Here is a 57,671-nt window from a genome sequence, read left to right as displayed (position 1 = left end):
TCCAGGCGAAGGTGCTCGAAATGCGCCAGCGCCACGCAAAGTTTCAGGACACGCCCTACGCGCTCGAGCCGAACATCAAGGAAAGCCCGGGCGGACTCCGCGATCTGCAACTGATCCTGTGGATCACCCAGGCGGCCGGCTTCGGCAGCAGCTGGCGCGAACTCGAAGCACGCGCGCTCATCACCGAGCGCGAGGCGCGCGAGCTGCGCCATAACGAAGGCTTCCTGAAATCGCTGCGCGCGCGGCTGCACCTGATTGCCGGGCGCCGCCAGGACATCCTCGTGTTCGACCTGCAGACGCCGGTCGCGGAAAGCTTCGGCTACAAGCCGACCGCCACCAAGCGCGCGAGCGAACAGCTGATGCGCCGCTACTACTGGGCCGCGAAAGCGGTCACCCAGCTCGCGACGATCCTGATCCAGAACATCGAGGCGCAGCTGTTTCCGAACACGAGCGGCATCACGCGCGTGCTGTCGGAACGTTTCGTCGAAAAGCAGGGCATGCTCGAAATCGCGTCCGACGACGTGTTCCAGCGCGAACCGAGCGCGATCCTCGAAGCGTTCCTGCTCTACGAGCGTACGCCCGGCGTCAAAGGCCTGTCGGCGCGCACGCTGCGCGCGATCTACAACGCGCGTGACGTGATGGACCAGCACTGGCGGCGCGATCCGGAAAACCGTCGACTCTTCATGGAAATCCTGAAGCAGCCGGCCGGCATCACGCATGCGTTCCGCCTGATGAACCAGACCAGCGTGCTCGGCCGTTATCTGCTGAATTTCCGGCGCATCGTCGGGCAGATGCAGCACGACCTGTATCACGTGTACACGGTCGATCAGCACATCCTGATGGTGCTGCGCAATCTGCGCCGCTTCGCGATCGCCGAGCACGCGCACGAATACCCGTTCTGCAGTCAGCTGATCGCGAACTTCGACCGGCCGTGGGTGCTGTACGTGGCCGCGCTGTTCCATGACATCGCCAAGGGCCGCGGCGGCGATCATTCCACGCTCGGCATGGCCGACGCGCGGCGTTTCTGCCGGCAGCACGGCATCGAGGGCGAGGACGGCGATCTGGTCGTGTGGCTCGTCCAGCAGCACCTGACGATGAGCCAGGTCGCGCAGAAGCAGGATACGAGCGACCCCGAAGTGATCAAGCGATTCGCCGAGCTGGTCGGCACCGAGCGCCGTCTGACTGCGCTCTATCTGCTGACCGTCGCCGACATCCGCGGGACCAGCCCGAAGGTCTGGAACACGTGGAAAGGCAAGCTGCTCGAAGACCTGTACCGCACCACCCTCGCCGTGCTGGGCGGTGCGCGGCCGGATGAGCATTCGGAACTGAAGTCGCGCCAGGAAGAGGCGCTTGCGCTGCTGCGCCTCGAAACCGTGCCGGAAGGCGCGCAACGGGCGCTGTGGGACCAGCTCGACGTCGGCTATTTCCTGCGCCACGACGCGGCGGACATCGCGTGGCAAACGCGCGTGCTGTACCGCCATGTCGAAACGCCGACGCCGCTCGTGCGCGCGCGGCCGTCGCCGATCGGCGAGGCTTTGCAGGTGCTCGTCTACGTGAAGGACCAGCCCGATCTGTTCGCGGGCATCTGCGCGTATTTCGACCGCAATGGCCTGTCGGTCCTCGATGCGCGCGTCAGCACCACGCGCCACGGCTACGCGCTCGACAACTTCCTCGTCGCGCACACCGAAGAGGACGTACACTATCGCGACATCGCGAATCTGGTCGAGCAGGAGCTGACCGCGCGCCTCGCGGGCCATGGCACGTTGCTGCCGGGACCGTCGAAGGGGCGCCTGTCGCGGCTCTCACGCACCTTCCCCATCACGCCGCGCGTTGACCTGCGGGCCGACGAGCGCGGCCAATACTACATCCTGTCCGTGTCGGCGAACGACCGGCCAGGCCTTCTTTATTCGATCGCGCGCGTGCTGGCCGAGCACCGGGTCGGCGTCGCCTCGGCGCGGATCAATACGCTCGGCGAACGCGTCGAGGACGTGTTCCTGCTCGAAGGACACAGCCTGTCGGACAACCGCCTGCAAATTCAGGTCGAAACCGAACTGCTGCGCGCGATCGCAGTGTGAGATTTCATGCGAATCAAATTAACAGCGAAGCATCCGCGGCCGACGTCGTCCGAACGCGCCCCTGTCCGCTCCGGCAGCGCGTCGGCACGTAAGCCCACCCGTCCGGCACGACCCAAGCCATTTGGGGCCGACGCCGGCGCGACGCGCGAGGGCGCGGCATCGAAGGGTGGCGGCACGAAGCGGCCGGTCGGCGCCAAGCCGGCGGGCGCGGGTGCACGTGCGCCGCGCACCGAAGGGTCGTTCACGCGCGAACGAAGCGCGGCCCCCGCGGGCGCGCCGCGCCGGTCCGAAGGTGGGGCTGAGCGCGCGCCGCGTCGTTCCGAAGGCAACCCGCAGCGTGGCGAGCGTGCGCCGCGACGCGAATTCGGCGACCGTGCCGAACGCGCACCCCGCCGTTTCGAAGGCAACGCTGAGCGCGGCGAGCGTGCGCCGCGACGCGAATCCGGCGACCGTGCCGAACGCGCACCGCGCCGTTTCGAAGGCAACGCTGAGCGTGGCGAGCGTGCGCCGCGACGTGAATCCGGTGACCGTGCCGAACGCGCACCGCGTCGTTTCGAAGGCAGCGCTGAGCGTGGCGAGCGTGCGCCGCGACGCGAATCCGGTGACCGTACCGAACGCGCACCGCGTCGTTTCGAAGGCAACGCTGAGCGTGGCGAGCGTGCGCCGCGACGCGAATTCGGTGACCGTACCGAACGCGCACCGCGCCGTTTCGAAGGCAGCGCTGAGCGTGGCGAGCGTGCGCCGCGACGCGAATTCGGTGACCGCACCGAACGCGCACCGCGTCGTTTCGAAGGCAGCGCTGAGCGCGGTGAACGCGCACCTCGGCGCGAATTCGGCGACCGTACCGACCGCGCACCGCGTCGTTTCGAAGGCAGCGCCGAGCGCGGTGAACGCGCACCTCGGCGTGAATTCGGTGACCGTACCGAACGCGCACCGCGTCGTTCTGAAGGCAATGCTGAGCGTGGCGAGCGCGCACCGCGTCGCGAATTCGGCGAGCGCACTGAACGCGCGCCCCGTCGTTTTGAGGGTGCTGGAGAGCGCGAACGCGCACCCCGCCGTTTCGAAGGCAGCCCCGAGCGTGGCGAACGCGCACCTCGACGCGAATTCGGCGAACGGACTGAGCGCGCGCCGCGTCGTTTCGAAGGTGCGGCAGAGCGCGAACGCGCGCCACGCCGTTTCGAAGGCGAACGCGGCGAGCGCAACTTCGCCAAACCGGTAAAGGGCGGCGATGTCGAACGTGGCGAGCGCCGCGAGCGCCCGGCCCGTGGCGGCGACGCCCCGTTGCCAGCCGCAGGCCGCCGCTTCGGCGACGACCGACCAGCTCGCGCTGCCAAGCCGCGAACCTCGACCGCCCAGCCAGCCCAGCCCCGCGACACAACCGTCGACATCCCGCCCTCACCCCGCCGCGATCGCGAGGACGCGCCGGGCATGCTGCGTCTGTCGAAGCTGATGTCCAAGCTCGGCCTGTGCTCGCGCCGCGAGGCCGACGAATGGATCGAGAAAGGCTGGGTGATGGTCGACGGCGAGCGCGTCGATACGCTCGGCACGAAGGTGTTTCCGGATCAGCGCATCGACATCGACCCGGCTGCCGAAGCGTTTCAGTCGAGCCAGGTGACCGTGATCGTTCACAAGCCGGTCGGCCTCGTGTCGGGCCAGGCGGAGGACGGCTATCAACCGGCCATCACGCTCGTGACGCCGGAGAATCGCTGGGAAGGCGACCACTCGGGCATCCGCTTCTCGGCGTCGCATCTGCGCCAGCTCGCGCCGGCCGGGCGTCTCGACATCGATTCGACGGGCCTGCTCGTGCTGACCCAAGACGGCCGGATCGCGAAGCAGCTGATCGGCGGTCACTCGGAAGTGGACAAGGAGTACCTGGTGCGCGTCGCGTACGGCGAACACACTGTCGACGTCGAAAGCCACTTCCCGGCCGAAAAACTGGCGCTGCTGTGCCATGGTCTGTCGCTCGACGACGTCGAACTGAAGCCCGCGCAGGTCAACTGGCAGAACGGCGAGCAACTGCGCTTCGTGCTGAACGAAGGCAAAAAGCGCCAGATTCGCCGGATGTGCGAGTTGGTCGGCCTCGAAGTGGTGGGGCTCAAGCGCGTGCGCATGGGCCAGGTGATGCTCGGCGCGTTGCCGCCGGGTCAGTGGCGCTATCTGTCGGAAGACGAGTCGTTCTGAGTCCCGTCCCACCGCGCCGCCTTGCTGAAGGCAGGAAGGCTGGCGCATCGGAACAACAAAAAAACCCACGCACACAGGCGTGGGTTTTTTGTTTGCGGCAGCCGCGTCAGTCGTCGCTATTCGGGTCGAGATCAGGAAACAGGATCTCGGTAAAGCCGAACTTCGAGAAATCGGTGATCCGCATCGGATACAGCTTGCCGATCAGGTGATCGCACTCGTGCTGCACGACCCGCGCGTGGAAACCCTCGGCGACCCGGTCGATCGGATTGCCGAACTGATCGAAGCCGTGATAGCGGATCATCGAAAAGCGGCTCACCACGCCGCGCAGCCCCGGCACCGACAGGCAGCCCTCCCAGCTCTCTTCCATGTCCTGCGATACCGGCGTGACGGTCGGGTTGATCAGTACCGTTTCCGGTACCGGCGGCGCGTCGGGATAGCGCTCGTTCGAACCAAAGCCGAAGATCACCACCTGCAGATTGACGCCGATTTGCGGCGCGGCGAGACCCGCGCCGTTCGCGGCGTGCATGGTCTCGAACATGTCCTCCACGAGCCGGTGCAGCTCGGGGGTGTCGAAGTGATCGACCGTCTCGGCAATTCGCAAGAGGCGCGGATCGCCCATCTTCAGAATGTCGTGAATCATGAATGCCCCTCCAGGAGCTTGCGCATACCATCTTCGTCGAGTACGGGGATGCCGAGTTCCTCGGCCTTCGCGAGCTTGCTGCCCGCGTCGGCGCCCGCCACCACGTAACTGGTTTTCTTCGATACCGACCCCGCCACCTTCGCGCCGGCCGCTTCGAGCATTTCCTTCGCGTCTTCGCGCGACAGGTTCGGCAACGTGCCGGTCAGCACGACTGTCTGCCCGACCAGCACGCCCTGCGGTGCCTTCGGCGCGGGCGGCCCTTCGGGCCACGTGACCTTGCCCGGCGCGCGCAGCTGCTCGATCACCGTGCGGTTGTGGTCCTCGGCAAAAAACTGATGGATCGATTCGGCAACGACCGGCCCCACGTCGTTGACTTCGAGCAACGCTTCCAGCGACGCATCCATGATCGGATCGAGCGAGCCGAAGTGCTTCGCGAGATCCTTCGCGGTCGACTCGCCGACATGGCGAATCCCCAGCGCGTAGATAAAGCGCGCGAGCGTCGTGTGCTTGGCTTTTTCGAGCGAGTCGAGCAGGTTCTGCGCGGACTTTTCGGCGAAGCGGTCGAGTTCCGCGAGCGTCGCGAAACCGAGATTGAACAGATCGGCCGGCGTGCGCACGAGGTTCTGCTCGACCAGTTGATCGATGATCTTCTCGCCGAGGCCGTCGATATCGAGCGCGCGCCGCTGCGCGAAGTGCCACAGCGCCTGCTTGCGCTGCGCCGGACAGAAGAGCCCGCCCGTGCAACGCGCGATCGCCTCGTCGGGCAGCCGCTCGATCGCCGAGCCGCACACCGGGCACTGTGTCGGCATCACGAACTCGCGCGCGTCGGCCGGACGACGCTCGATGAGCGCGCTGACCACCTCCGGAATCACGTCGCCGGCACGCCGCACGATCACCGTGTCGCCGATGCGGATGTCCTTGCGGCGCACTTCGTCTTCGTTGTGCAAGGTCGCGTTGGTGACCGTCGCGCCGCCGACGAACACCGGCTCCAGACGCGCGACCGGCGTGATCGCGCCGGTGCGGCCGACCTGCACGTCGATCGCGACGAGCTTCGTCAGCGCCTCTTGCGCGGGGAATTTGTGCGCCAGCGCGAAACGCGGCGCGCGCGACACGAAACCGAGCGTGTCCTGCTCGTCGCGCCGGTTGACCTTGTAGACCACGCCGTCGATGTCGTACGGCAGTCCGTCGCGCTTCTCGCCGACCGCGTGGAAAAAGCCGAGCAGCCCTTCAGCGCCCTGCACGACCGCGCGCTCGCCATTGACCGGCAGGCCCATTTCCTTGTACCAGTCGAGCAGTTCGCTATGCGTAGCCGGCATCTCGATGCCTTCGAGCACGCCGATCCCGTACGCGAAAAACGACAACGGCCGCTGCGCCGTGATTTTCGAATCGAGCTGGCGCAGACTGCCCGCCGCGGCATTACGCGGATTGGCGAATTCCTTTTGCTCGGCGGCGCGCTGACGTTCGTTCAGGCGCTCGAAATCGCGCTTGAACATCAGCACTTCGCCGCGCACGTCGAGCACGTGCGGCACGCGCTTGCCCTTCAGCTTCAGCGGAATCGAGCGGATCGTGCGGACGTTTTCGGTGACGTTCTCGCCGGTCGTGCCGTCGCCGCGCGTGGAGGCTTGCACGAACACGCCGTCGACATAGCGCAGCGAGATCGCGAGGCCGTCGAATTTCAGCTCCGCCGCGTAGTCGACCGGCACCGGCGGTTCGCTCGCATTCTTGCCGAGCGCGTCGCCGATGCGCTTGTCGAACGCGACGATGTCTTCATCGGCGAAACCATTGTTCAGCGACAACATCGGCTGGTCGTGCACGACCGGCTCGAAACCGCTCGCCGCCTCGCCGCCGACGCGCTGCGTCGGCGAGTCCGGCACGATCAGATCCGGATGCTCGGCCTCGATGCGCTCCAGTTCCTTGAACAGCTTGTCGTATTCGGCGTCCGGCAGGTCCGGTTGATCGAGCACGTAATACGCGTAGTTCGCGCGTTCGAGTTCCGCGCGCAGCCACGCGGCCCGTTCAGCCGGAGCGCTGGTTGCAGAAGAAGAGACGGGGGATCGGGCCATGCTGTCGGAAGCTTCTCGAGGTGAAAGTCGGACATCGGATTATCGCAGGAAGCGTGCCCCTTTACATCGACTGAATGGGGGTGTGCCGCGCTGCAATGCAGGCCGGAAACGACGACGGCCGCACGATGTGCGGCCGTCGTCGAAACGCGTGAAACGCTGAGAAAAGTTACTGGCTGAACAGGCGCCGCGTCGCCGGCGAACCCGCCGGAATCCCCGCCTGTTCGAGCTTCGCGTACAGCGTCATCAACTGCTTTTCGATCGCGAGCAGCGCGCTTTCCGGCAGCGGCCGGCGACCGTCGTCGACCACCCGTCCGCCGATGCGCTCGGCCAGCGATTTCGCGTAATCGCACATCAGACGGAACGGCAGGATGTCTTCGTCGGCGACCGGCACGTCGAGCACCAGCGTGATCATTTCGCCGCCCTTGTAGGTAAGGTCGTCGCGCAGGAAGTTCGTGTCGCCGAACTGCAGCATGAACACCGGGCTTTGCCGCGAGTCGAGCTTGACGAAGCGCGTGCCGTCGCGCGAGAGCAGCAAGCCGTCCTGCGAGGCGACCGCCTGCACGTAGTTGGCCGACCACGGCGCGCCGTCCGACAGCACGTTGATCGACAGCTGCGCGTCGCACTGCGCGGCAAAGCCGTCGAGCTCGCGCGCCATCGCGACGGTTTCGAGCATGTCGGGGAATTCCGGCGCGGCATCGAGCGCGTCGGCGAACTGCTGCACGCCGGTCACGAACTCGGAGAATTCGAGCTCGTTGAGCGCGCCGCTGCGGTTGGCGAGCTGCGCGGCGGCGCGCAGTTCCTCGTAGCGCGTGCCGTTTTGCAGCAGCTCCCACGCGCCGCCGCCCTCGGGCTTGCCTTCGATATGCACCGGCTTGCTGCCCGCGCGACGCAAGCGCTGCGCAAGCGGAAGCACCTTGTCGCCGGCCACGGGCCCGTTCAGCCGGATCGGCACGATACAGTCGATGCGTCGATCGACGATCGCCGGCGGCGCCGACGAAATCGTCGTGGCGGCCGGCAGGATCGGTTCGACGCGCTCCTGCTCCGCGGAGGCCGGCTGGATGGCCGGCGATTCGGTGGCGGCCCGCTCTGCATCCGCGCCCGGCGCCGGCGCGTGCACGCCTTCGCTCACGGCGTCGGCCTCGGCCGACGGATAACCGTTCGGCGAAGTCATCTCGGCCTGAATATCGGCCGGCGTATCGAGCGGCGCGGCGCCCACGGCGGCGGCCGCACCGAACGTCGGCTCGACGCGCGCAGCGGTCGGGTCCGCCGCCGCCTCGGCGCTCACGCTCGGCTCGCGCCGCGTGGTCGGCCGGGCCGGCTCGATGAACGGACTCTGCTCCTCATGCTCGTCACGCGCAAAGCTCTCGGCGGTGTCGGCCGGCATCGGCCGCGGCATCTTGCGGCGCACCTTCGCACCCTGCCACGCGTTGTACACGACCACGCCCCCCACCACCACGGCACCCGCGCCGATCAAACCGAGTGTCAACTGGTCCATGCATGCTCCATCAGCAATTCTTCTATCTGCGCGGGCCTCTCGTCCGTTCCATGTACCGCGCGGCACTCGATCTGGCCGCTGCGCTGGATGCGGATGCCCGCGAAGGCTTTAATAACTCAAACGATATTCTGGGCGAAACCCGCCGCCGTTTCCATGTCGACGGCAACGATCCGCGAAACGCCCTGCTCCTGCATCGTCACGCCGATCAGTTGTTGCGCCATTTCCATCGCGATCTTGTTGTGCGAGATGAACAGGAACTGGGTTTTGTCCGACATCGCCCGCACCAGATTCGCGAAACGCTCGGTGTTGGCGTCGTCGAGCGGCGCGTCCACTTCGTCGAGCAGACAGAACGGCGCGGGATTCAGCTGGAACATCGCAAACACGAGCGCGGTCGCGGTCAGCGCTTTTTCGCCACCCGACAGCAGATGAATCGTCGAATTCTTCTTGCCCGGCGGCTGCGCCATCACCTGCACGCCTGCGTCGAGGATTTCGTCGCCGGTCATGATCAGTTTCGCCTGGCCGCCACCGAACAGACGCGGGAACAGCTCGCCGAAATGACGGTTCACTTCGTCGAACGTGCTTTGCAGCAGCGTGCGCGTTTCGCCGTCGATCTTGCGGATCGCGTCTTCGAGCGTGTCGATCGCGCTCGTCAGGTCGGCCGACTGCGAATCGAGGAAGCTCTTGCGCTCGGACGCGGCCTTCAGCTCGTCGAGCGCGGCCATGTTGACCGGCCCGAGCGCGATGATCGCGTTGTTGATGCGCGTGACTTCGCCTTGCAGGTACGACGGCTTCATGTCCGGCGTCAGCTTGGCTTGCAATTCGGCCTCGTCGACACCCGCTTCCGAGAGCTGCTCGACGAACTGCTCGCCGCTGATGCGCGCGGCCTGCTCCTTCAACTGCAATTCGTTGATGCGATCGCGCAGCGGCTGCAACGCGCGTTCGGCGGCAAGGCGGGTTTCGTCGGCCGAGCGCAGCTTCGCGGTCAGGTCGTCGAGTTCGACGCGCGCGGCGCGCAGCGCTTCTTCCTTCGCGGTGCGGATGTCGAGCGCGTCCTGCAGGCCGGTGTGCGCGGTCTGCTGATTGATCGTTTCGAGTTCGGCTCGCGCGTCTTCGAGCGCGCCCGCGACGCGCTCGCTCTGCTCATGCGCGACCTGAATGCTGCGCTTCAACTCGTCGATGCGGTTCGCCATGTTGCGCGCGGCGAAGCGCGCGTCGGTGGCGGCGCGATCGAGATCGCGTGCTCCGCCGCGGGCGGTCGTCAGTTCTTCGTCGAGTGCTTCGAATGCGAGCTGGTGATCTTCGAAGCGCGCCTGCAATTCCGCGAGCTCGCCGTCGTGGCGCTCGAAGTTCGCTTCCGATTCCGCGCGCAGCGCGCGCTGCTCGTCGATCTGAGCGGCGATCTCTTCGAGTTCCTCGCGAATCTGCGTGCTGCGCTGCGTGTAGCGCTCGTGCGCCTGGGTGAGCTTCAGCACATCCATCTGCAACGCGTGCACGCGCTGCGTCGCGCGTTCGGTCTGCTGGCGCATCTCGGCGAGCGCCTGCGCGGCCTGCGTGTGCGCGGCTTCGGCACGGATCGCGGCGGCCTTTGCCTCGTCGGCGAGCAAGGCCTGCGCACGCACCTGACGGCCGAGATTTTCGATTTCCTGCTGACGGGCGAGCATGCCGGCCTGCTCGGAATCGGCCGCGTACAACTGCACGCCGACACGCGTGACCACATGGCCCGCCTTCACGACGAACGCGCCGCCCTCGGGCAACTGCGCGCGCATGGATAGCGCCTGCTGCAGGTCGTCGGCGACGAACGAGAGGCCGAGCCAGTCGTTCAGCACCGCGCGGATGCCGGCGTCCTCGATGCGCACGAGCGACAGCAGCGGCCGCAGCGCGCCCGCCGCCGGGGCCGGATGACCGGCTGCCGGCGGGGCGTAGAACGCGAGCTTGGCCGGTGGCGCGTCGGTCGCGAACGCCTTGACCCAGTCGAGATTCGACACTTCGAGCGCGGCGAGGCGCTCACGCAGCACGGCTTCGAGCGCGGTTTCCCAACCGGCCTCGACGTGCAGCTTCTTCCACAGACGCGGCAGGCTGCCGAGCTCGTGCTTGTCGAGCCACGGCTGGATCTTGCCTTCGGTCTGCACGTTTTCCTGCAGTTGCTTCAGCGCGGCGAGGCGTGCGTCGAGCTGATGGATCTGTGCGCTTTCGGTCTGCACGCGCTCCTGCGCGGCGCGGCGTTCGCCATCGAGGCGCGGCAGCGTTTCCTGCGCGTCGGCGAGGCGCCCCTGCGCGTCGTGCAGGATTTCCTCGTGCTCGGCGAGCTGCATGCGCAACTCCTCGAGCTGCGCTTCGTCAGGCGCGTCGAGGCCGCCCTCTTCCGATTTCAGCCGCTCATGGCGCTGCTGCAACTGCTGCAACTGCTGATCGGCGTTACGCTGATGCGCGGCTTCGAGCTTCAGGGCCTGCTCGGTCTGAGCGATCCCGCCACGCTCGGTATTCAGTTCCGCCTGGGCGTCGCGCCAGCGCGCTTCGAGCGCGGGCAGCGCGTCGTGCTTCGCGGCCGCGTCCTCTTCGGCGAGCACGGCTTTTTCCTCGGCGACGGCCAGTTGCTCCTCGGCGTCGGCGATATCGTCCTGCGCCTTGTCGGCTTGCGCTTGCCACTGCTCGCGCTGCGCGGTGAGCGCGGCGATCTGCGCCTGCGCGCGATTACGCGATTCGACGATGAAGCGGATCTCGGCCTCGAGCCGGCTCACTTCGGCGTTCGCTTCGTACAACGCGCCCTGTGCGCCCTGCATCGCGTCGCTCGCCGAATAGTGCGCGACGCGCAGCGTTTCGAGTTCCAATTCGACTTCGCGCAGCCTCGCCGTTTGCGCTTCGAGGTCGATCTGCGCCTGTTCGATCGCGCGTTGCTGGCGCTGCTGCTCGCCGGCCGCCTCGTTCTTGCGCAACAGCCACAACAGACGCTGCTTTTCCTCGCCGTCGCCTTGCAACTCGCGATAACGCGTCGCGACGACCGCCTGGCCTTCCAGCTTCTCGAGATTCGCACCGAGCTCGCGGACGATGTCCTCGACGCGCGTCAGGTTCTCGCGCGTGTCGTGCAAACGGTTCTCGGTCTCGCGGCGGCGTTCCTTGTACTTCGACACGCCGGCGGCTTCTTCGAGGAACACGCGCAGCTCTTCGGGCTTCGCCTCGATCAGCCGCGCGATCATGCCCTGCCCGATGATCGCGTACGCGCGCGGCCCGAGCCCGGTGCCGAGGAAGATGTCCTGGATGTCGCGGCGCCGTGCCGGCAGGTTGTTGATGTAGTAGCTCGAGGTGCCGTCGCGCGTCAGCACGCGCTTCACGGCGATCTCCGCATACTGACCCCACTGGCCGGCGGCGCGGCCGTCCGCGTTGTCGAACACGAGTTCGACGCTCGCGCGGCTGCCGGGCTTGCGGGCGGTCGAGCCGTTGAAGATCACGTCCTGCATCGACTCGCCGCGCAGTTCCGATGCGCGCGATTCGCCGAGCACCCAGCGCACGGCGTCGATGATGTTGGATTTGCCGCACCCGTTCGGTCCGACCACGCCGACTAGCTGGCCGGGGACCTGGAAGTGCGTGGGATCGACGAAGGATTTGAAGCCAGCGAGTTTGATCGAGGTGAGCCGCACGGCGATTTCGCTGTTTGAAAAGAGAGAGTGGTAGGTGGCTCGCGAGGTTGCACCGGTCGTTCACCGCCACGGCGGGACGCCCCACGCAACCTCGCGAGCCTTCGCATTTTTGGCGCCGGTCACATGCGCTCATGCACATCCGAGGCACCCGCAGGTGCGCACGCGCCGGCTAATGAGGGGGAATCATACCATCGCGCGTGGACGATTCTTACCGCCCTTTTCGTGCTCGGCACTGTCGTCGCCACGGCCGGGATTGCCACCATGGCCGCCCTCGCCGCCCTCGCCCCCGTCACGCTCGTCAGGCGGATCCGTGTCGCCGATGGCGGGATCGGGCGGCACCGTCTTCGTGCGATGCACCCAGCTCGACAGCGCCGACGCGAGCACGATGCAGGCGCCGCCGGCCCATTCGCGCGGGCCCGGGATTTCGCCGGCGAACAGCCACGCCGACAACGCCGTCACGACGAGTTCGAACAGCATGATGATCGACGCCCGATTGGCCGGCACGCGCGAGAGCCCGTACTGCACGAGCATGTTGTTCGACGCAAGCAGCAGACCGAGGCCGAGCACGAGCAGCGCCGCGGTGCCCAGATGCGCGCCGGTGGGCGGCGCGGACATCGGCTCGAACAGCGACGCGAGCGCGCCAAACAGCGCCGCGCCGCCGAAGATCGTCGCGGTGCGCATTTCGGGCTTCATCTCGGGCAGCACGCGGCTCGTCTTCAGGATCAGCACGTTGCTCATCGCGAAGCCCATGCCGCCGGCGAGCCCCGCCCATTCGGCGGGATTGCCGGGTACCGGGATGCCGAGCTGCGGTGACCACAGCATCGTCATCGCGCCCACGAGCGACAGCGCGGCCAGCGCCGCGCCCGACCACGTGAGCCGCTCGTGCAGGATGAAATGCGCGAACAGCGCGGTCCACGCCGGCGTCAGGTAGAACAGCAGCAGCACGCGCATCACCTGGCCGTGGATCGCGCCCCACACGAAACCGAGATTCGTGACGCCCGCCGCGAGCGCGAGCGCGGGCAGCAGCCAGTGCCAACGCACGGTCTTCAGCGCGCGGCGCCGCACCAGCAGCACGAACAGGCAGCCGGTGCCGCTCGTGAGCGCGCTCGCGGCCGTGCCGGTCACGCCGAGCGCGGCCAGCATGCGCAATGGATACCAGACCATCCCCCAGACCGACGCCCCCAGCATGATCGCGAGCGTCGGCCAGCCGTTGCGAAGCCAGTTGCTCATGGGGCCGGGCTCCGGTGGGTGTCGCGGATGGTTCGCGCGAGGGCCCGGCCGATTTGGCCGCTTTGGCCGTGCGTCGCGGCGCCGGCTGTCGTGGCCGATCCACCGGCTGCCCGGCTTGCCGCGCGCCTCGCGACTCCGTCCGCCGGGTTCGCACCGGCGAGAGCGGATGGCTGCTGACCTGCAAAGTACATTGCTGCTCCTGCGTATTCTTTTTGCACGCCCCATACAGGGTTCGCGCCGTTCCCGCTGCGACGCTGCGGTGCGCCGCCTGGCGGATTGCTGCCGCGCCGCGCGCGCGCTCCCGCCTTGCCCGCGGGGCGCCGCGCCGCGGGCGCGCCACGCTATAATCGTCCGTTCGCCGCCGCTGGCGGCCGGCTCATCGCCGGTCAGTCCGTCGCGCGCAGGGATGCCGTTCGATGTTCGATGCACCGCCACCCGGCGGCGTGCGCGTCCGGTTGTCCCGCCCTTTCGTCCGCGTCCATCCCGATCAGGCCATCTCGTCCGTGAATCCGCTACTCGACTCTCTTCAGCCCTATCCGTTCGAAAAGCTGCGCGTGCTTTTCAAGGACGTCACGCCGCCTTCCGGTCTCGCCCACATCAGCTTCGGCATCGGCGAGCCGAAACACCCGACCCCGCCGCTGATCCGCGACGCCGTCATCGATTCGCTCGGCGGCCTCGCCACCTATCCGGCCACGCTCGGCTCGGCGCCGCTGCGCGAGTCGATCGCCAGATGGGTCGCGCAACGCTACAACCTGCCGCCGCTCGATCCGCTCACCGAAGTGCTGCCGGTGGCGGGCTCGCGCGAGGCGCTGTTCGCGCTCGCGCAGACCGTGCTCGACCCGCGCCGCGATGCCGACGGCAAAGCGCCTGGCGAGCCTGCGATCGTACTCTGTCCGAACCCGTTCTACCAAATCTACGAAGGCGCGGCGCTGCTCGGCGGCGCGCAGCCGTACTTCGTCAACAGCGACCCGGCGCGCAACTTCGCCTGCGACTATTCGGCGGTGCCGGAAGAGATCTGGGCGCGCACCCAACTGTTGTACGTCTGCTCGCCGGGCAACCCGACCGGCGCCGTGCTCACGCTCGACGACTGGCGCGAGCTGTTCGCGCTGTCGGACCGCTACGGCTTCGTGATCGCCTCGGACGAGTGCTACTCGGAAATCTATTTCGACGAAGCGAACCCGCCGCTCGGCGGCCTCGAAGCGGCCCACAAGCTCGGACGCGGCTTCGAGCGCCTCGTGATGCTGTCGAGCCTGTCGAAGCGCTCGAACGTGCCGGGCATGCGCTCGGGCTTCGTCGCCGGCGACCCCGCGATTCTCAAGGCGTTCCTGCTGTACCGCACGTACCACGGCACGGCGCTCTCCACCGTCTACCAGAGCGCGAGCGTGGTCGCATGGAGCGACGAGACGCACGTGCGCGAGAACCGCGCGAAGTACCTGCAGAAGTTCACGACCGTCACGCCGATGCTCGCCGACGTGCTCGACGTGCGCCTGCCGGACGCCGCGTTCTACCTGTGGGCCAACGTCGAGCGCACCGGCCTCACGGACACCGAGTTCGCCCAGCGCCTCTACGCCGACTATAATGTGACGGTTCTGCCGGGCTCGTTCCTCGCGCGCACCGCGCACGGCGTGAACCCCGGCCGCAATTTCGTGCGCCTCGCGCTCGTCGCCGACGTCGACGAATGCACGGAAGGCGCGCAGCGGATCGTCGAATTCTGCCGCTCGCTCAGTGGCCAGTGAGTGCAGCCGGAGCCCGCGCCGCATCCCCTTCTTCAGACTTCAACTCTTCAGAAAATCACGCATATGTCGCAACAACTTCAGAGCATCATCGATACCGCCTGGGACAACCGCGCCGAACTGTCGCCGAAAGCCGCGCCGGCCGAAGTGCGCGAAGCCGTCGCCCACGCGATCGAGCAACTCGATAAAGGCGCACTGCGCGTCGCCGAAAAGAAGGACGGCGACTGGGTCGTCAACCAGTGGCTGAAGAAGGCCGTGCTGCTGTCGTTCCGCCTCGAAGACAACGCGCCGATGCCGGCTGGCGGCTACAGCCAGTTCTACGACAAGGTGCCCTCGAAATTCGCGAACTACACCGCTGAAGACTTCGCCGCCGGCGGCTTTCGCGTGGTGCCGCCCGCGATCGCGCGCCGCGGCTCGTTCATCGCGAAGAACGTCGTGCTGATGCCGTCGTACACCAACATCGGCGCGTACGTCGACGAAGGCACGATGGTCGACACGTGGGCCACCGTCGGCTCGTGCGCGCAGATCGGCAAGAACGTGCACCTGTCGGGTGGCGTCGGCATCGGCGGCGTGCTGGAGCCGCTGCAGGCGAACCCGGTCATCATCGAAGACAACTGCTTCATCGGCGCGCGCTCGGAAGTCGTCGAAGGCGTGATCGTCGAGGAAAACTCGGTGATTTCGATGGGCGTGTACCTCGGCCAGAGCACCAAGATTTACGACCGCGAAACCGGCGAAGTCACGTATGGCCGTATTCCGGCGGGCTCGGTCGTGGTGGCGGGCAACCTGCCGTCGAAGGACGGCACGCACAGCCTGTACTGCGCGGTCATCGTCAAGAAGGTCGACGCGAAGACGCGCGCGAAGGTCGGTCTGAACGAGTTGCTGCGAGGCGACTGATGGCGCGCGGCACCAAAACCGTCGTCTACGGCATTCCGAACTGCGACACCGTGAAGAAGGCGCGTGTCTGGCTCGAAGAGCACGGCGTCGAGTTCGAGTTTCACGACTTCAAGAAGGCCGGCGTGACAGAGCCGCTCGTGCAGGACTGGCTCAAGGACGTCAAGCTCGAGGCGCTCCTGAACCGCCGCGGCACGACGTGGCGCGCGCTGTCCGACGACATGAAGGCGGCCGCGGAAACGCAGCCGGGCGCGATCGCGCTGATGATCCACAAGCCGTCGGTGATCAAGCGGCCGGTGCTGGTCGTCAACGGCCGTGTGAAGTCGCTCGGTTTTTCCGCGGACGAGTACGCGGCGCTGTTTGCCTGAGCGCAAGGAAATCGAACGCGCGGTATTGCGCCGCGTCGTTCAAAGCTGTTGCCGGCTGCGGTGGCTCACCGCGAGCCGGCATTTTTTCATTTCAAAGTGGCTTGTACTGAATCCATGTCCGGCACCCTCGCCCTTACCGAACAACTGATCGCGCGCGCGTCCGTCACGCCCGACGACCAGCATTGCCAGCGTCTGCTGATCGATCGCCTCGCGGCGCTCGGCTTCGAGCACGAGACGATCGAATCCAACGGCGTGACCAATCTGTGGGCCGTGAAACGCGGCGTCGACGGCACCGAAGGCAAGCTGCTCGCGTTCGCCGGCCACACCGACGTGGTGCCGACCGGCCCGCTCGAGCAGTGGCGCTCGGCGCCGTTCGAGCCGACCCACCGCGACGGCAAGCTGTACGGCCGCGGCGCGGCGGACATGAAGGCGTCGATCGCCGGCTTCGTCGTCGCGAGCGAGGAATTCGTCGCGGCGCACCCCGAGCACCGCGGCTCGATCGCGTTCCTGATCACCAGCGACGAAGAAGGCCCCGCCACCGACGGCACCATCAAGGTCGTCGAAGCGTTGCAGCAGCGCGGCGAGCGCATGGACTACTGCATCGTCGGCGAGCCGACCTCGAGCGAGCGATTCGGCGACATGGTCAAGAACGGCCGGCGCGGCTCGCTGACCGGCAAGCTGATCGTCAAGGGCGTGCAAGGCCATATCGCCTATCCGCATCTGGCGAAGAACCCGGTGCATCTGCTCGCCCCCGCGCTCGCGGAACTCGTCGCCGAGCGCTGGGACGACGGCAACGAATACTTCCCGCCGACCACCTGGCAGGTGTCGAACCTTCACAGCGGCACCGGCGCGACCAACGTGATCCCCGGCCACGCGGACGTGATGTTCAACTTCCGTTTCTCGACGGCGAGCACGGTGGAAGGTCTGCAGGCGCGCGTGCAGGCGATCCTCGACAAACATGGCCTCGACTACGACTTGAAGTGGATCGTCGGCGGTCTGCCGTTCCTGACGCCGCGCGGCGACCTGTCGAGCGCGCTCGCGCGGGCGATCAAGGACGAAACCGGCGTCGACACCGAGCTGTCGACCACCGGCGGCACCTCGGACGGCCGCTTCATCGCGCGCATCTGCCAGCAGGTCATCGAGTTCGGCCCGCTGAACGCGAGCATCCACAAGATCGACGAACATATCGAAGTCGCCCATATCGAGCCGCTGAAGAACGTGTATCGCCGCGTGCTCGAACAACTGATCGCGTAACCAGGATTTAGCAATGACGCTTCCCTTCTCCACCCTCCGCGACCTGCTGCGTTTCGCAGTGTCGCGCTTCAGCGAGGCCAAACTGTCGTTCGGCCACGGCTCGGCCAATGCCTACGACGAAGCCGCCTATCTGATCCTGCACACGCTGCATCTGCCGCTCGACCTGCTCGAGCCGTTTCTCGACGCGCGCCTGACCACGGCCGAAATCGAGGCGGTGCTGAAGGTGATCGAGCGGCGCGCGGTCGACCGCGTCCCGGCCGCGTACATCACGCAGGAAGCGTGGATGCACGGCTATCGCTTTCACGTCGACGAGCGCGTGATCGTGCCGCGCTCGTTCATCGGCGAGCTGCTGCAGGACGGTCTGCAGCCATACGTCGAGGATCCCGAGCAGGTCGGCGCGGTGCTCGAACTGTGCACCGGTTCCGGGTGCCTCGCGATTCTCGCCGCGCACGCATTCCAGAACGCCGACGTCGACGCGGTCGATCTGTCCGCGCCGGCGCTCGAAGTCGCGACACGCAACGTGATGGACTATCACCTCGACGACCGCATCGCGCTGTTCGAAGGCGATCTGTACGCGCCGCTCGCCGAGCGCCGCTACGACGTGATCCTCAGCAATCCGCCGTACGTGAACGCCACCTCGATGCAGGAATTGCCGGCCGAATACAAGCACGAGCCGGAGATGGCGCTCGCGGGTGGCGCGGACGGCATGGACATCGTGCGCCGCATCATCGCCGACGCGCGCAACTGGCTGACCGAAGACGGTGTGCTGGTCATCGAAATCGGCAACGAGCGCGAACACGTCGAGGCGGCGTTCGGTGGTCTCGACCTCGTGTGGCTGTCGACCAGCGCCGGCGACGACAACGTGTTCCTGATCCAGGCGTGCGACCTGCCGGTCTGAGTCCGGCATGCCGCCTGTCTGATCGCGCGGCGTGCGCGGCGCCGGCTTGCGGCCGCTTGCATCGGATCTCGCAAGCGACGCGCACGCCGCGCGCCGGACCCGCCTCCGTTTCCTGAACCGCGGTGCTTCGCCAATCGTTCGCGAGCTTATGCCATTCGACCTGCTTCACGTCGCCCCGCTGGTTCTCCTTGCCCATATTCTCGGCATCATCGCGGCCGCTCACGCGATTCTCAATACCCGCACCTCGCAAGGCGCGATTGCGTGGGCCGTGTCGCTGGTCGCGATGCCTTATCTGACGCTCGTGCCCTACCTGTTCCTCGGCCGCAGCAAGTTCGCCGGCTACGCGGACGCACGCCGCGTCGAAAACGAGCTGCTGCGCACGCGCGCGCATCCGCAGGTGTGGGACACCCAGGCGTCGTCGGCCGGGGTACCGACGCAGCAGCTTGGTTCGCGGCTCGTACAGTCGCTGACGCGCCTCGGCGGCATGCCGTTCCTGCCCGGCAATACGGTGCGCACGCTCATCAACGGCACCGCGACGTTCGAGGCGATCTTCGACGCGATCGAGAACGCGCGCCGCTACGTGATCGTGCAGTTCTTCATCGTGCGCGACGACCCGCTCGGCGCCATGCTGAAGGACGCGCTGATCGCGAAAGCGCAACAGGGCGTGCGCGTCTACTTCCTGTACGACAGCATCGGCAGCTTCGATCTGCCGCACCGCTACGTCGCGGCGCTGCGCGCGGCCGGCATCGAGATGCATCCGTTCGCGACCAACCGCCGCTTCGTCAATCGTCTGCAACTGAACTTCCGCAATCACCGCAAGATCGTGTCGGTCGACGGCGAGCGCGCGTTTGTCGGCGGACATAACGTCGGCGTCGAATATCTGGGCGCGAAGCCGCCGCTCTCGCCGTGGCGCGACACGCACATCGAAGTGCGCGGTCCGGTGGTCGCCAGCATCCAGTTCGTCTTTATCGAGGACTGGTATTGGGCCACCCAGCAGTTGCCTGAGTTCGACGTGCCCGCCGTGGAGTCGGTCGACCTACCCAGGGACGAGCGCGCCGACCCGCCCGCCGAGCACAGCGCCAACGAACGCCCCGCGAACAACATGCACTGCATCGTGCTGCCGAGCGGGCCGGCCGACAAGCAGGAAACCTGCTCGCTGTTTTTCGTCGAAGCGATCAACGCGGCGCGCGAGCGCATCTGGATCACGACGCCCTACCTCGTGCCCGACGAAGCCGTGTTCGCCGCGCTGCGGCTCGCGGCGCTGCGCGGCGTCGACGTGCGCATCCTGATTCCGAGCCGGCGCGATCACCGGGTGGTGTTCGCGGCCTCGAAGCTGTACGCGTACGACTCGCTGCGCGCGGGCATCCGCGTCTTCCGCTATCAGCCGGGCTTCCTGCATCAGAAGGTCGTGCTGATCGATAGCAGCGCGGCCGCGATCGGCAGCGCCAACCTCGACAACCGCTCGTTTCGCCTGAACTTCGAGATCATGGTGCTGACGGTCGATCGCGGCTTCGCGCTCGAAGTCGAAACGATGCTGCTCGACGACTTCGCCGAGTCGCGCGAAATCGACCGCAACGAGTACCGTCAGTCGAGCGCGCTGCGACGCATGCTGATGCACGTCGCGCGGCTCTTTTCGCCGATCCTGTAAGCGCGCGCCTCGCTTACAGCAGCGCTTCGATATCCGCGGTGATGGCCTCGGGCTTGGTCAACGGCGCATAGCGCTTGACCACGTCGCCGTCGCGGCCGATCAGAAACTTCGTGAAATTCCACTTGATCGCCTCGAGACCTAGCAGCCCCGGTGCCTCGATGGTCAGATAGCGGAACAGCGGGTGCGCGCTCGGGCCGTTCACGTCGATCTTGTCGAACATCGGAAACGTCACGCCGTAGTTCTTCTCGCAGAAGCTGCCGATCTGCGCGGCGTCGCCCGGTTCCTGCTTGCCGAACTGGTTGCACGGAAAACCGAGCACCGCGAGCCCGCGCGCCGCGTACGTGTCATACAGCTTCTGCAAGCCCGCGTACTGCGGCGTGAACCCGCATTCGCTCGCGGTATTGACGATCAGCAGAACCTTGCCTTCGTACTTCGCGAGACTTGCTTCCTCGCCGCCGAGCGTGCGTGCCGAAAACGAATAAATCGATGTCATGAGCCCTCCCGTGAAAGCCGTCAGTCTATGCCAAAAGCGCGGCCGATACAGTCGGCCGAATGGCCAAGCGCGGCTGCGCGCGAAGTGACAAGCGAGCAATCGGCGCCGCGCGCCCTGCAATGCGCCGGGCAGTCTAAAATAGCGGTTTTCCTCAGCCGGCCTCGTCGTGATCCGCTTCAATCAGTTCAGCCTCGCGCGCGGCACCAAGCCGCTATTCGACAACACCACGTTCACCCTGAACCCTGGTGAAAAAGCCGGCCTCATCGGGGCGAACGGCGCGGGCAAGTCGACGCTGTTCGCCGTGCTGCTCGGCGAGCTGCATGCCGACGGCGGCGATTTCTCGATCCCGCCCACCTGGCGCATCGCGCACGTCGCGCAGGAAACGCCCGCCGTTGACAAGACCGCGCTCGCCTACACGCTCGACGGCGACGCCGCGTTGCGCGACATCGAAGCGCGTATCGCGGCGGCCTCCGCCGCCCACGACGGCGCGGCCGAAGCCGAAGCGCACGCGGCCTTCGCGGACGCCGACGGCTACACCGCGCCGGCGCGTGCCGAAGCGCTGCTGCTCGGCCTCGGCTTCACGCTCGACCAGACGCGCGAGCCGGTCGCCAGCTTTTCGGGTGGCTGGCGCATGCGGCTGAATCTCGCGCAGGCGCTGATGTGCCGCTCGGATCTGCTGCTGCTCGACGAACCGACCAACCACCTCGACCTCGACGCGATCGTCTGGCTCGAAGACTGGCTGAACCGCTATGCGGGCACGCTGATCGTGATTTCCCACGACCGCGAGTTTCTCGATTCCGTCTGCAACGTCACGCTGCATCTGGAAAACCAGCAGATCAAGCGCTACGGCGGCAACTACTCGCAATTCGAAGTGCTGCGCGCGCAGCAGATTGCGCTGCAACAGAGCTCGTACGAAAAGCAGCAGCGCACGGTCGCGCATCTGCAGAGCTACATCAACCGCTTCAAGGCGCAGGCCACCAAGGCGCGCCAGGCGCAAAGCCGCGTGAAGGCGCTCGAGAAGATGGAGCTGATCGCGCCCGCGCACGTCGCGTCGCCGTTCACGTTCGAGTTCCGCACGCCCGATTCCGCGCCGAATCCGATGATGGTGATGGAAGACGTGCGCTGCGGCTATCACGCCGAAGACGGCAGCGAGATTCCGATCGTCGAGCGGGTGATGCTGTCGATCCAGAACGGCCAGCGCATCGGCCTGCTCGGCGCGAACGGCCAGGGCAAATCCACGCTGATCAAGACGCTCGCGGCCACGCTCGAGCCGCTCTCCGGCCACGTGCGCGAAGGCAAGGGTCTGCGCATCGGCTACTTCGCGCAGCATCAGCTGGAAACGCTGCGCCCGGACGACACGCCGTTGCAGCACCTAGCGCGCCTCGCGCCCGACACGCGCGAGCAGGAACTGCGCGACTTCCTCGGCAGCTTCAACTTTTCCGGCGACATGGCGACCTCGAAGATCGCGCCATTTTCGGGTGGCGAGAAGGCACGCCTCGCGCTCGCGCTGATCATCTGGCAGAAGCCAAACCTGCTGCTGCTCGACGAGCCGACCAACCACCTCGATCTCGAAACCCGCCACGCGCTGACGATGGCGCTCGCGCAATTCGAAGGCACGCTGATTCTGGTGTCGCACGACCGCCACCTGCTGCGCGCGACGACCGACCAGTTCATGCTGGTCGCCAAACATCGTCTGCAGGAATTCGACGGCGATCTCGACGACTATCGCGACTGGCTGCTGCAGCATGCGGCCGAGCAGCGCGCGGCGCTGAAGGCGAACGCTGCCGGTGCGGTAGACGCAGCAACCAACGGCGCGGGAGTTGGCGAGCTCAACCTCAATCGCAAGGAGCAGCGCCGCCTCGAAGCGGAGACGCGTCAGAAGCTCGCGCATCTGAAGAAGCCGCTGCAGAGCCGCATCGCGAAGATCGAAAAGGAAATGGACGCGCTCAACGCGGAGAAGGCGACGCTGGATGCATTCGTCGTCGATCCCGCGAGTTACGAGCCGGAGCAAAAGGGCAAACTGACTGAGGCGATCCGCCGTCAGGCAGACGTGAACGCGCGCCTCGACACGCTCGAAGCCGAGTGGCTCGAGACGCACGAAGAACTCGAACAGATCGGCTAGCGGCGCGCAGCAGCCGGGCCGCGCCGGCATCCACGGGAGCTTGGCTTTGTCATTTGCGAACTCATCGTCCGGGTCATCGGCGCCCGGCGGCGCAGTTGCTTCGGCAACGGACGCGCCGCCACCTTTGCAGGGGCTCCGCGTGCTCGACCTCACGCGCCTGCTGCCGGGTCCAGTGGCCGCGCTGCGTCTCGCCGAACTCGGCGCCGACGTGCTGAAGATCGAAGCGCCCGGCGCGGGCGACCCCACCCGCACGATGATGCAGTCCTCGAGCGATCGCGTCGCGGGCCGGCCCGGCGCGTTCTACCGGATGGTCAATCGCGGCAAGCGCGAGACGCGCCTCGACCTCAAATCCGAAGCGGGGCGCCACGTGCTGCGCGCGCTCGCGGCGGAGGCCGACGTGCTGATCGAGAGCTTCCGGCCCGGCGTGATGGAGCGGCTCGGCCTCGGTTACGCGACGCTCTGCGCAGCCAATCCGCGGCTCGTCTATTGCGCGATCAGCGGCTATGGCGCGAGTGGTCCGTTCGCGGATCGTGCTGGCCACGATCTGAACTACATCGGCTATGCGGGTGTGCTCGATCAACTGGCGAGCCGCGACGGTGCGCCGATCCTGCCGAACTTCCAGATCGCCGATCTGCTCGGCGGCGCATTGGGCGCGGTCACGCAGATTCTCGCCGCGCTGTGGCATGTCGCGCGTGGCGGCGCCGGCCGTTTCGTCGATGTCTCGATGACGCACACGAGCCATGCGCACAACTTCGTCGCGCAGGTCTCGCTGCAGAACGATGGGGCGGCACCCGCCGCGGGCAGCGGCCTGCTGAACGGCGGCGTGCCCTGCTACAACCTGTATCGCACGAGCGATGAACGCTGGCTCGCGGTTGGCGCGCTCGAACTGAAATTCTGGGAAACGCTGTGCATGGCGCTCGATCGGCCCGAATGGGCGACGCGTCACTGGAGCCTGGGTCAGGCGATCGGTGGTCCCGATGCCCTGGCGCTGATTCAGGAGTTCGCCGATGTGATCGCGACGCGCACGCTCGGCGAATGGATGGAGTTGCTGGAATCGCTCGATTGCTGCGTCTCGCCGGTGCTGACGCCCGCTGAAGCGGCGCAGCATCCGCTGTTCGATCCGCAGGCATATGCGGCCGTGGCCGCGAGCGTCGCGGCGGCAGACGACGACAGCGAAAACGACGGCACTTAACGAGCGCGGCGCGGCCGCGCCATCAAAACACCACCGCTCTCAACGCCGCGTCGCCGGTTGCCTCGGCAGCGTTTGACGCGGCGACTTCTCGTCGTCGTACAGCAGATGTTTGCGTCCTTCCACATGGCGGCTGATCGTGGCACGCACTTCAGCGGGCGTCACGTCTTCGGCCACTACGCGCCGCGAGATCTGCCCGGCGGTATCGATCCACTCGACGATCCGGCAAGCGCCGCCCCAAGGCTGTTGAATCGGTGCGGAGACCCGGCAGCCGCGCACCTGGATTTGACGCTCGACGGCGATTTCATGTGACTGTTTCAAAGCGCGATCCTTTTTCGGGCATCAGAAGGGATGCATGTCGTTACAGCTTAGGAAAAAGGTATGGCGGCCAGGTTACAGCCAACATGGAGATATTTACCGGGCATTACGGGACGGCCCGCGTACAAAGTACTGGCGAGCCGTCCACGATGCCCGGCTAGTCGAGCGCGCGGACGCGGTCGATCGCTTGTTCGATGCGTTCGACCGCAACGACCTGTAAGCCTTCGATCGGCTGTTTCGGCGCATTGGCCTTCGGAATCACCGCGACCGAGAAGCCCAGCTTGGCCGCTTCCTTGAGCCGCTCCTGGCCGCGCGGCGATGGCCGGATCTCGCCGGCCAGGCCGACTTCGCCGAACACGACGAGCCCCTTCGGCAGCGGCTTGTTGCGCATCGACGAGTGGATCGCGAGCAGCACCGAAAGATCGGCGGCAGGCTCGGAGATCTTCACGCCGCCCACCGCATTCAGGAACACGTCCTGATCGAAGCAGGCGATACCCGCATGCCGATGCAGCACCGCGAGCAGCATCGCGAGCCGGTTCTGCTCGAGGCCGACCGCGAGGCGTCGCGGATTCGGCGCGTTCGCCGCATCGACGAGCGCCTGCACTTCGACGAGCAGCGGCCGCGTGCCCTCCTGCGTGACGAGCACGCACGAGCCCGGCACCGACTGCTCGTGCTGCGACAGGAACAGCGCCGACGGATTCGCGACGCCGCGCAGGCCGCGCTCGGTCATCGCGAATACGCCGAGCTCGTTGACCGCGCCGAAGCGGTTCTTGATCGCGCGCACGAGCCGGTACGACGAGTGCGTATCGCCCTCGAAATACAGCACCGTATCGACGATATGTTCGAGCACGCGCGGGCCCGCGAGCGCGCCCTCTTTCGTCACGTGGCCGACCATGATGATCGTCGTGCCCGACTGCTTGGCGATGCGCGTGAGTTGCGCCGCGCACTCGCGCACCTGCGCGACCGAGCCCGGTGCGGAGGTCAACGCATCGGAATAGACGGTCTGGATCGAATCGATCACGGCGACATCAGGCCGTTGCTCGGCGATGGTCGCCTGGATTTTTTCGAGCTGGATTTCCGCGAGCAGTTGCAGCTCGCTCGCCTTCGAGCCGGGTTCGAGCAGCGCCAGCCGTTGCGCGCGCAACGCGATCTGCGCACCCGATTCTTCGCCGCTGATATAGAGCGCGCGTTTGTGCGCCGCGATTTCGGCGAGCGATTGCAGCAGCAGCGTCGATTTACCGATGCCCGGATCGCCGCCGATCAGCACCACGCCGCCCGGCACGAGGCCACCGCCGAGCACGCGGTCGAACTCGCTGACGCCGGTGGAAAAGCGCGGCACGTCGGACGCCTCGATGTCGGCGAGGCGCCGCACCGGCGTGTTCTTCGCGAGCGACTGGAAACGGTGCGTGGACGGCGCCTCGGCGACCGATTCGACGAGCGTGTTCCACGCATTGCACGACGGGCATTGACCGGACCACTTCGGCGACTGTCCGCCGCATTCGCCGCAGATGTACAACGTCTTCGGTTTCGCCACGCGTTACTCCGCGCGAACCGGAACGCGCGGCGCGACCGCGCACATCAGCTCGTAGCCGATCGTGCCGCAGGTTTGCGCGACGTCGTCGATGGGGAGCGCCGCGCCCCACAGTTCCACGCGCGAGCCGACATTGGCGGTCGGTATCGGCGTGAGATCGACGGTCAGCATATCCATCGACACCCGTCCGACGATCCGCGTGCGCACGCCGTCGACGATCACCGGCGTGCCTTCCGGCGCGACGCGCGGATAGCCATCGGCGTAACCGCAGGCAACCACGCCGATGCGCATCGGCGCGCGCGCGGTGAACGTCGAACCGTAGCCGACCGAGCTGCCTTCGCTGAGCGTTTGCACGGCGATCAGCTCCGAGGCGAGCGTCATCGCGGGTTGCAGGCCCGTGCCGTCGATTGCGGCCGTCACGCCCGACGGCGACGCGCCATACAGCATGATGCCCGGGCGCACCCAGTCGAAATGCGCTTCCGGATGCCACAGCGTCGCCGCTGAATTCGAGAGACTGCGCGCGCCGGCGATGCCCTGCGCGCCGCGCTCGAACGCTGCCATCTGATGCGCGATGCCGCGTTCGCCATCCGCATCGGAAAAATGCGTCATCAACGTGATCTGACCGACGCCCTGGGCGGCGCGCGCACGCTCCCACGCGGCGCGGAATTTTTCGACGGTGTAGCCGAGCCGGTTCATGCCGGTGTTCATCTTCAACTGGATGTTGACCGGTTTCGACAGACGCGCCATTTCGAGCATGCGCAACTGCTCGTCCGAATGCAGCGCCGTGGTCAGACTGTAGCGGTCGATCACGTCGATATCGGTCGGGCGAAAGAAGCCTTCCAGCAGAAGAATCGGGCCCGCCCAACCTAATTCACGCAACTTCACCGCTTCTTCCAGGTCCAGCAATCCAAAGCCGTCGGTCGCGCGCAAACCGGGAAACGCGCGCGCGAGGCCGTGCCCATACGCATTGGCCTTGACGACGGCCCAGATTTTGGATTTCGGCGCATAGCGCCGCGCGACAGCGAGGTTATTGGCGAGAGCGGCGGTATGAATCGTGGCGGAAAGGGGGCGCGGCATGGGATTTTTTCGTAAAGACACTTGCGAATCAGCGGCTTACAGGGCGTTTTCAGCGCTCGGCGGCCCGCTGGGCGGTGCGATCAAGGATTCTGCTAGTCCGAATCCAGCTATTTTCATGATATAAAGCCGTGCGCACAACCCATTTCGAACGGCATAAGCCCGGACGCATAGCAAACGGCCGGGGCGGACAGACCGCAGCGAGGACAGCATCGCATCAGATGAAAAAAGGTTTTTACACCATCATGGCCGCGCAGTTTTTTTCGTCGCTGGCCGACAATGCGCTTCTGATCGCTGCTATCGCACTGCTGAAAGATCTTCACGCTCCGAACTGGATGACGCCGCTGCTCAAGCTGTTTTTTGTGCTGTCGTACGTCGTTCTTGCCGCCTTCGTCGGCGCGTTCGCCGACTCGCGTCCGAAGGGACGCGTGATGTTCATCACCAACACGATCAAGGTGGTCGGCTGCGTGACGATGCTGGCCGGCGCGCATCCGCTGATTGCGTACGGTATCGTCGGCTTCGGCGCGGCGGCCTACTCGCCCGCCAAATACGGCATTCTCACCGAACTGTTGCCGCCTGACCGGCTCGTCGCCGCGAACGGCTGGATCGAAGGCACCACGGTCGGCTCGATCATTCTCGGCACGGTGCTCGGCGGTGCGCTGATCAGCCCGCATATCGCCGCGCCGATCCTCAGATGGCATGTCCCCACCGTGAACACGCCCGCGGAAGCCGCAATGCTCGTCATCATGGGCATTTACGTGATCGCCGCGCTGTTCAATCTGCGTATTCCCGACACCGGCGCGCGCTATCCACGACAGGAGCACGGGCCGATCCGCCTGATCACCGATTTCGCCGACTGCTTTCTGGTGCTGTGGCGCGACAAGCTCGGTCAGATCTCGCTCGCCGTCACGACGCTGTTCTGGGGCGCGGGCGCGACGCTGCAATTCATCGTGCTGAAGTGGGCCGAGGTGTCGCTGGGCATGTCGCTGTCCGAAGCGGCGATCCTGCAGGCGGTGGTCGCGGTCGGCGTCGCGGGCGGCGCAATTTTCGCGGCCTCGCGCGTGCCGTTGAAGAAGTCGCTGTCGGTATTGCCGGTCGGCATCATGATGGGTATCGCCGTGATGCTGATGGCGTTCTACACGCGCGATCTGTTCCCCCCGCACTGGGGCTTTCGTATGGGCCGCATGCACGTGTCGGGCTATCTGATCTTCGCGTATATCTTCCTGATGTTCGTCGGCGGCCTGTCGGGCTTTTTCGTCGTGCCGATGAACGCGCTGCTGCAGCATCGCGGACACGTGTTGCTGTCGGCGGGCCATTCGATCGCGGTGCAGAACTTCAACGAGAATCTGTCCGTGCTCGTGATGCTGTGCCTGTACGCGGTGCTCGTGTGGCTCGACGTGCCGGTCACCGCGGTGATCGTGCTGTTCGGCACCTTCGTCTGTCTGATGATGTGGCTCGTGATGCGGCGTCATCAGGCGAACCAGCGCGCGTTCGACTCGGTCGCGCTGATCGGCGAACCCAAGCACTGATCAGCTGCACCTGGCCGGCCGCAATGCCCGCGAGCGCGCCCTCCTTCTTCCTCGCCTGACCATGACTCAACCGATTCCCAATGTGCTGACGATCGCCGGTTCCGATTCCGGCGGCGGCGCCGGCATCCAGGCCGATCTGAAGGCCTTCTCCGCGCTCGGCGCCTATGGCGCGAGTGTGATCACGGCGCTGACCGCGCAGAACACGCGCGGCGTCACCGCGATTCACGCGCCGGATCCCGGCTTCATCACCGCGCAACTCGACGCGGTGTTCGACGACATCCGTATCGACGCGGTGAAGATCGGCATGCTCGCGAATGCGCCGATCGCCCGCGCGGTCGCCGATGCGCTGCGCCGTCATCAGCCGAAGCACATCGTGCTCGACACGGTGATGATTTCGAAGAGCAATCACGCGCTGTTGCTGCCCGATGCGGTCGCGGTGGTGCGCGACGAACTGCTGCCGCTCGCCGATCTGTTGACGCCGAATCTGCCGGAAGCGGCCGCATTGCTTGGCACGCAGCCCGCCACCGACGAAGCCGGCATGGTCGAACAAGGCGAAGCGCTGCGTGCGCTCGGCGCGCGCGCGGTGCTGATGAAGGGCGGCCATCTGAGCGCGTCCGATAGCCCCGATTGGCTCGTGCAGGACAGCGGCACGCTGCGTCTTGGCGGTCCACGCGTGCCGGTGAAGAACACGCATGGCACGGGCTGCACGTTGTCGTCGGCGATTGCGGCGTTGCTGCCGCAGCGCGACGATCTCGCGAGCGCCGTGGCCGAGGCGAAGGCGTATCTCACCGGTGCGTTGCAGGCGAGCGACCGGCTCGACGTCGGCCACGGCGTGGGGCCGGTGCATCACTTTCATCGATGGTGGTGAGCGGCGTTCCGGGTCGTTTCGCCGCCATGTTCAAGCGACGTTATTGCTTCGCGTAACGTTGCGCGTGTTCGGGCCAGTCGTCGGGCACGATAAAGCCGCGCGAGCGTTCAAGCAGATGGCCCGCGTCGTCGTCGACGAACGCGGCGACCATCGTCGGGCCGTGTTCAAGTGAGCTCTGCGCGGCCAGCGCATCTGCGTCGACGTAGCCCGCGCCGTCCGTGCCGGCTTGCGCTTGAGCTTGAGCTTGCGCTTGATATCGCGGCGCGAGCCATTCGAGCCGTGGCAGCGCCCGCCACTTGCGGGCATGCGCAGCCGCGAACGCCGGCCAGTCGCGACGCGTGACCCACCAGCCACGACCATGCGCGGGATCGAGCTCGGCGGGTTCGACTGGCGTCTCGCCCTGCCGGTAAAACAGCCAGCCTTTGACGAACATCTGCGGCGTCCATGCGCCCGCATAGCCCGTCGATGCAAACTCCTCGCGCGCGCTCAGCGGCAACTGATGACGAAGCAGATGCGCGAGCTTCAGATCGAAGCGGTCTTTCAGGTTGGGGCCGACGTAATCGGCGAGGCGCGCGGCCTCGGACCCCTCTGCCCCAATCGCATCGCCCGCATGCAGATAGCACTTCACCGCGAGTTCCCAATGCAGTCGCATACCCTGCCGCGTCTGCACGAGAAAGTCGCATTCGCCGAGCGTGACCCCCGCGTGCCGTAACGGCACACCGGCTGCGATCAGTTGCGTCGCCGGTCCGTGTTGCAGGAAAAAGCCGAGCAGGCGTTCGGCGTAGCGGCCAAGACGCGTGATGCGGGTGGCCGCGAGATGCTGCTGCAGCGGTTGCGCAGCGGCATCGAGCGCACGCAGCCAGGCGAGCGTGGCCTGCAATTCCTGTGGTGTGTCGAAGGGATCGGCGAGCGCGCCGGTCGGAAGTTGGGGGCGCAACAGATCGGCACTGAGCAGCAGCCACGCGAGATCGCGCACGGCGGGCTCGCGTAGCGGCTCGAACGAAGCCACGCCAGGCCCACCCAGCAACGTATCGAGCAGCGCCGCGCGGCTGTCGGATGCGGCGGCTATACGCGCCGCCGGCCCCTCGGGCATCGTCACTTTGATTCGTTCGACCGCCCGCCGCCGTTCGCGAGCCACGTCGTGCGCGCGAGGCACAGGTCCGCCCATGCCTTGGCCTTGTCGGGCAAGCTGCGCAGCAGATAGGCAGGGTGATAGGTGACGATCACCGGCACGCCCTCGTAGGTATGCACGCGGCCGCGCAGCGACGAAATGCTGTCCTCGGTCTTCAGCAGACTTTGCGCGGCGAAACGGCCGAGCGCGACGATCAGCTTCGGCTTCACGAGCGACACCTGGCGCTGCAGATACGGCTCGCAACGCGCGACTTCGTCCGGCTGCGGATTGCGGTTGCCTGGCGGCCGACACTTGATCACGTTCGCGATATACACGTTGGTGCCACGCGCGAGCGCGAGCGAACGCAGCATGTTGTCGAGAAGCTTGCCGGCCTGGCCGACGAACGGCTCGCCCTGACGGTCCTCGTTCTCGCCGGGCGCTTCGCCGATCAGCATCCAGTCGGCCTCGCGATCGCCGACGCCGAACACCGTGTTCGTACGCTTCTCGCACAGCCGGCAGGCCTCGCATCCAGCGACCCGTTCGGCGAGCGCGTCCCAGTCGAGCGTGTGAATGGCCGGGAGCGCAGGCGCTTCACGGCGCGCTTCGACGGGTGCGGGGCCGGACGCGTTGGGATCGTCGAACCACGCGAAGTCGTCCTCGGGTGGGGCGTCGAAATTGGGCGACGCTGAAGCGTCGGGTCGCGGCGAAGAGGCTTCGAGTCGCGCCGCAGGTTCGTCGACGCGCGCGGCAGATTCGCGCTGCGCTTGCGGCGGTGTCGGCGTGTCAGTGGAAGATACGCGCAGCGCTTCGCTCGCGCTCTGCGGCACAGGCTCCGCGCGACGCTCGTCGTTTGCGTCTTCCCGCAGGGATTGCAACGGCTCTTCGGCTTGCGCCGCGACGGAATCACCCTGCCCGTCCCGCGCCGTCATTCCGCGACGCACCCACAACGGCGCGAGCCCGAATTCTTCGAGCATCGATTCATTCAGCGCCATCTGCGCCCTCCGTGGCAAACGACAGACGCATCACGATCGCGTCCTCCCGGCCGCGATGGCGCGCCGGATAATAATTTTTGCGCCGGCCGATCGAGGCGAAGCCAAAGCGCTCGTACAACCGGATCGCCCGGTGATTCGACGGCCGCACTTCGAGCAACAGCCCTTCGAGCTTTTCCGCGCGCGTGATGCGCACCGCCTCGCGCAGCAGCGCGAGTCCCGCGCCACCGCCTTGCGCTGGTGGCGTGACACACAGATTCAGCAGATGCATTTCATCGACGACCGGCATCAGCACGCAATAGCCGATCAATGTTCCGGTCACGTGCCGCAGGCAGATGCCGAAATAGCCGTTACGCAGCGAGTCGCCGAAATTGCCGCGGCTCCAGGGAAACTCGTACGCCAGCTTCTCGATCGCGGCGACTTCGTCCAGGTCGCTTTCGGTCATGGGCGACATGTAGCGGTCGGTGAGCAACACGCCACTCATGGGCGCGCCTCGTCGTGAGACGGCTGGCCGGAGGTGTCGTCGGGCGTACGCTGCGCGGATTGCTCCGCGGCATGAGCCGCTTTGACTGCTTTGGCCGCCTTGTCGGCCATGCGCTCGGCGGTCGTCTGCGCGACCTTGTCGCGCACGTACTCGGGCGCGGCCTGATCGGCGGCCACCGTGCGACCGGCATGAAACGCGCGCAGCGCCGCATACGCGAGCGGCAGCGCATGCGGCAACGCTTGCCCATCGACGCTGTGCGCCGCCGCCACAGCCGGCAAGCGCTCGCCGAACGCGGCAGCCGCGTTGCCCGCGAGCGTGAACGGGACGTCGGGCAGCACGAGCCGCTCGGGCGCATCGAGCGATGCCGTCTGCACGGTGCGCCATTCGCGTTGCGCATCGTCCCACGCGTAGTCGGCCCAGTAGATTTCGTCCATGCGCGCGTCGAGCGCGGCGAGCACGCGCGTCGTCGACGGATCGCGCAGGCGGGCGCTCTCCGCGCACGCGAGCAGTGTGCCGATCGGCACGACCGGCAGGTTCAGGCCGAACGCGAGGCCCTGGGCGACGCCGGTGGCCGTGCGCAGTCCGGTAAACGAACCCGGGCCGGAGCCGAAGGCGATCGCGTGGCAGTCCGCCAGCGCGAGGCCGGCTTCGGCGAACAGTTCGCGAATCGCCGGCAACAGGCGTGTGCTGGACACGGCGCCGGTCTGTTCGTGACGGACCCAGACGCGGGGTTCCGCGGTGGGCTGACCGGCGGCATCGACGGACGCGGACACGAGCGCCACCGAGCAGAATTCGGTCGATGTATCGAGGGCAAGGAGCACTGTTTGAGTCATGGACCGTATTGTAATCGGCGCGCCGCGCGTGAATGGTGGTTTGCGGGTGGTTTGCGCGCAGGCTCCGGCCGGTTCCGCGGCCGCCTCCGTTTGGAATAAGCCCTCGGTCCCGCGACGGCGGGGCAATTGTTATGATTTTCGGCCGATCTCATCTACCCCGCCATGCGGGCCAAACGACCATGACCGACATCAACGCCCAATTCGCGCAAGCCCAGGAAGACGTCAAGCAACTGCCCGAGCGTCCGGGCAACCTGACACTGCTGCGTCTCTATGCGCTCTTCAAGCAGGCGAGCGAAGGCGACGTACACGGCGACAAGCCGGGCTTCACCGATATCGTCGGCAAATACAAGTACGACGCGTGGGCGGCACTCAAGGGCACCGCCCAGGACGCTGCGAAGCAGCAATACGTCGAACTCGTCGACTCGCTGAAGAGCGGTGCCGCAGCCTGAGCTTCCAACGCCTGATTCATCTGCGGAAACGGCCGTCGAATAAGGTCGCGACGGCCCCGCGGCGGTTTCGGATGCGATCCCCTGAACCGCCGCCTCGCATCGCCTGACTAGATTCCGGCACTTTTTTCATCGGAATCGTCCGAATGGTGGCGCAGTGCAACAAATGCCGCTATAATGCCGCCTGCGCTTCACTGCTTTGTTCGCTTTTTCCAGCGGTCCTCGCGGCGCAGCGTCCCTTAGCGTTTGCTCCAATCCAGTTTAGAACCTGTCCCCTTCTGCCTAGCCCTCCTCCGGGCTCAAGTCCCAGGCTGGCGACTCGCCATGTTGGCACGTCGCATCCGATACAGCTTCTAACGAAAAACTCGCCTTCATTGTCGCGAGTTGCCCCCGTTTTTCGATTTGCTCGCTGCTTCTTTGCTCGCTGAATCCGACGACTTGGGTATGCCGATTGGCGTTGACGTTTTCATCCGATGAACCACCCAGGATCGTTTTCAAGGATTCACATGACTTTGAGCAACACCACCAGCAGCCCGTTGAACGCCATCGCCGACGAAGCACTCGGTCTTACGCCCGCCGCTCCCGAAGCCGTCGCGCAGGCTGACGCCAAGCCGACCTTCGCGTCGCTCGGCCTGTCCGCGGACGTCGTCTCCGCGTTGACGGCCGCCGGCTACGAGCACCCGACGCCGGTGCAGCAACGTGCCGTGCCGGCTGGTATCGCCGGCCGCGATCTGCTGGTTTCGAGCCCGACCGGTTCGGGCAAGACCGCCGCGTTCATGCTGCCCGCCATCGAGCGTTTCTCCCAGCTGCAAAAGACCCAGGCTAGCCAGCCGCGCGAACCGCGTCCGGCCGACGGTGGCCGCGGCCGCCGCCCGCAGCCGGTCGCACGTCCGACCATGCTGGTGCTGACCCCGACCCGTGAACTCGCGATGCAGGTCACGACCGCCGCCGCGACGTACGGCAAGCATTTGAAGCGCCTGCGCACCGTCAGCATTCTCGGCGGCGTCGCTTATGGCCAGCAGCTGATGCTGCTCGCGAAGAACCCCGAAATCCTCGTCGCGACGCCGGGCCGTCTGATCGACCATCTCGAGCGCGGCCGCATCGATCTGTCCCAACTGCAGATTCTCGTGCTCGACGAAGCCGACCGCATGCTCGACATGGGATTCATCGACGACATCGACACGATCGTCGCCGAAACGCCGGCCACGCGTCAGACCATGCTGTTCTCGGCCACGCTCGACGGCAAGATCGGCTCGCTGACCGGCCGTCTGCTGAAGGATCCGGAGCGTATCGAGATCGTCCAGCGCCTGGAGCAGCGCACCAACATCGCGCAGACCGTTCACTACGTCGACGACCGCGATCACAAGGACCGTCTGCTCGACCATCTGCTGCGCGACGAAGGCCTCGACCAGGCCATCGTCTTCACGGCAACGAAGATGGACGCAGACCAGCTGGCGGGCCGTCTGGCCGACGCCGGTTTCGAATCGGCCGCGCTGCATGGCGACCTGCCCCAAGGCGCGCGTAACCGCACGATCCGCGCGCTGCGCGAGCGTCGCGTGCGCGTGCTGGTCGCGACCGATGTCGCCGCTCGCGGTATCGACATCCCCGGCATCACGCACGTGTTCAACTACGACCTGCCGAAGTTCGCTGAAGACTACGTGCACCGTATCGGCCGTACCGGCCGCGCGGGCCGCTCGGGTATCGCGGTGAGCCTCGTGCATCACGCCGAACAGGGCGCGCTCAAGCGCATCGAACGCTTCGTGCGCACGCCGCTGCCGGTCAACGTCGTCGAAGGCTTCGAGCCGCGCAAGGCGGCGCCTTCGGGCAATGGCCGTCCTGGCTTCGGCGGCCGCGGCCGTCCTGCCGGTAACGGTGGTGGCCGTCGCTTCGGCAGCGGCTCGGGCAAGCCGGGCGGCTACGCGGGCTCGCGCAACGGTAACGGCAATAGCAGCGGCAACAGCTGGGGCAACAAGCCGGCCGGCGGTACCCGCGAAGGCAACGGCGGCTCGCGTGACGGTTATGGTTCGCGTGACGGCTTCGGCGGCGGTTCGCGCGACGGTTACGGTTCGCGTGACGGTTACAGCGCGCGCCGCAACGACGGTCCGCGTACGGCACGCCGCGGCAGCTGATCGCTCGCGTCACAGCCTGACCGCCTCGGACGGCTTCACGCCGTCCGCAAGTCGACAGAAAAAAGAAAACCGGTGCTCAGGCACCGGTTTTTTTCGCCCGTTGCCTGCACACCCCAAATTTCACGATGCGAAAAATTTTTTTGCCTCGTAAAAAATCATGCTGCACGGCACAAGATGAGGCGTTGCAACAGGGAAAATATCGTTTCTTATTGCGAAACGTCGGACTCAACCTATTGATTTAATAGAAAAACAAATATTGGAAAAACGCTTTGCGGCGTCTATTGCGGCTCCTTCGATTTGCCTAGACTCTTATATAAGACTTCACGAAACAGAACGCCTCTACGGCCCCACGCTTCGAGAAGACAGAGTCACCCATCCTCCATAACTGGCATCGAAGGAGCACATCATGACCATGACGCGCGAACAGCAAGTGCAGCAACTGAAGCAGCAATGGGAAACGGACCCGCGTTGGAAGGGTGTCAAGCGCACCTACTCGGCCGAAGACGTGGTGCGTCTGCGCGGCTCGGTGCAGGTCGAGCACACGCTCGCGAAGCGCGGCGCGGAAAAACTGTGGGCCGCCGTGAACAACGAGCCGTTCGTCAACTCGCTCGGCGCGCTGACCGGCAACCAGGCGATGCAGCAGGTCAAGGCCGGCCTCAAGGCTATCTATCTGTCGGGCTGGCAGGTCGCGGGCGATGCGAACGTCGCCGGCGAAATGTACCCGGACCAGTCGCTGTATCCGGCCAACTCGGTGCCGCTCGTCGTCAAGCGCATCAACAACACGCTGACGCGCGCCGACCAGATCCAGTGGTCTGAAGGCAAGAACCCGGGCGACGAAGGCTACGTCGACTACTTCGCGCCGATCGTGGCCGACGCGGAAGCCGGTTTCGGCGGCGTGCTGAACGCGTTCGAACTGATGAAAGCGATGATCGAAGCGGGCGCCTCGGGCGTGCACTTCGAAGATCAGCTCGCCTCGGTCAAGAAGTGCGGCCATATGGGCGGCAAGGTGCTCGTGCCGACCCGCGAAGCCGTCGCGAAGCTGACCGCCGCGCGTCTGGCCGCCGACGTCTCGGGCGTGCCGACCGTGCTGCTCGCCCGCACCGACGCGGAAGCCGCCGACCTCGTCACCTCCGACGTCGACGACAACGACCGCCCGTTCCTGACCGGTGAGCGCACGATCGAAGGCTTCTATCGCACGAAGCCGGGTCTCGAGCAGGCGATCTCGCGCGGTCTTGCGTACGCGCCGTACGCCGACATGATCTGGTGCGAAACCGGCAAGCCGGACCTCGAGTTCGCGAAGAAATTCGCCGACGCGATCCACAAGGAGTACCCGGACCAGTTGCTGTCGTACAACTGCTCGCCGTCGTTCAACTGGAAGAAGAACCTCGACGACGCGACGATCGCGAAGTTCCAGCGCGAGCTCGGCGCAATGGGCTACAAGTTCCAGTTCATCACGCTGGCCGGCTTCCATGCGCTGAACTACTCGATGTTCAACCTCGCATACGGCTATGCGCGCAACCAGATGACCGCGTTCGTCGAAATGCAGCAGGCGGAATTCGCGGCGGCCGAAAAGGGCTTCACCGCGGTCAAGCACCAGCGCGAAGTCGGCACCGGCTACTTCGACGCCGTTACGCAGACGGTGGAGCGCGAAGCATCGACGACCGCGCTGCACGGTTCGACGGAAAACGAGCAGTTCTTCGACAAGAAGGTCGCCTGAGATCAGCCTATCGGGTTGTGCAGTCCCGTGGCCTGAGCGCAGAAACGATCGGCAGAACGTCGAGCGGCACCGCCAGAGTGCCGCCGACGCAGGGAGGACCGCGCCGTCGCGGATTGGCAGAAGCGTCAGCGCGAATGCCGGCGGCCGGAGAGTCTGAGAGAAGCCAGCACGCGGCTAGCGTGCGGCGCAACTGAACGCGCCGGCCCGCCCGCCGGCGCGTTTTTTTTGAAGCCGCCGCGCACCGTTTCAGCGATAGACGATCACGGGAATCTTCGTATGCGTGAGCACACGCTGCGTTTCACTGCCGATCAGGATGCTGCCGAGCCCGCGCCGCCCGTGCGACGCCATGAAGATCACGTCGCAACCGCCCTGCTCGGCCGCTTCGATGATGCCGAGATACGGCGCCGGATGCACGCTCGTGCGGCTCTCGACGCTGACACCGACGCGGTGCGCCGCATGCTCGACTTCGCGCAGGTGCACGCGCGCTTCGCGCTCGCTGCGTTGCAGGAATTCGCCGGGCGGTTCGACCGCGACATCGGAAAACGGCGAGTACGGATATTGCGGCAGACACGCGTACGCTGTGACACGCGCGCCGACGGCCTGCGCGAGGTCGATCGCGCCCGCTATCGCCTTGCGTGACAGATCTGAACCATCGGTCGGAACCAGGATGTGTCTGAACATCATGCCCTCCGTCGCCGGCTGTGCCCAGCTCGGCGTCAGCGTCCAACAAAGCCCAGGGTGCAGGCCGTCGAAATGATTGTAATGCGGATGAATGTGGGTATGGATCGGCTTCGTGTCTGTCTGCCGATCGGCGCATCAATCCCAGTAACGGGGTTCGCCGTACGTATGTTTGAGAAAGTCCAGAAACAACCGAACCCGCAGCGGCAGATGACGACGCTGCGGGAACACCGCGTGGATGCCGATCGGCGGCGCAGCGAATTCGTCGAGCACGCTGACGAGGCGCCCCGCGGCGATATCCGCGCCGACCTCCCACCACGAGCGCCACGCGAGCCCGTGCCCGGCGAGACACCATTCGTGCAGCACCGCGCCGTCCGAGCACTCCATCGTGCCGGACACCTTGATCGACACGACCTTGTCGTCGTGCTGGAACATCCAGCCGCGTTGCTGGTTCGCGCTCGCGCCGAGCGCGAGGCAGTTGTGGCGCGCGAGATCGGCGAGGCTGTGCGGCGCGCCGCGCCGGCTCAGATACGCGGGCGACGCGACGCACACGCGCCGGTTTTCGGCGAGCTTCAGCGATACCAGCGACGAATCGGGCAATTCGCCGAGCCGCACCGCGCAATCGAAACCTTCGTTGACGAGGTCGACGAGACGATCGGACAGATCGAGCGTGATCGACACATCCGGATGCGCGACCGTGAATGCCGGCACCAGCGGCGCCACATGCCGGCGCCCGAAGCCGGCCGGCGCGGACAGCCGCAGATGGCCGCTCGCCTTCACGCCGCCGGCCGACACGCTCGCCTCGGCGTTCTGCATGTCGTGCAGGATGCGTTGGCAGTCTTCGAGAAACGCCGAGCCTTCGAAGGTCAGCGTGATCTTGCGCGTCGTGCGCACGAGCAGCTTGACGCCGAGGCGCTCCTCCAGCGCGTCGATGCGCCGGCCGATGATCGCGGGCGCGACGCCCTCGGCGAGCGCCGCCGCGGACAGGCTTCCCTTGGCCGCGACGGTGGCGAAGGTTTCGATCTGCTTGAAACGGTCCATGGACGACACGCGCCGCGCAGACGCGCAAAAGTGAGGGTTGCGCGTCAGATTAGGTATATGAAAGTAAAAGATCAAGTGATCTTTAGCCTATTTTTTAGTGCATAAAGTCACCAATACAATTGATCCCGACCTCTGACAGGAGCGCATGGCAATGTCGGCCACAACGACACCTTTCCCGCGAGCAGTGATTTTCGACGCCTACGGCACGTTGTTCGACGTGCATTCGGTGATCGCCGCCGCGGAGCAACTGTTCCCCGGCCACGGCGACACGCTGTCGCAGCTGTGGCGCCAGAAGCAGATCGAATACACCCAACTGCGCACGCTCGCCGCACACACCGACGCACCCGGCGAACACTATCGCCCGTTCTGGGACATCACGCTCGACGCACTGCGCTACGCCGCGAAAAGGCTTCAGCTCACGCTCGGCCGCGCGGCCGAAAAACGTCTGATGGACGAATACGCGTGCCTGTCGGCGTTTCCCGACGCGGTGCCGGTACTGCGCGGGCTGCGCGAGCCCGCCGCGGCGGCGCGTGTCGGCCTCGCGATTCTGTCGAACGGCAATCCGCAGATGCTCGACATCGCGGTCAAGAGCGCGGGCATGAGCACCCTGTTTGATCACGTGCTGTCGGTCGACGCGGTGCGCGCGTACAAACCCTCGCCCGCCGCGTATGCGCTCGGCCCCGACGCGTTCGGCGTGTCCGCGCGCGAGATCGTGTTCGTCTCGTCGAACGGCTGGGACGTGGCGGGCGCGACGTGGTTCGGCTTCACGACGTTCTGGCTGAACCGGCAGAGCCTGCCCGTCGAAGAACTCGGCGTGAGGCCGCATGGCATCGGCGGCGGCATGAACGAACTGCCGGGCTTTCTGGAGACGCTCGCGACATCGTCTCGGCCGCCCCGTAACCGTCAAACGAAATCTCACAGCAGTGGTAGCCGCAAACGCGCCAGCCCGCGCGAATGACGGCGCCGCTTCCCACTTTTTAACCTTCGCATTTTTGCAATCTGACCGACCAAGGAGAAAACATGGCTCATTCGCTGTCGCTGCCGCAGGGCATGGAAATCACCGGCGAGATCAAGCCCGGCTTTGAAGCGATCCTCACGCGCGAAGCGCTGGAACTCGTCGCGGCGCTGCATCGCACGTTCGAGCCGCGCCGTCAGCAGTTGCTGCAGGCGCGCGTCGAGCGCACGAAGCGGCTCGACGCCGGCGAGCGGCCCGACTTTCTCGACGCCACGAAGAGCGTGCGCGAAGGCGACTGGAAGATCGCGCCGCTGCCGCAGGACCTGCAGTGCCGGCGCGTCGAGATCACCGGGCCCGTCGAGCGCAAGATGATCATCAACGCGCTCAATTCGGGCGCGGACTCCTACATGACCGACTTCGAGGATTCGAATGCGCCGAGCTGGGACAACCAGATCACCGGTCATATCAATCTGAAGGACGCGGTGCGCCGCACGATCTCGCTCGAACAGAACGGCAAGTCGTACCGGCTCAACGACAAGACCGCGACGCTGATCGTGCGTCCGCGCGGCTGGCATCTCGACGAGAAGCACGTGACGATCGACGGCAAGCGCGTGTCGGGCGGCATCTTCGATTTCGCGCTGTACATGGTGCACAACGCGAAGGAACTGATCGCGCGCGGCTCGGGCCCGTACTTCTATCTGCCGAAGATGGAGAGTCATCTCGAGGCGCGCTTGTGGAACGACATCTTCGTCGCCGCGCAGGAAGCGGTCGGCGTGCCGCGCGGCACGATTCGCGCGACCGTGCTAATCGAGACGATCGTCGCCGCGTTCGAAATGGACGAGATCCTGTACGAACTGCGCGAACATAGCTCGGGCCTGAACGCGGGTCGCTGGGACTACATCTTCTCCGCGATCAAGAAGTTCAAGAGCGACCGCGACTTCTGTCTGGCCGACCGCTCGCAGATCACGATGACCTCGCCGTTCATGCGCGCGTACGCACTGCTGCTGCTGAAGACCTGCCATCGACGCAACGCGCCGGCGATCGGCGGCATGAGCGCACTGATTCCGATCAAGAACGATGCCGCGGCGAACGACAAGGCGATGGCCGGCGTGCGTTCGGACAAGGCCCGCGACGCCGGCGACGGCTACGACGGCGGTTGGGTCGCGCATCCGGGACTGGTACCGGTCGCGATGGAAGAATTCGTCAAGGTGCTCGGCGACCGGCCGAACCAGATCGGCAAGCAGCGTGTCGACGTGCTCGTCACCGCGACCGATCTGCTCGACTTCCGCCCGGAAACGCCGATCACCGAAGCGGGTCTGCGCAACAACATCAACGTCGGCATTCACTATCTCGGTTCGTGGCTCGCGGGCAATGGCTGCGTGCCGATTCACAACCTGATGGAAGACGCGGCCACCGCCGAGATTTCACGTTCGCAGGTGTGGCAATGGATCCGCTCGCCGAAGGGCAAACTCGACGACGGCCGCAAGGTGACGGTCGAACTGGTGCGCGAGCTCGCCGCGCAGGAGCTCGACAAGGTCAAGCAGACGGTCGGCGGCGATACGAAGCCGTATGAGCGCGCCGCACAGATCTTCGAGCAGATGTCGACCGCGGAGCAGTTCACCGATTTTCTGACGCTGCCGCTTTACGAAGAGATCTGATGGTGTCGACGATGCGGGCTCGGGCGGCCTGGGCCTCATCGAGCCGCGTGAGCGCATCGGTCTGCTCGACTTGAACGACGGCGCGCCGGGTGCATACCTGGCGCGCCGTTTTTCTTGCGCGTGTGCGTTCAGCGCGTGCGCCGGTGCTCGACCCAATCGCCCGAACGGATTTCGGGCAGCCCTTTGACCGCGTTCGGCGCGACCGGATAGAAACGGCAGTTCACGACGTTGCCGTCCACTTTGACCATCACCTCGCGCGCCAGAAAACGATCCTCGACGCCCGGATACACGGCTTCGATTTCGTCGAGCACCGCGACGAGCGCATCGTCGATCTCATAGACGTCGCCGAGCACGTCGACGCCTGCTTCGTCGACGACGAGTCCCGGATAGTCGCCAAAATCGAACAGATGACCGCGCACGGTGGTCGTGCCAAGCAGGTTCGGCGCGGGAACGTCGTTGCGCGCGGCGGCTTCGCTGATGTCGTTGGTTTCACCGGCACGCAGCGTGCCATAGACAAAGACGGTCTGCATCGTCGTTGAGTCTCCGTGGTGAGAAGTGAGGTGGGTGGCTCGGGGCCATCAGCACATTATGCAACGGTGGCCGGTTGGCATCATCAAGCGGGCGCACTCTACAATGGCTAAGACCCACGGCCGTGAATGGCGTCGACCACGCCTGCCCCATCGCGCCGGTACTTGAGCCGCCCCTTGCCATGACCTCGTCCCCCGATTCCAACCTGTTGAGCCGCGTGCGTTTCGCCGACATACCACCGGAGTTCGCGCCGAACGACACCCATCCGATCCGCGTGCGCTCACGGCCCATGCCGGCCGGCTGGCATATCGCGCGTCATACGCATGCGTGGGCGCAGGTCGCGTATGCATCGCGCGGCGTACTGCGGGTCGCGACGACGGGCACGACGTGGATGGTGCCGCCCTCGCGTGCGATCTGGTTGCCGCCGCATGTGACGCACGAAGTGGTCGCCGTCGAGGATGCGTTCCTGCGCACGCTGTACATCACCGAGAGCACGGTGCCGGCTGGGCTCGATTCGCCGCGCGTCGTCGAAGTATCGAATCTGTTGCGCGAGGTCATTGCCGCGCTCGATACACCGGGCCTGTCCGCCGCGCGCGAGCGGTTGCTCGGCGCGCTCGCGCTGGATGAACTGACGCGCTCCGAGCCGCTGCCCCTGTCCGTGCCGATGCCGAGCGAAAAGCGGCTGCGCGCGCTCTGCGAGGCGGTGATCGCCGACCCCATGCATGGGGAGTCGCTCGAACAGTGGGCAACGACAGTGGGCGCGAGCACGCGTACGATCGCGCGGCTGTTTCGCCAGGAACTGGGCGTGAGTTTTTCGCAGTGGCGTCAGCAGGCGATTCTCGCCCGCGCCATTCCGCTGTTGAGCCAGGGACGGCCGCTGTCGCATGTTGCGCAGGAATTGGGCTACCAGAGCCAGAGCGCCTTTTCCGCGATGTTTCGGCGCGCGTTCGGCGCGAGTCCGCGCGCGTTTATCGAGCGAGGCGCCGAGCATCGTGCGAGCAACGGCGTGCATGACGATGCGCAAGCGGATGATGAAACGGCGCAGGATCAAGCGGGTTCGGCGGACAGTGGTGAGCGGTGAGCGGTGAATAGCGCTGACTGGTGATGCGCGTCGGCCATCAAGCCAGGCCCCGCCTCAAACCCGTCGCGCCAGATGACGGATCGCGCCTAGCTGCGCGAGTCGTGGGCCGGCGAGCTTATAGCCCTTGCGCTGATACAGCCGCGCCGCCGGATTATCGACGAACACGCGCAACTGCAATTCGCGCAGGCCGCGCTCGCGCGCCCATTGATGCGAGATGTCGAGCAGAAACGTACCGGCGCCGAGCCGCCGATATCCTTCGGCAATCTGCACGTCGCGGATATGCAGCGAATCGCCCTCTTCGGTGATTCGTAGCACGCCCATCGGCACGCCATCCATTTCGAGAATGAAATTCTCCGATTCACGCCAACTGCCGAGAAACAGATCGCTGCGCCACACCAGATGATGCCGGCGGTAGTAGCCGCCCATGTTGTTACGCGTCAGCGCCTCGGCAAACTCGAAATCGTCCATGCTGGCCGTGCGCAGATGAAACGGTAACGGAGCTTCGGTGGGATCGAACATGGCAGAGCGGCGAAGATGAGTCGGATCAACGGTAAAACAGGCCGGGCGCGCTGGCAATGGCTGTTTGTCCCAAGCCTTCTGAGAGCCGGCTGATCATGGCAATAGAAATAAAAAAAGCCCACTTCTCGCGAAGTGGGCTTTCTCAAATCTGGCGGAGCGGACGGGACTCGAACCCGCGACCCCCGGCGTGACAGGCCGGTATTCTAACCAACTGAACTACCGCTCCAGATTTTGCATCGCAGTCTGCGAGATAGGCTCGCCGCCTGCTGCATCGTTCAAACTTCCAACCGAACGACGCCGATGTTCTGGCGTCCCCTAGGGGATTCGAACCCCTGTACTCACCGTGAAAGGGTGATGTCCTAGGCCTCTAGACGAAGGGGACAACGTACTGCTTACACCTTTAATGAAAAAGCCCGTTCAGGTATGTGTGAACGGGCTTTGTCTGGCGGAGTGGACGGGACTCGAACCCGCGACCCCCGGCGTGACAGGCCGGTATTCTAACCGACTGAACTACCACTCCAGTCTTTACACCCTGCTTGCGAGCGTCGGTTAATTCTCTGCAAGCTGCTCTGCTTTACTATTACTCGAATACTAAAGCGACGCTGATGTTTGGCGTCCCCTAGGGGATTCGAACCCCTGTACTCACCGTGAAAGGGTGATGTCCTAGGCCTCTAGACGAAGGGGACAAAATCTTTTCAGATCCGTCTTAATTCGCTGCCGACTCACTTTAACTCGCGCTAACTTTTCAGTTAATTCGCTGAGTTATTTTTTCGTCAACTGCGAAGACCGCTATTTTAACTACGTTTCAGCGATTTGTGAAGTCTTTTTTTCTACAACTTTCAGACTTCTTAACCACTTTAACTTCTCTGCTCTGTTGGTGGAGGTAAGCGGGATCGAACCGCTGACCTCTTGCATGCCATGCAAGCGCTCTCCCAGCTGAGCTATACCCCCCGCAGATCAGAGAAACGAGATTCTAGAGTGCGATCTGCGCTTTGTAAATACCCTTTGAGCAATTACATGCGATTTTTTTCCGGCGCCATGAGAATCCTCTCATCCGCGCCGGCAATGGGTCAGCCGAGCGCTTTTTCGATACGGCCAACGACGACGTCGCGACCGAACAGCATCAACACGCTATCGATCGACGGCGTATGCGTCGTACCCGCTACCAGCAGACGCACCGGCATCGCGAGCTGCGGCATCTTCAGCTTATGCGCACCGAGCGTGGCCTTAAGCGCGGCGGCGATCGCCTCCTTGGTCCACTCCACTGTCTTCAACGCAGCGGCCAGATCAGCGAGCGCCGGACGAACCGCGTCGGTCACATGCTGCGCGAGCGACTCCGCATCGGGCGCCGGCGTGCGATAGAACATCGCCGCGTTCTGCGCGATCTCCTTCACGGTCGACGCGCGGTCCTTCATCAGACCGACCACGCCCACCAGATCCGGACCCTGCGCAAGCGTGTCTGCGTCGATGCCAAGCTCCGCGAAGAACGGCTTCGCCAGTTCGACAAGGCGCGCATTGTCCGCTTCCTTGATGTAGTGCGCATTGAGCCAGTTCAGCTTGTCGTGGTCGTACTGCGCCGGCGACTTGCCGAGATGCTCGAGATCGAACCACTCGACGAACTGCTCGCGCGTGAAAATCTCAGCGTCGCCATGCGACCAGCCGAGGCGCGCCAGATAGTTGACGACCGCTTCCGGCAGATAGCCCGCATCGCGATAACCCACGACGCTCATCGCGCCATGGCGCTTGCTCATTTTCTCGCCCTGCTCGTTCAGCACGGTCGGCAGATGCGCATACACCGGCGGCTCGCCGCCGAGCGCGCGCAGGATGTTGATCTGGCGCGGGGTATTGTTCACGTGGTCGTCGCCGCGGATCACATGGGTGATGCGCATATCGAGATCGTCGACGACGACGCAGAAGTTATAGGTCGGCGTGCCGTCCGGGCGCGCGATCACGAGGTCGTCGAGCTCTTCGTTGGAGATTTCGATGCGGCCTTTCACGGCGTCGTCCCACGCGACCACGCCGGTCAGCGGATTGCGAAAGCGCAGCACCGGCGTCACGCCCGCGGGCGGCTGCGGCAGCACCTTGCCCGGCTCCGGGCGCCACGTGCCGTCGTAGCGCGGCTTTTCGCCTGCTTCGCGCTGGCGTTCGCGCAGCGCGTCGAGTTCTTCGGTCGACATGTAGCACGGGTAGACGAGCCCCGCCTCCTGCATCTGCTTCAGCACCTCGCGATACCGGTCCATGCGCTGCATCTGGTAGAACGGACCTTCATCGAAATCGAGGCCGAGCCATGCCATGCCTTCGAGAATCGCGTCGACGGATTCGGTCGTGGAGCGCTCGAGGTCGGTATCCTCGACCCGCAGCACGAAGGTCCCTTTCATCTTGCGCGCGAACGCCCACGGATACAGCGCGGAGCGGATGTTGCCCAGGTGGATGAAGCCGGTGGGACTCGGTGCGAAACGGGTACGGACGGAGGTGGTCATTAGCGGTTACTCGGAAAACAGGTGCCGGCGCCCGGGCGAACATGACGGCAAAGCGCGGCAGCGGAGCGTGCCCATGCTGCGCGCGATGTCGCGCACGGTCACGAAGGAAATAAGTGCAAGAGCCGAATTATACCTTCCGCACGCCGGTTGCCGCCCTCATCCGAATGGCCTCGGGGCATGGGCGAACGGCGTCTGGACACCTGCCCGCACCCCGCTTACCGCTCATCCAGATCCATCCAGAAAAGCGTCCCGCCAGTTCCGAACACTTCCTCTGCAACGTTTCATTACAGCGGGCAGCGCGAGCCGATCGTTTGCATTAATATGTGCGCGCGCTGCAATAGGGGCTGGCCCGCACATCGATCCGATCTGGCATGCCCCCAGCGCACGGAATCGCCGCCGGCGCTCCGTTTGGTCTGACCTCAGCCTGATTGCGGTACGCGCGACGCCACCTGCGTCGCCGGCGCCGTTGCTGGAGAACTCGTTGAAACCCTCATCCCCCAGTATGAGCCGCCGCAGCTTTTCGCTGGCGGCCGCATCCGCAGTGCTCGCCGCCTGCACGACGACCGGCGGCAAACTCGATAGCGCGCCGATCACTGCGACGCCCACCACTCCGCCGCCGCCTGAAAAAGCGCAACAGAAGCCGGTACGCGTCGCGCTCGCACTCGGTGGCGGCGCCGCCCGCGGCTTCGCGCACATCGGCGTCATCAAGGCGCTCGAGGCGCGCAATATCCAGATCGATCTGGTCGCCGGCACGAGCGCCGGCTCGGTGGTCGGCGCGCTGTACGCGTCGGGTATGAACGGCTTCGCGCTGAACAAGCTCGCGCTATCGATGGACGAAGCGTCGATCAGCGACTGGGCGATGCCGTTTCGCACGCGCGGCTTCCTGCAAGGCGTCGCGCTGCAGAACTACCTGAACACGACGCTGAACAACCGTCCGATCGAGAAGATGGCGCGGCCGCTCGGCGTGGTCGCGACCGATCTGCAAACCGGCCAGCCGATCCTGTTCCAGCGCGGCAACACCGGCATCGCGGTGCGCGCGTCGTGCAGTGTGCCGTCGATTTTCGAACCGGTGAAGATCGGCGGGCACGAGTACGTGGATGGCGGACTCGTGAGCCCGGTCCCGGCGTCGTTCGCACGCAAGATGGGCGCGGATTTCGTGATCGCCGTCGATATCTCGCTGCGACCTGAAACCGGCATGACGGTAAGCTCGTTCGACGTGCTGATGCAGACCTTCACGATCATGGGCCAGACGATCAAGGCCTACGAACTCGACAAGTACGCGGACGTCGTGATCCGGCCGAATCTTGCCGCGATGAGCGGCAGCGACTTCTCGCAGCGCAACGCGGCGATCCTCGCTGGCGAGGAGGCGGTCGCGAAAATGATGCCGGAATTGCAGCGCAAGCTCGTCGCGCGGCGGATAGGCGTCTGAAAACGGTCCAGGTGGCGCACAGTCGTTGTGCGCCACCATCGCAAAATACGCGCACGAGACGCAAAAAAGCCTGCTTCGAATGAAGCAGGCTTTTTTATCGCCAGCTCAGCGCGGAATCAGTTGTTCCCGCTGATCGTCGCGGTCACGCGCTTGCGCAGATCGTCGCCCTCATATGAGGTCTCGATCCGGCGTGCGCCCGTGAAGCGCTTTTCCCAGTAACCGTCATCCATGTCGTCGACGCGGATCGTGCTGCCGGTGGACGGCGAATGCACGAACTTGTTGTCGCCGATATAGATGCCAACGTGCGAGAACGTGCGGCGCATCGTATTGAAGAACACTAGATCGCCGGGCTTCAGGTCGCTCACACGCACCTTCTCGCCCATGCGGCTCATTTCCTCGGCACGACGCGGCAACGCGAGACCGAGCGTGTCCTGGAACACGTAACGCACGAAACCGCTGCAATCGAGCCCGGAATCCGGCGTATTGCCGCCCCAACGGTAGCGAACGCCGATCATGTTCAGCGCGCCGACTACCACGTCGCCCGCTTTGCCGGCCATGCCGGAAAGGAATGATTTGGCGCCGCCGGTGTTGTTGTCGGCCGCTTTGGATTGCGGAGTGAGGAGGGACAGAGGATCCGAGCCGTTGGTGGTCGAATACGAGGCATTCTGATTAAAACCGCTGACTTCGTCGGCGAACGCGCCGGGAGCTGCTGCCATCAAGACGCCAATGAACATCCCGGCGACGACGCGCGTGCAAGCCTGGGTGAAGTTTCTTTGCTGCATTGGTCGGTAGTTTTTGCCAAAAAATCAGGGGTCTACGAAAAAAAGTTTGCTCGATACTAGCCAGTAAGTATTTGCGTGTCAAAAGGAATAGGAAAAATCAATCGACGTACGCACCCAATTGGTGAAAGGGTGAAAATTCAACGATCAAGCGCCGCTTTCAGTAGCTTTCGCGTGTAAGGATGCGACGGCGTCGCAAAAATCTTCTCGACTTCGCCGGCCTCGACGATCGATCCGTTTTGCATCACGACGACGCGGTGCGCCATCGCCCCGATCACCTCCAGGTCGTGGCTGATGAACACGAAGCCGAGGTTGTATTTGTGCTGCAAGCCAGCGAGCAGTTTGAGCACCTGCTGCTGGATCGACACGTCGAGCGCGCTGGTCGGTTCGTCGAGGATCAGCACGCGCGGCTCCAGCACCAGCGCGCGCGCGATCGCGATGCGCTGACGCTGGCCGCCCGAGAATTCGTGCGGATAGCGATACAGCGCGGTCCGGTCGATGCCGACTTCGCGCAGCGCCGCGACCACCTTGTCGCGCCGCGCCTGCTCGGTCATCTGCGGCCGGTGCAGCGCGAGACCCTCGCCGACGATCCGCTCGATCGTCTGCCGCGGGGAAAGCGAACTAAAAGGATCCTGAAAGACGACCTGCATGTTCGAGCGCAACGTCGTCTTTTCGCCGCCGCGATAACTCGCGAGCGCCCTGCCCTGAAACTCGATCTCGCCGTGCGCGGTGCGCTGCAAACCGAGCAGCGCCATCGCGAGCGTCGATTTGCCCGAACCCGATTCGCCGACGATCCCGAGCGTCTCGCCCTGGCGCACCGACACGTTCGCCGCGTCGACGGCGCGAAACCGCCCCGAACCGAACCAGCCACGCAGGCCCGGCAGCTTCGTCCTGAAGTCGACCGACACCTCTCGCGCTTCTAGCAGCACCGGCGAGATCGGCAGCACCGGCACCACCTCGCGCTGCGGCCGGCTCGCGAGCAGCCGCTGGGTATACGGATGGCGCGGCGCCTCGAACACCTGCTCGACCGTGCCGGTTTCGACCAGCACGCCTTGCTCCATCACCGCGACGCGGTGCGCGAAGTGCCGCACGAGGTTCAGATCGTGCGTGATCAGCAGCACGGCCATGCCGCGCTTTTGCGCTTCGTCGCGCTGCAGCTCGAGCAGCAACTCGACGATCTGCGCGCGGATCGTCACGTCGAGCGCGGTGGTCGGCTCGTCGGCGAGCAACAGGCGCGGCCGGCAGGCGAGCGCCATCGCGATCATCGCGCGCTGCCGCTGCCCGCCCGACAACTGATGCGGGTAGCTGTTCACGCGCTTCTCCGGCTCGGTGATGCCGGTGCGCGCGAGCAGCGCGACCGCGCGCTTCGCTGCCTCGTTCGCGCTGACGCCATCGTGCAGGACGATCGTCTCCGCGATCTGGTCGCCGATCGTATACAGCGGATTGAGCGCGGTCATCGGCTCCTGGAAGATCATCGCGATATCCGAGCCGCGCAGGCCGCGCATCGCGCGCTCGCTCTTCGCGAGCAGATCTTCGCCATCGAAGCGGATCGCGCCGCTCACCTGCGCTTCGTGAAGCAGGCGCAGCACCGACAGCGCGGTCACGCTCTTGCCCGAACCCGACTCGCCGACGAGCGCGACGCGCTCACCGCGCGCGATCGCGAGCGTCACGTCGTCGACGGCCACCGTGTCGCCGAACACGACGCGCAGATGATCGAGTTCGAGCAGCGGCGTAGCCGGCGCCTCGCGGTCGATTTGCGGCAGCGCGCTCATTGCCGTCCTCCGGCGCGCATGGCATCGGAGAGCCGCGTGTCGAGCGCGTTGCGCAGCGCGTCGCCCATGAAGGTCAACAGCAGCAGCATTGCCACCAGCACGCCGAAGGTCGACACCGAGATCCACCACGCGTCGAGGTTCGCCTTGCCTTGCGCGAGCAACTCGCCGAGGCTCGGCGTGGGCGGCGGCACGCCGAGGCCGAGAAAGTCGAGACTCGTCAGCGCGAGAATCGCGCTGCTCATGCTGAACGGCAGGAACGTGATGACCGGCGTCAGGCTGTTCGGCAAAATGTCACGCCAGATGATCTGCCAATGCGACAGGCCCATCGCGCGCGCGGCCCGCACATAGTCCTGCTGTCGATTGCGCAGGAACTCGGCGCGCACGTAATCGGACAGGCCGATCCAGTTGAACAGCGACAGCAGCACGATCAGCAACGCGAAGCTGCGCTCGAAGATCGACGAAAAGATGATCAGCAAATACAGCTGCGGCATCGCGTTCCAGATCTCGATCAGACGCTGCCCGACGATATCGGTTCGCCCTCCGAAATAACCTTGCACCGCCCCCGCCGCGATGCCGACTATCGTGCTGATCACGGTCAGCACGAGGCCGAACACGACCGACACGCCGAAGCCGTACAGCAGACGCGCGAGCAGATCGCGGCCGCGGTCGTCGGTGCCGAACCAGTTCTCGCGCGACGGCGGCGCGGGGTTCGGCGCTTTCGAGAAGTAATTGAGCGTGTCGTAGTAGTAATGATTCGGCGGATACAGCGCGAAATTGCCCGGTGCATCGAAGCGATGGCGGATATACGGATCGAGATAGTCGGTCGGCGTCGGGAAATCGCCGCCGAAGGTGGTCTCGGCATAGGTCTTCGCGAGCGGGAAATACAGATGGCCGTCGTAGCGCACGACGACCGGCTTGTCGTTCGACCACAGTGGCCCCGCGAGGCTCGCCGCGAATGCGACGAGGAAGATGATCAGACTCCAGTAGCCGAGACGCTGCTGGCGAAAACGCCGCCACACGCGGCGCGCCGGCGACGGCGACATCAGTGCGCGCGCGGGTTCGGTGCGCGCCGCCGCATCCCCGGAAAGGCGGGCTCGATTCATCAGCGCTCCAGTTGTTCGAATTGGATGCGGGGATCGACCCACACGTAGCAAAGGTCGGAGATCAGCCGCGTGACGAGGCCGATCAGCGTAAACAGATACAGCGTGCCGAGCACGACCGGGTAGTCGCGCCGCATCACCGATTCATACGACAGCAGACCGAGCCCGTCGAGCGAAAACAGCGTTTCGATCAGCAGACTGCCGGTGAAGAACGCGCCGATGAACGCGCCCGGGAAATTGACGATCAACGGCAGGAGCGCGTTGCGAAACACGTGCTTCCACAGCACGCGCCGCTCGGACAAACCTTTGGCGCGCGCGGTCAGCACGTATTGCTTGCGGATTTCGTCGAGGAACGCGTTTTTGGTCAGCATCGTGACGACCGCGAAGCTGCCCACCACCGACGCCGTGATCGGCAACGTGATATGCCACAGATAGTCGAGGATCTTGCCGACGAAGCTCAACTGGTCCCAGTTGTCCGACGTGAGGTTGCGCAGCGGAAACAGTTGCAGGAACGAGCCGCCGCCGAACAGCACGAGCAGCAGCACACCGAGCACGAATCCCGGAATCGCGTAGCCGACCAGCACCACGAGGCTCGTCGCGATGTCGAAATTCGAGCCGTTGCGCACCGCCTTTGCGATGCCTAGCGGCACCGATATCAGATAGGTCAGAAAGAAGGTCCACAGGCCGATGCTGATCGACACCGGCAGCTTCGACACGATCAGCGACCACACGCTCTGATGACGGAAATAGCTCTGGCCGAGATCGAAGGTCGCGAAGCGTTTGAGCATCAGCACGTAGCGTTCGAGCGGCGGCTTGTCGAAGCCGTATAGCTGCTTCAGTTGCGCGATCTGTTGCGCGTCGACGCCGCTATGCGAGCGCAGCCCGAACGGCGAAGCACCCTCCGCGCCCTTGCGCAGTTCGTGCGTCATCTGCTCGACGGGCCCGCCCGGCACGAACTGGATCACGACGAAGGTCAGCGTCAGCACGCCGAGCAACGTCGGGATCATCAGCAGCAGACGTTTGAGGATGTAGCTCCACATGGGCGATGTTCCGGTGCGAAGGCGTTGGTGAGGGCGATGGGTCCGCGATCAGTCAGTGATATTCGAGTGCGCGCGCGCCTGCGGATCCTCGTACCACCACATCGTCGTGATCCAGCCTTCCGCGCCATAGTACAGCGGCAAGGTCTTCGGCCACGCGAGTCCGCGCTTGAACGCGACACGATGCGTGCCGCTGTACCAGTGCGGCACCACATAGTAGCCATGCATCAGCAGACGGTCGAGCGCGTGCGCGGCGTCGGTCAACTGCTCGCGCGTTTGCGCATGCACGAGCGCGTCGAGCACCGCGTCGACGGCGGGCGACTTCAGGCCGATCGCATTGTCCGAGCCGGGCGTATCGGCGGCCTTGCTGCCGAAGCGGTTGATCTGCTCGGAGCCGGGCACCTGCACGTCGGGCATGCGAATCGTCGTCATGTCGAAGTCGAATGCATCGAGCCGCTTCTGATAGACCGCGAAGTCGGTCGTCCGGAAGTTCACGGTAATGCCGAGCTTCTGCAGATTGCGTGTGAAGGTCGCGATGATCGGTTCCATCGACGAGGCCGAACCCGCGTCGTCGAGTATCTCGACCTGAAACGGCTCGCCCTTCGCGTTGCGCAGCGCGCCGTCGCGGTAGGTCCAGCCGGCCTGCTGCAACAGATCGCGGGCCTGCAGCAGGTTGGCGCGCAGCGAGCCGGGTGCATCGGTGTCGGGCTGCTTCGGCATCGGTCCGAATACCGCCGGGTCGAGCTGGGCCCGAAACGGTTCGAGCAGCGCGAGCTCGCCTGGCGACGGCAGCCCCCTCGCCTGCCATTCGGTATTGGCAAAATAACTGTCGATACGCGTGTACTGGCTGAAAAACAGCTGGCGGTTCAGCCACTGGAAATCGAGCGCCAGGTCGAGCGCTTTGCGCACCCGCACGTCCTGGAACAGCGGCCGGCGCGTGTTCAGGAAAAAGCCCTGCATGCCGGTGCCGTTGTGCTGCACGAACTCGCGCTTGATCAACTCGCCGCTGTCGAACTTCTTGCCGACGTCGCGCCGCACCCAGTTGCGCGCGATGTATTCGACGAGCGCGTCGTACTCGCCGGCCTTGAACGCCTCGAGTCGCGCGGTGCTATCCGCATACAGCTTGTAGACGATGCGATCGAAGTTGTTCATGCCGACCCGCACCGGCAGATCGGCACCCCAGTAATGCGGATCGCGTTTGAACGTGATCGTGCGGCCGTTGTCATAGCTGTCGATCAGATACGGCCCGCTGCCGATCGGCTTTTCGAACGCCAGCTGATCGAACGGAATGCGGCTGCCGTCGGGCTTCATCCCCCACTTGCGCGAGAACACCGGCATGCTGCCCGCAAGCAGCGGCAACTCACGATTGCGCTCGCGAAACTCGAAGCGCACGGTGGCCGGATCGACGACGACCGCGTCTTTGATCTCGCCGAAAATCGATGCGTACTGCGGCGCGGCCTGCGGGCTCTTCAGCGTGTCGAGCGAGAACTTGACGTCGTCGGCGGTCACCGGGTCGCCGTTCGAAAAGCGCGCGCGCGGGTTGATGTGGAACGTGACCGACAGGCCGTCGGGCGCGACGATGATGTCGTCGGCGAGCAGCCCATAGGCCGACGCGACTTCATCGCTGCTACCGATCGTCAGGCTCTCGAACATCATCTCGAGCCCAGGCGCCGCATTGCCGCGTAGTGTGAACGGATTGAACTTGTCGAAGCTGGTCAGGCGGCTCGGGTTCGCGAGCACGAGCGTGCCGCCTTTTGGCGCATCGGGATTGACGTAATCGAAGTGCTTGAAGCCGGCCGGATATTTCGGCTCGCCATACTGCGCGATGGCGTGCGCCGCGTGCGCGTGCGGCGTGACCAGCAGACTCGCGCAAAGAAGCGCGGCGGCGAATGCGGCGCGCAGGGGTCCGTGGATCACGCTGTGTCGAAGTCCCTCAGGCGTTTGAACCCGTCGCGAGCCAGTTGTCATGGAGTCGTGCTGGTAAGTGGGCAGTGGCGATGGGGGCAATTCTACCCAATTACCTTGCCCGCTCTGGCAGGCGACTGCGACGAAATGCCCGAGCCATCCATGTGTGCATACAAACAAAAACCGCCCTCGAGGGGCGGTTTGGTGTCTGCTTGCAGCAGTTCGGCGCGTTTCGGTGCCGACTCAGTGCCAGCCACGATGCTCGTCGTAGTGACCGCGCGCATAGTCGCGGTGGCCCGGCGGATGGTGGCGATACCAGTCGTCACGCGCCCAGTAGCGATGGCCGTCCCAGTAACGATCGCCGTGCCAGCCGATCACGATTTGCGGGCCACCGTAGTACACGGGAGCCGGCTGATAGACGACGGGCGGCGGAGGTGGCGGCGGCGGTGCGTAGATCGGAGCCGGTGCGACGTAGACCGGCGCGGGAATGCCGATATTGACCCCGACGTTGAGCCCCGCGGCCATCGCGGCACCCGATGCAGCCAACGTCAACACCCCGAGCATAAGCGGAACAAGACGAGCGGACTTCATTGATCACCTTTGTAGGAACATGTTTTGTTGGCGGAAATATAACGCAAGGCAGCAACGCGCGTATTTCAAGTTTGTAATAACTGATGCCGAAAATCGCCGCTCTCGCCGCCGCGTAACGTCTGGTTACATCGGCCAGACGGCGGTGAAAAAGCGCCCGCCGCGCGGGGGCGGACCGCTCCGCTCGCGACTCTTAGTCAAACGAACATTTTCATGTTCGAAAGAACATCCATGTTCGGTATTTTGCGATGAAGTCATCCGACCTCTCGTTCATATTCAGCTGCAATTCATCAACTTATCCCGAATAATCAAGCCGTGGCACGGCGATGCCTATGGTTTTCCCGGATATCTAGGCTGTTTCGAAGTGGTAGGATGACCGCCAGTGAAAATCAATAAATGTTCGAATTCGCGCATGCTTGACCACTGCCCCGAAAGCAACGGCCTGATGCGCCACGGAGACTGATTTTGAAAACGATCAAGGGATTGCGCTGGTGGATCATCGCCCTCGTTTGCGCGGGGACGATCGTCAACTATCTGTCGCGCAACGCGCTCGGTGTGATGGCCCCCGAGCTGATGAAGCTGCTGCATATGAGCACGCAGCAGTACTCGTACGTGGTCGGCGCGTTCCAGGTCGGCTATACGGTGATGCAGCCCGTCTGCGGCCTGATCATCGACCTGATCGGCCTGCGGCTCGGTTTTGCGCTGTTCGCGTGCCTGTGGTCGGTGGTCGGCGTATTCCACGGCTTCGCGGGCAGCTGGTTTTCGCTCGCCGCGTTGCGTGGCTTCATGGGCCTCGCCGAAGCGGTCGCGATTCCGGCCGGCATGAAGGTCGTCGCCGAATGGTTTCCCGATCGCGAGAAGTCCGTCGCGGTCGGCTATTTCAATGCGGGCACTTCGCTCGGCTCGCTGCTCGCGCCGCCGCTCGTCGTGTTCCTGTCGCTGCGCTACGGCTGGCAAAGCGCGTTCGCCGTGACCGGCGCGCTCGGCTTCGTGTGGGCCGCCGCATGGTTCGTGCTGTACCGCTCGCCCGCCGAGCACAAGCGCGTGAGCGTCGCCGAGCGCAGCGCGATCGTCGAAGGCCAGGCGCCGCCCGCGGGGCGCCGCGCAAGCGTGCGCGAAGTGCTGCGCACGCGCCGCTTCTGGGCAATCGCGCAGGCGCGCTTTTTCGCCGAGCCCGCGTGGCAAACGTTCAGCTTCTGGATTCCGCTTTATCTCGCCACGCAGCGTCATATGGATCTGAAGCAGATCGCGATGTTCGCGTGGCTACCGTTTCTCGCCGCGGACCTGGGCGGCCTGTTCGGCGGTTATCTGTCGCCGTTCCTGATGAAGCATTTTCGCGTGCCGCTGATCTGGTCGCGCATCTCGGGCGTCGTGCTCGGCGCGTTGATGATGCTCGGCCCGGCGTCCATCGGTCTCGTCGCGTCGCCGTATCAGGCCATCGCCCTCTTCTGCGTCGGCGGCTTCGCGCACCAGATGATCTCGGCACTCGTCAACACACTCGCCGCCGACGTGTTCGATCCGGGCGAAGTCGGCACCGTCGCAGGCTTCGCGGGCATGGCCGCGTGGATCGGCGGCCTCGGCTTCTCGCTGATGGTCGGCGCGCTCGCCGATTCGATCGGCTACACGCCGCTATTCGGCGCGCTCGGTGCGTTCGACCTCATCGGCGCGACGCTGCTGATCATCCTGATGCGCGGTGTGCCGCGCCATGGCCGCGCGCACCGCGCCGACCTCGGCGTCAACCCTGCTGCCTGACCTGACTGCCGGATCCTTAAGAAGACTCATCATGCGTTCACAGATCAATCTCAAACATCCACCGCGCTTCGCGCTGTCGACCCCCGCGGGCAACCCGGTCGTCCTGAGCGCGCAGCCGAATTGCCGCATCGAGCTGTTCGTGCTCGCCGAAGACATCATCCGCGTGCTCGTGCTGCCGGACGGCGAAACGCGCGGCCCGCGCACGTGGGCGATCGCGCCCGGTGCGGACGACGTGCCGCTCGAAGGCCGCGAGCGCCGCGACCTGAGCGGCTTCACACCGCCGTCGTTCACGGTCGACGAAGCAGACGGTCACGTCGTGATCGAAACGGCGCGGGTGCGCGTGAGCGTCGCGCGCGAGGGCGGCGCCTGCGCATGGGACATCCTGCACGAAGGCACGTGGCATCGCGTGATGAGCGATCGCAAAACCCAGGCATACAACTTCGGCTGGTGGGACTCGCGGGTCTATCACTATGTCGAGCGCCGCCGCGACGAAATGTACGTGGGCCTCGGCGAGCGTGCCGGCTCGCTCGATCGCGCGCAGCAAAGCTACGAGATGCGCAACATCGACGCGATGGGCTACAGCGCGCGCACCACCGACCCGCTGTACAAGCACATCCCGTTCTACCTGACGTGGCAGCCGCAGACGTCGACGGGCTTCGGCCTCTTCTACGACACGCTCGCCGATTGCCGCTTCGACATGGGCCGCGAGCTCGACAACTATCACGGCCACTACCGGCACTTCATCGCCGAGCATGGCGATCTCGACTACTACTTCATCGCGTCGCCGGGCTCACCGCTCGACGCGGTGCGCCGCTTCACTTGGCTCACCGGGCGTCCCGCGTGGATGCCGAAGTGGGGCCTCGGCTACTCGGGCTCGACGATGAGCTACACCGACGCGCCGGATGCGCAGCAGCAGATGGGCGACTTCATCGAGCAATGCCGCAAGCACGACGTGCTGTGCGATTCGTTCCATCTGTCGTCGGGCTATACGTCGATCGGGCCGAAGCGCTACGTGTTCAACTGGAATCACGAGAAGTTTCCGGACATCGATCGCTTCGTGCGAAGCTATCTGGATGAAGGTGTGCGCTTGTGCGCGAACATCAAGCCATGTCTGCTGCAGGACCATCCGGCGTTCGATGAAGTCGCCAAAGCAGGTCTGCTGATCGAAGCGCCCGATGGCGACCCCGCGTGGGTGCAGTTCTGGGACGAAGTCGGCGCCTATCTCGACTTCACGAATCCCGCGACGATCGACTGGTGGAAGGCTCGCGTGAAGGATGCGTTGCTCAAATACGGCATCGCGGCCACGTGGAACGACAACAATGAGTTCGAGATCTGGTCGCCGCATGCGATCGCGCGCGGCTTCGGCAAGCCCTATCCGGCACACCAGGCGAAGGTATTGCAGACGCAACTGATGATGCGCGCGTC

At 65.3% G+C, this 57,671-nt stretch carries 45 protein-coding genes and 5 tRNA genes (2 of these 50 cut by a window edge); 21 read left to right on the top strand and 29 right to left on the bottom strand.

Going from position 1 to position 57,671, the window contains the following annotated elements:
- A protein-coding gene (locus tag CI15_RS18395; RefSeq protein ID WP_062129715.1) for a [protein-PII] uridylyltransferase crosses the window boundary here: on the top strand, positions 1-2,075 show its 3' portion. The gene continues 505 nt to the left of window position 1, outside the view; the window shows 2,075 of its 2,580 coding nt (coding positions 506-2,580); the start codon falls outside the window, past its left edge; its stop codon occupies positions 2,073-2,075.
- Positions 2,076-2,081: 6 nt separating this feature from the next.
- Positions 2,082-4,256 (top strand): pseudouridine synthase, encoded by a 2,175-nt coding sequence (locus tag CI15_RS38255; protein ID WP_075643720.1) that lies wholly within the window; start codon positions 2,082-2,084, stop codon positions 4,254-4,256.
- Positions 4,257-4,362: 106 nt separating this feature from the next.
- Here the strand turns inward: CI15_RS38255 and def are convergent, their stop codons facing one another.
- From def to CI15_RS18360, 5 genes are all read right to left on the bottom strand, one after another.
- The gene (gene def / locus CI15_RS18380) at positions 4,363-4,896 is read right to left on the bottom strand and encodes a peptide deformylase (RefSeq protein ID WP_062129712.1); all 534 of its coding nucleotides are present in this window, start codon (positions 4,894-4,896) and stop codon (positions 4,363-4,365) included.
- Positions 4,893-6,959, bottom strand: a complete 2,067-nt coding sequence (gene ligA / locus CI15_RS18375) for an NAD-dependent DNA ligase LigA (protein WP_062129711.1) — start codon at positions 6,957-6,959, stop codon at positions 4,893-4,895. Before ligA ends, def begins: the two co-directional genes overlap by 4 nt.
- A 166-nt stretch (positions 6,960-7,125) precedes the next feature.
- Positions 7,126-8,454, bottom strand: a complete 1,329-nt coding sequence (locus CI15_RS18370) for a cell division protein ZipA C-terminal FtsZ-binding domain-containing protein (protein WP_062129710.1) — start codon at positions 8,452-8,454, stop codon at positions 7,126-7,128.
- A 116-nt stretch (positions 8,455-8,570) separates the two neighbouring features.
- Positions 8,571-12,089 (bottom strand): chromosome segregation protein SMC, encoded by a 3,519-nt coding sequence (smc, locus tag CI15_RS18365; RefSeq protein ID WP_062129709.1) that lies wholly within the window; start codon positions 12,087-12,089, stop codon positions 8,571-8,573.
- 183 nt (positions 12,090-12,272) lie between these two features.
- Positions 12,273-13,319 (bottom strand): DMT family transporter, encoded by a 1,047-nt coding sequence (locus CI15_RS18360; protein WP_062129708.1) that lies wholly within the window; start codon positions 13,317-13,319, stop codon positions 12,273-12,275.
- Between the two features lie 503 nt (positions 13,320-13,822).
- On the opposite strand from CI15_RS18360, the gene dapC reads away from it, so the two are divergent.
- The 6 genes from dapC to cls all read left to right on the top strand — a co-directional run bounded on the left by dapC (position 13,823) and on the right by cls (position 20,111).
- The gene (gene dapC, locus CI15_RS18355) at positions 13,823-15,055 is read left to right on the top strand and encodes a succinyldiaminopimelate transaminase (protein ID WP_062129910.1); all 1,233 of its coding nucleotides are present in this window, start codon (positions 13,823-13,825) and stop codon (positions 15,053-15,055) included.
- A gap of 63 nt (positions 15,056-15,118) precedes the next feature.
- Positions 15,119-15,946, top strand: a complete 828-nt coding sequence (gene dapD / locus CI15_RS18350; RefSeq protein WP_008923562.1) for a 2,3,4,5-tetrahydropyridine-2,6-dicarboxylate N-succinyltransferase — start codon at positions 15,119-15,121, stop codon at positions 15,944-15,946.
- Positions 15,946-16,311: an ArsC family reductase gene (locus CI15_RS18345; protein WP_062129707.1), complete on the top strand. Its 366-nt coding sequence runs from the start codon at positions 15,946-15,948 to the stop codon at positions 16,309-16,311. The genes dapD and CI15_RS18345 overlap by 1 nt, the downstream gene beginning before the upstream one ends.
- 114 nt (positions 16,312-16,425) lie before the next feature.
- Positions 16,426-17,565, top strand: coding sequence for a succinyl-diaminopimelate desuccinylase (dapE, locus tag CI15_RS18340; protein ID WP_062129706.1), 1,140 nt, complete (start codon positions 16,426-16,428; stop codon positions 17,563-17,565).
- Positions 17,566-17,578: 13 nt separating this feature from the next.
- Complete coding sequence (gene prmB, locus CI15_RS18335) at positions 17,579-18,463, top strand: 50S ribosomal protein L3 N(5)-glutamine methyltransferase (RefSeq protein ID WP_062129705.1); 885 nt, start codon at positions 17,579-17,581, stop codon at positions 18,461-18,463.
- Positions 18,464-18,611: 148 nt separating this feature from the next.
- Entirely contained in the window at positions 18,612-20,111 is a 1,500-nt protein-coding gene (cls, locus tag CI15_RS18330) for a cardiolipin synthase (RefSeq protein ID WP_062129909.1), read from the top strand.
- A gap of 13 nt (positions 20,112-20,124) precedes the next feature.
- Here the strand turns inward: cls and CI15_RS18325 are convergent, their stop codons facing one another.
- Positions 20,125-20,604 (bottom strand): glutathione peroxidase, encoded by a 480-nt coding sequence (locus tag CI15_RS18325; RefSeq protein WP_062129704.1) that lies wholly within the window; start codon positions 20,602-20,604, stop codon positions 20,125-20,127.
- Between the two features lie 166 nt (positions 20,605-20,770).
- On the opposite strand from CI15_RS18325, the gene CI15_RS18320 reads away from it, so the two are divergent.
- Both CI15_RS18320 and CI15_RS18315 read left to right on the top strand, forming a co-directional pair.
- Positions 20,771-22,726 carry an ATP-binding cassette domain-containing protein gene (locus tag CI15_RS18320; protein ID WP_062129703.1) on the top strand — a complete coding sequence of 652 codons (1,956 nt, stop codon included), beginning with the start codon at positions 20,771-20,773 and terminating at the stop codon, positions 22,724-22,726.
- A gap of 124 nt (positions 22,727-22,850) precedes the next feature.
- Positions 22,851-23,918 carry a CaiB/BaiF CoA transferase family protein gene (locus tag CI15_RS18315; RefSeq protein WP_062129702.1) on the top strand — a complete coding sequence of 356 codons (1,068 nt, stop codon included), beginning with the start codon at positions 22,851-22,853 and terminating at the stop codon, positions 23,916-23,918.
- Between the two features lie 39 nt (positions 23,919-23,957).
- Here CI15_RS18315 and CI15_RS18310 read toward each other — a convergent pair whose 3' ends face one another.
- From CI15_RS18310 to alr, 3 genes are all read right to left on the bottom strand, one after another.
- Positions 23,958-24,236 carry a DUF2866 domain-containing protein gene (locus CI15_RS18310; RefSeq protein ID WP_062129701.1) on the bottom strand — a complete coding sequence of 93 codons (279 nt, stop codon included), beginning with the start codon at positions 24,234-24,236 and terminating at the stop codon, positions 23,958-23,960.
- Between the two features lie 154 nt (positions 24,237-24,390).
- The gene (radA, locus tag CI15_RS18305; protein ID WP_062129700.1) at positions 24,391-25,767 is read right to left on the bottom strand and encodes a DNA repair protein RadA; all 1,377 of its coding nucleotides are present in this window, start codon (positions 25,765-25,767) and stop codon (positions 24,391-24,393) included.
- 3 nt (positions 25,768-25,770) lie between these two features.
- A complete protein-coding gene (alr, locus tag CI15_RS18300) occupies positions 25,771-26,841 on the bottom strand; it encodes an alanine racemase (RefSeq protein ID WP_062129699.1) in 1,071 nt (356 codons plus the stop codon).
- A gap of 218 nt (positions 26,842-27,059) precedes the next feature.
- Between alr and lplT the strand changes: the two genes are divergently transcribed.
- On the top strand, positions 27,060-28,367 hold the full coding sequence (gene lplT / locus CI15_RS18295) for a lysophospholipid transporter LplT (RefSeq protein ID WP_062129698.1): 1,308 nt from the start codon (positions 27,060-27,062) through the stop codon (positions 28,365-28,367).
- Positions 28,368-28,428: 61 nt separating this feature from the next.
- Positions 28,429-29,235: a bifunctional hydroxymethylpyrimidine kinase/phosphomethylpyrimidine kinase gene (thiD, locus tag CI15_RS18290; RefSeq protein ID WP_062129697.1), complete on the top strand. Its 807-nt coding sequence runs from the start codon at positions 28,429-28,431 to the stop codon at positions 29,233-29,235.
- A gap of 40 nt (positions 29,236-29,275) precedes the next feature.
- Here thiD and CI15_RS18285 read toward each other — a convergent pair whose 3' ends face one another.
- The 4 genes from CI15_RS18285 to tsaB are packed head-to-tail and all read right to left on the bottom strand — an operon-like array spanning position 29,276 to position 32,652.
- Positions 29,276-30,334: a DUF1853 family protein gene (locus CI15_RS18285; RefSeq protein WP_420915864.1), complete on the bottom strand. Its 1,059-nt coding sequence runs from the start codon at positions 30,332-30,334 to the stop codon at positions 29,276-29,278.
- Complete coding sequence (locus CI15_RS18280; RefSeq protein WP_062129695.1) at positions 30,331-31,338, bottom strand: uracil-DNA glycosylase; 1,008 nt, start codon at positions 31,336-31,338, stop codon at positions 30,331-30,333. The genes CI15_RS18285 and CI15_RS18280 overlap by 4 nt, the downstream gene beginning before the upstream one ends.
- Complete coding sequence (gene rimI, locus CI15_RS18275; RefSeq protein ID WP_062129908.1) at positions 31,325-31,819, bottom strand: ribosomal protein S18-alanine N-acetyltransferase; 495 nt, start codon at positions 31,817-31,819, stop codon at positions 31,325-31,327. Before rimI ends, CI15_RS18280 begins: the two co-directional genes overlap by 14 nt.
- On the bottom strand, positions 31,816-32,652 hold the full coding sequence (gene tsaB / locus CI15_RS18270) for a tRNA (adenosine(37)-N6)-threonylcarbamoyltransferase complex dimerization subunit type 1 TsaB (protein ID WP_062129694.1): 837 nt from the start codon (positions 32,650-32,652) through the stop codon (positions 31,816-31,818). Before tsaB ends, rimI begins: the two co-directional genes overlap by 4 nt.
- A gap of 179 nt (positions 32,653-32,831) precedes the next feature.
- Here tsaB and CI15_RS18265 point away from each other — a divergent pair, with 179 nt between their 5' ends.
- The 3 genes from CI15_RS18265 to aceA all read left to right on the top strand — a co-directional run bounded on the left by CI15_RS18265 (position 32,832) and on the right by aceA (position 36,944).
- Positions 32,832-33,101, top strand: a complete 270-nt coding sequence (locus tag CI15_RS18265; RefSeq protein WP_062129693.1) for an acyl-CoA-binding protein — start codon at positions 32,832-32,834, stop codon at positions 33,099-33,101.
- A gap of 503 nt (positions 33,102-33,604) precedes the next feature.
- A complete protein-coding gene (locus CI15_RS18260) occupies positions 33,605-35,227 on the top strand; it encodes a DEAD/DEAH box helicase (protein WP_062129692.1) in 1,623 nt (540 codons plus the stop codon).
- Between the two features lie 412 nt (positions 35,228-35,639).
- Positions 35,640-36,944, top strand: coding sequence for an isocitrate lyase (gene aceA / locus CI15_RS18255; RefSeq protein WP_153041145.1), 1,305 nt, complete (start codon positions 35,640-35,642; stop codon positions 36,942-36,944).
- A 246-nt stretch (positions 36,945-37,190) separates the two neighbouring features.
- Here aceA and CI15_RS18250 read toward each other — a convergent pair whose 3' ends face one another.
- Both CI15_RS18250 and CI15_RS18245 read right to left on the bottom strand, forming a co-directional pair.
- Positions 37,191-37,625 (bottom strand): universal stress protein, encoded by a 435-nt coding sequence (locus CI15_RS18250; protein WP_062129907.1) that lies wholly within the window; start codon positions 37,623-37,625, stop codon positions 37,191-37,193.
- A gap of 135 nt (positions 37,626-37,760) precedes the next feature.
- Positions 37,761-38,663, bottom strand: coding sequence for a LysR family transcriptional regulator (locus CI15_RS18245; RefSeq protein WP_062129690.1), 903 nt, complete (start codon positions 38,661-38,663; stop codon positions 37,761-37,763).
- 151 nt (positions 38,664-38,814) lie between these two features.
- On the opposite strand from CI15_RS18245, the gene CI15_RS18240 reads away from it, so the two are divergent.
- A complete protein-coding gene (locus CI15_RS18240; RefSeq protein WP_062129689.1) occupies positions 38,815-39,621 on the top strand; it encodes a haloacid dehalogenase type II in 807 nt (268 codons plus the stop codon).
- 62 nt (positions 39,622-39,683) lie between these two features.
- On the top strand, positions 39,684-41,276 hold the full coding sequence (gene aceB, locus CI15_RS18235; protein WP_062129688.1) for a malate synthase A: 1,593 nt from the start codon (positions 39,684-39,686) through the stop codon (positions 41,274-41,276).
- Between the two features lie 128 nt (positions 41,277-41,404).
- Here the strand turns inward: aceB and CI15_RS18230 are convergent, their stop codons facing one another.
- A complete protein-coding gene (locus tag CI15_RS18230) occupies positions 41,405-41,806 on the bottom strand; it encodes a gamma-glutamylcyclotransferase family protein (RefSeq protein ID WP_062129687.1) in 402 nt (133 codons plus the stop codon).
- A gap of 179 nt (positions 41,807-41,985) precedes the next feature.
- Between CI15_RS18230 and CI15_RS18225 the strand changes: the two genes are divergently transcribed.
- Complete coding sequence (locus CI15_RS18225) at positions 41,986-42,885, top strand: AraC family transcriptional regulator (protein WP_062129686.1); 900 nt, start codon at positions 41,986-41,988, stop codon at positions 42,883-42,885.
- A 54-nt stretch (positions 42,886-42,939) separates the two neighbouring features.
- Here the strand turns inward: CI15_RS18225 and CI15_RS18220 are convergent, their stop codons facing one another.
- From CI15_RS18220 to gltX, 7 genes are all read right to left on the bottom strand, one after another.
- On the bottom strand, positions 42,940-43,404 hold the full coding sequence (locus tag CI15_RS18220; protein WP_062129685.1) for a GNAT family N-acetyltransferase: 465 nt from the start codon (positions 43,402-43,404) through the stop codon (positions 42,940-42,942).
- 149 nt (positions 43,405-43,553) lie between these two features.
- Positions 43,554-43,630, bottom strand: a tRNA-Asp gene (locus CI15_RS18215).
- 80 nt (positions 43,631-43,710) lie between these two features.
- A tRNA-Glu gene (locus CI15_RS18210) sits at positions 43,711-43,786 on the bottom strand.
- Between the two features lie 61 nt (positions 43,787-43,847).
- Positions 43,848-43,924, bottom strand: a tRNA-Asp gene (locus tag CI15_RS18205).
- A 90-nt stretch (positions 43,925-44,014) separates the two neighbouring features.
- Positions 44,015-44,090 (bottom strand) — tRNA-Glu (locus tag CI15_RS18200).
- A 189-nt stretch (positions 44,091-44,279) separates the two neighbouring features.
- Positions 44,280-44,355: transfer RNA gene (locus tag CI15_RS18195), tRNA-Ala, on the bottom strand.
- A 119-nt stretch (positions 44,356-44,474) separates the two neighbouring features.
- Positions 44,475-45,884, bottom strand: coding sequence for a glutamate--tRNA ligase (gltX, locus tag CI15_RS18190; RefSeq protein WP_062129684.1), 1,410 nt, complete (start codon positions 45,882-45,884; stop codon positions 44,475-44,477).
- A 502-nt stretch (positions 45,885-46,386) separates the two neighbouring features.
- Between gltX and CI15_RS18185 the strand changes: the two genes are divergently transcribed.
- Positions 46,387-47,313, top strand: coding sequence for a patatin-like phospholipase family protein (locus CI15_RS18185; protein WP_241495866.1), 927 nt, complete (start codon positions 46,387-46,389; stop codon positions 47,311-47,313).
- A 116-nt stretch (positions 47,314-47,429) separates the two neighbouring features.
- On the opposite strand, the gene CI15_RS18180 is transcribed toward CI15_RS18185, so the two are convergent.
- The 6 genes from CI15_RS18180 to CI15_RS18155 form a co-directional block, all read right to left on the bottom strand.
- Positions 47,430-48,095 (bottom strand): C40 family peptidase, encoded by a 666-nt coding sequence (locus CI15_RS18180; RefSeq protein WP_062129682.1) that lies wholly within the window; start codon positions 48,093-48,095, stop codon positions 47,430-47,432.
- A gap of 137 nt (positions 48,096-48,232) precedes the next feature.
- Positions 48,233-49,864, bottom strand: a complete 1,632-nt coding sequence (locus CI15_RS18175) for an ABC transporter ATP-binding protein (RefSeq protein WP_062129681.1) — start codon at positions 49,862-49,864, stop codon at positions 48,233-48,235.
- On the bottom strand, positions 49,861-50,967 hold the full coding sequence (locus CI15_RS18170) for an ABC transporter permease (RefSeq protein WP_062129680.1): 1,107 nt from the start codon (positions 50,965-50,967) through the stop codon (positions 49,861-49,863). Before CI15_RS18170 ends, CI15_RS18175 begins: the two co-directional genes overlap by 4 nt.
- Positions 50,967-52,004, bottom strand: a complete 1,038-nt coding sequence (locus CI15_RS18165; RefSeq protein ID WP_062129679.1) for a microcin C ABC transporter permease YejB — start codon at positions 52,002-52,004, stop codon at positions 50,967-50,969. The genes CI15_RS18170 and CI15_RS18165 overlap by 1 nt, the downstream gene beginning before the upstream one ends.
- A 48-nt stretch (positions 52,005-52,052) precedes the next feature.
- A complete protein-coding gene (locus tag CI15_RS18160; protein WP_082814232.1) occupies positions 52,053-53,969 on the bottom strand; it encodes an extracellular solute-binding protein in 1,917 nt (638 codons plus the stop codon).
- A gap of 180 nt (positions 53,970-54,149) precedes the next feature.
- Entirely contained in the window at positions 54,150-54,497 is a 348-nt protein-coding gene (locus CI15_RS18155) for a hypothetical protein (protein ID WP_062129678.1), read from the bottom strand.
- A 462-nt stretch (positions 54,498-54,959) separates the two neighbouring features.
- Here CI15_RS18155 and CI15_RS18150 point away from each other — a divergent pair, with 462 nt between their 5' ends.
- Together CI15_RS18150 and CI15_RS18145 are read left to right on the top strand one after the other, a co-directional pair.
- Positions 54,960-56,246 (top strand): MFS transporter, encoded by a 1,287-nt coding sequence (locus CI15_RS18150; protein ID WP_062129677.1) that lies wholly within the window; start codon positions 54,960-54,962, stop codon positions 56,244-56,246.
- Between the two features lie 31 nt (positions 56,247-56,277).
- Positions 56,278-57,671, top strand: the 5' portion of a protein-coding gene (locus CI15_RS18145; protein ID WP_062129676.1) for a glycoside hydrolase family 31 protein. The gene runs 1,030 nt beyond the window's last position; only the first 1,394 of its 2,424 coding nucleotides appear in the window; its start codon is at positions 56,278-56,280; its stop codon lies off the right edge, out of view.

Source organism: Paraburkholderia monticola (assembly GCF_001580545.1).
GTDB lineage: Bacteria > Pseudomonadota > Gammaproteobacteria > Burkholderiales > Burkholderiaceae > Paraburkholderia > Paraburkholderia monticola.
Note: the sequence above shows the minus strand (reverse complement) of the source record. Positions and strands in the feature narration are given on the sequence as shown.

What these genes read in the sequence shown, in the direction of transcription:
- CI15_RS38255 (WP_075643720.1), top strand. Translation starts at nt 2,082, where the DNA reads ATGCGAATCAAATTAACAGCGAAGCATCCGCGGCCGACGTCGTCCGAA.
- def (WP_062129712.1), bottom strand. Translation starts at nt 4,896, where the DNA reads ATGATTCACGACATTCTGAAGATGGGCGATCCGCGCCTCTTGCGAATT.
- ligA (WP_062129711.1), bottom strand. Translation starts at nt 6,959, where the DNA reads ATGGCCCGATCCCCCGTCTCTTCTTCTGCAACCAGCGCTCCGGCTGAA.
- CI15_RS18370 (WP_062129710.1), bottom strand. Translation starts at nt 8,454, where the DNA reads ATGGACCAGTTGACACTCGGTTTGATCGGCGCGGGTGCCGTGGTGGTG.
- CI15_RS18360 (WP_062129708.1), bottom strand. Translation starts at nt 13,319, where the DNA reads ATGAGCAACTGGCTTCGCAACGGCTGGCCGACGCTCGCGATCATGCTG.
- dapD (WP_008923562.1), top strand. Translation starts at nt 15,119, where the DNA reads ATGTCGCAACAACTTCAGAGCATCATCGATACCGCCTGGGACAACCGC.
- CI15_RS18345 (WP_062129707.1), top strand. Translation starts at nt 15,946, where the DNA reads ATGGCGCGCGGCACCAAAACCGTCGTCTACGGCATTCCGAACTGCGAC.
- dapE (WP_062129706.1), top strand. Translation starts at nt 16,426, where the DNA reads ATGTCCGGCACCCTCGCCCTTACCGAACAACTGATCGCGCGCGCGTCC.
- prmB (WP_062129705.1), top strand. Translation starts at nt 17,579, where the DNA reads ATGACGCTTCCCTTCTCCACCCTCCGCGACCTGCTGCGTTTCGCAGTG.
- cls (WP_062129909.1), top strand. Translation starts at nt 18,612, where the DNA reads ATGCCATTCGACCTGCTTCACGTCGCCCCGCTGGTTCTCCTTGCCCAT.
- CI15_RS18325 (WP_062129704.1), bottom strand. Translation starts at nt 20,604, where the DNA reads ATGACATCGATTTATTCGTTTTCGGCACGCACGCTCGGCGGCGAGGAA.
- alr (WP_062129699.1), bottom strand. Translation starts at nt 26,841, where the DNA reads ATGCCGCGCCCCCTTTCCGCCACGATTCATACCGCCGCTCTCGCCAAT.
- lplT (WP_062129698.1), top strand. Translation starts at nt 27,060, where the DNA reads ATGAAAAAAGGTTTTTACACCATCATGGCCGCGCAGTTTTTTTCGTCG.
- thiD (WP_062129697.1), top strand. Translation starts at nt 28,429, where the DNA reads ATGACTCAACCGATTCCCAATGTGCTGACGATCGCCGGTTCCGATTCC.
- CI15_RS18280 (WP_062129695.1), bottom strand. Translation starts at nt 31,338, where the DNA reads ATGGCGCTGAATGAATCGATGCTCGAAGAATTCGGGCTCGCGCCGTTG.
- rimI (WP_062129908.1), bottom strand. Translation starts at nt 31,819, where the DNA reads ATGAGTGGCGTGTTGCTCACCGACCGCTACATGTCGCCCATGACCGAA.
- tsaB (WP_062129694.1), bottom strand. Translation starts at nt 32,652, where the DNA reads ATGACTCAAACAGTGCTCCTTGCCCTCGATACATCGACCGAATTCTGC.
- CI15_RS18265 (WP_062129693.1), top strand. Translation starts at nt 32,832, where the DNA reads ATGACCGACATCAACGCCCAATTCGCGCAAGCCCAGGAAGACGTCAAG.
- CI15_RS18260 (WP_062129692.1), top strand. Translation starts at nt 33,605, where the DNA reads ATGACTTTGAGCAACACCACCAGCAGCCCGTTGAACGCCATCGCCGAC.
- aceA (WP_153041145.1), top strand. Translation starts at nt 35,640, where the DNA reads ATGACGCGCGAACAGCAAGTGCAGCAACTGAAGCAGCAATGGGAAACG.
- CI15_RS18250 (WP_062129907.1), bottom strand. Translation starts at nt 37,625, where the DNA reads ATGTTCAGACACATCCTGGTTCCGACCGATGGTTCAGATCTGTCACGC.
- CI15_RS18245 (WP_062129690.1), bottom strand. Translation starts at nt 38,663, where the DNA reads ATGGACCGTTTCAAGCAGATCGAAACCTTCGCCACCGTCGCGGCCAAG.
- CI15_RS18240 (WP_062129689.1), top strand. Translation starts at nt 38,815, where the DNA reads ATGTCGGCCACAACGACACCTTTCCCGCGAGCAGTGATTTTCGACGCC.
- aceB (WP_062129688.1), top strand. Translation starts at nt 39,684, where the DNA reads ATGGCTCATTCGCTGTCGCTGCCGCAGGGCATGGAAATCACCGGCGAG.
- CI15_RS18230 (WP_062129687.1), bottom strand. Translation starts at nt 41,806, where the DNA reads ATGCAGACCGTCTTTGTCTATGGCACGCTGCGTGCCGGTGAAACCAAC.
- CI15_RS18225 (WP_062129686.1), top strand. Translation starts at nt 41,986, where the DNA reads ATGACCTCGTCCCCCGATTCCAACCTGTTGAGCCGCGTGCGTTTCGCC.
- CI15_RS18220 (WP_062129685.1), bottom strand. Translation starts at nt 43,404, where the DNA reads ATGTTCGATCCCACCGAAGCTCCGTTACCGTTTCATCTGCGCACGGCC.
- gltX (WP_062129684.1), bottom strand. Translation starts at nt 45,884, where the DNA reads ATGACCACCTCCGTCCGTACCCGTTTCGCACCGAGTCCCACCGGCTTC.
- CI15_RS18185 (WP_241495866.1), top strand. Translation starts at nt 46,387, where the DNA reads ATGAGCCGCCGCAGCTTTTCGCTGGCGGCCGCATCCGCAGTGCTCGCC.
- CI15_RS18180 (WP_062129682.1), bottom strand. Translation starts at nt 48,095, where the DNA reads ATGCAGCAAAGAAACTTCACCCAGGCTTGCACGCGCGTCGTCGCCGGG.
- CI15_RS18175 (WP_062129681.1), bottom strand. Translation starts at nt 49,864, where the DNA reads ATGAGCGCGCTGCCGCAAATCGACCGCGAGGCGCCGGCTACGCCGCTG.
- CI15_RS18170 (WP_062129680.1), bottom strand. Translation starts at nt 50,967, where the DNA reads ATGAATCGAGCCCGCCTTTCCGGGGATGCGGCGGCGCGCACCGAACCC.
- CI15_RS18165 (WP_062129679.1), bottom strand. Translation starts at nt 52,004, where the DNA reads ATGTGGAGCTACATCCTCAAACGTCTGCTGCTGATGATCCCGACGTTG.
- CI15_RS18160 (WP_082814232.1), bottom strand. Translation starts at nt 53,969, where the DNA reads ATGACAACTGGCTCGCGACGGGTTCAAACGCCTGAGGGACTTCGACAC.
- CI15_RS18155 (WP_062129678.1), bottom strand. Translation starts at nt 54,497, where the DNA reads ATGAAGTCCGCTCGTCTTGTTCCGCTTATGCTCGGGGTGTTGACGTTG.